Source organism: Mesorhizobium sp. B2-4-17 (assembly GCF_006441275.1).
In the GTDB taxonomy this organism is placed as follows: domain Bacteria; phylum Pseudomonadota; class Alphaproteobacteria; order Rhizobiales; family Rhizobiaceae; genus Mesorhizobium.
The window spans coordinates 1-55,536 of sequence record NZ_VFUX01000010.1 but is presented as its reverse complement, the minus strand read 5'-3'; the positions used below and the strand labels follow the sequence as shown (position 1 = coordinate 55,536).

The following is a 55,536-nucleotide window of genomic DNA, read 5'->3' as shown; positions in this document are numbered from 1 at the left end:
TGGCGCCACCGTTCGGGCTCGTCCATCGCATTTCCTCCTCGCACTTGCCTTGCGCAGTCCGGGCTGGCGGTGGGCATTGCCGGAACTGCCCTTCACATGAAGTGTCGCCTTGCGGTCCGGGCCGGTCAACCCCGGCTTTGCCCCAGACAACGGGTTTTGTGCGCCGTCGGCGCGGCGTCGGGGTATGGCAAGGATGAAAGGTGGCGACCGGCGCATACTTGTGGAGAGAACTTGAAAACGCCGGCCGCCATTTGGGGCGTTGGGGTGCATCACATTGGGGTCGCGATGCAGGGTCAGGCTACGCGGATGCCTGACGGCTTCAATCGGAACGCCGGCCCATGGTGAACAGGTGGTTACTATCCACAGGCTCGATGGTGATCGGTCGGCTGCCCGCCAGTTCCGCCTGGCCTGCTGGCCTCCCCAGGGCAATTCACCGCTCCTCACGGCTGTGCGCAACGCGAAGCCTCTGCCCGGTGCGGCTCGACGCGCCGCGATGGGGTTGATAAGCCCGTCTGCGAAGGGAGAGCCTGAGTCGAGACATGACCGTTGCGATCGAGATGGGCCACACCACGGCGGGCGCACCGGCGAACCTTGATCTCGAGGAGCTGCTGGCGACCCGTCTTCTGGTGCAGGGCAATTCGGGCTCCGGCAAGTCGCATCTCTTGCGCCGGCTGCTGGAGCAGAGCGCGCCCTGGGTCCAGCAGACCATCGTCGATCCCGAAGGCGACTTCGTGTCGCTGGGCGAACGTTATGGCCATCTGGTGATCGATGCCGAGGAGCATACCGAGCGCGGCCTGCAGGCGGCCGGCGAGCGGGCGCGCATCCATCGTGTCTCCACGGTGCTCAATCTCGAAGGGCTCGATGCCGAGAACCAGATGCGGCGGGCCGCCGCTTTCCTCGGCGGACTGTTCGAGGTGGCGCGCGACCACTGGTATCCGATGCTGGTGGTGGTGGACGAGGCGCAGCTGTTCGCGCCGGCGGTGGCCGGTGAGGTGTCCGACGAGGCGCGCAAGCTTTCGCTCGGCGCCATGACCAATCTGATGTGCCGTGGCCGCAAGCGCGGGCTGGCCGGCATCATCGCCACACAGCGGCTGGCCAAGCTCGCCAAGAACGTCGCGGCCGAGGCGTCCAATTTCCTCATGGGCCGCACCTTCCTCGACATCGACATGGCGCGCGCGGCCGATCTCCTGGGCATGGAGCGGCGCCAGGCGGAAGCGTTTCGCGACCTGGAGCGCGGGCAGTTCATGGCGCTGGGGCCGGCGCTGTCGCGGCGGCCGCTCGGCCTGCGCATCGGCCCGACCGATACGAGCCCGCGCAACGGCACGCCGCGGCTGATGCCGCTGCCGGGGGCAGCGCTCGAGGACGCGCGCGCGATCATCCTGGCGGCACCGCCGCCCGAGACGGTGCGCGCGCCGCGCCGGACGGCGTCGCCTGATCTGCTCGACCAACTGATGGCGGCGAAATCGGCGGCGCTGGAAATCCGGCCCGAGCCGGTGGAACCGCCGATCAGCGCCGAGGATCTGGCCGAACGGCGCGAGCGGGTCGACCGCGTGCTGCGCGCCGTGCTGGCGGAGCCCGATGCCGGGTTCCGCGTCATCGGCGTGCTCTACCAGGAATTCGTCGTGCGCTGCCGCATCGAGGGGCTGGCTTCGGTGGTGCCCGATCTGCCCGCGTTCCGCCGCATGCTGACGCGCGCCCGTGCCGGGCTGGGGTCCGAGACCACCGAGGACGATGCGTGGCGCGACGTTTCGGTCTGCGCCTCCCTGCTCCCCGACGACATGCAGGGCGTGTTCATGATGATCGCGCGTGCGGCGAAAGAGGGCTGGCCGTGCCCGAGCGACGCCGCGATCGCCCGCGCCTATGGCTCGCATTCGCTGCGCCGGGCCCGGCGTCTCCTGACCTATATCGAGGAGCAGGGCCTGATCGTCTGCCAGGTCGACGGCACGGGCAAGCGCACCGTGACGCTGGTGGAACTCGCCTGGGCCACGGCGCCCGGCGATCCCAATGCCGAGGAGGCGGAGCAGGGCAGCCTGGCGCTGTGAGGGGACTATGACGCGTTCAGCATCCGGCGGATCGCGCAGGCTGCCCGACGGCAATGTTGCCCGTCTGCGAGCCGGCTTCCGCAAGAGCTGGCGGAACGGCGCTGGCACGGCGGCGGTCCTGAGGTCGCTCATCGGCTTCTGGTGAGGGTGGCGCGGCCGCCAGTTGTCTCCAACGAGGCCGGACCAGGCCTGTTGCATTAGCGAACGCTGATGAAATGGTGTATGGATGCGAAAGCGGTCCCCGGCGATCGCGGTGTCGGGCTCCGCTTCAAAAGATGGGAGGATGCCATGGCCGAAGCTGCAATGAACGTCACGAAACTGGAAGCCAAATCGCATGACAAACCGGACGAGGTGCGCTCGCCCGCCAAGACGCGCGTCGAGGTGGTGCGGCTGCCAGGCTACACGCTCGCGCGGATGAACATGGAGCCAGGCTGGCGATGGTCCGAATGCGTGAAGCCGGTGGTCAAGACCGACAGCTGCCAGGTCTCACATGTCGGCTATGTCGTGTCCGGGACAATCACCATCAAAATGAAGGACGGGACGCAAAAGACCTTCAGTGAAGGCATGTCCTACACTATCCCGCCCGGCCACGACGCCTGGGTGGAAGGCAAGGCACCGTTCCAGTGCATCGAAGTGCTGAGCGCCGAACAGTACGCCAAACCGGTCTAGGCTCGATCCGCGGATCAGCCTGCCTTTGATAAGTCAGCGCTGGAAGCGCTGTAGTGGCCAAAAGAACGACGCGCCGGTCAGACCAATTCAGCCAGCACGGAACTTGGTCGACCGGCGCCTGGGCTTGGTAAGTGGCCCAAGCCATAAACCAGCACGAGCGCAGTCTCAGTGCCGATGGCTCGCACCTTGGTAAGCCACGCTTTTTATTAGCACTTATGAAACCAATGTGGTCGGCCGTCGTTGAGGGGCGCGAGGGCAATCATGACCGATCTCAGCGCCAAAGTCGCCAAGGACCAAAGCAACGTCTTGGCAAAAGGACCATTTCAGCGCCTCCTGCGGACCATCGGCCCGGGTTTCATCACCGGCGCCTCCGACGACGATCCCTCAGGCATCGGCACCTACAGCCAGGCTGGAGCGCAACTCGGGTTCTCTATCAGCTGGACGCTTCTCTTCACTTTCCCTCTCATGGCGGCGATCCAGGAGATAGCGGCGCGGTTAGGCCGAACCACGGGGCGGGGCATATCCGGCAATCTCTGCCGGCACTACCCGGTTTCGCTATCGTGGTTTGTCGTTACGCTGGTGTTTGTCGCCAACGTCGTCAACATCGGGGCTGATCTCAGCGCCATGGGCGACGCTCTAAAGCTCCTGGTTGGTGGCCCGAGCTCGCTTTATGTCGTCCTTTTCGGTGCGATTTGCATCTCGGCGATCGTGTTCCTGAACTATTCGAAATACGTCACCGTCCTCAAATGGACGACACTCAGCCTGTTCGCTTATGTCGGTGCCCTTTTCCTCGCGCATGTACCATGGGGTGAGGCGGCAAGCGGCATTCTGATTCCCCGCATAAGCTGGAACGAGACCTTTTTCACGACGCTGCTTGCAATCCTGGGCACGACCATTTCGCCTTATCTGTTCTTCTGGCAAGCCTCGGAAGAAGTCGAGGAACAGCAACTCGATCCCAAGGCCAAGCCACTCCGTTGGGCGCCTTGGCAGGCCTCGCCGGCATTTTCACGCATCCGTGCCGACACGCTGATGGGAATGGCCTTCTCGAATCTGATCGCGATCGCCATTGTCATCACCAGCGCCGCGACCCTGCATAAGGCCGGGGTGACGGATATCGGTTCTTCGACAGACGCCGCAAAGGCCTTGGAGCCGGTGGCCGGCCGTTTCGCGTTCATAATCTTTGCCGCTGGAATCATCGGCACCGGGCTGCTCGCGGTGCCTGTCCTCGCCGGCTCAGCCGCCTATGCGGTGGGTGAAGCTTTTCGCTGGCCAGTCGGTCTTGAGCGCCGGCCCAAGGAAGCTGTCGCCTTCTACGCCACCCTGGCGAGCGCCGGGGCCTTGGGGATGGGGATCATGTTTACACCGATCGACCCCATCAAGGCGCTTTACTGGAGTGCCGTGATCAATGGCGTCTGTGCGGTGCCGGTGATGGCGGTCATGATGCAGATGACGCATCGCCGGGAGATCATGGGAGAATTCCCCGTGCAAGGCTGGCTACGCACGCTTGGATGGTTATCCACGCTGGTCATGTCGCTCTGTGTCCTGGGCCTGGTCTTGCAATGGGTGCTCTGAGCTTCTCGCCATGGTGAGGCGACTCGATCAGTTCCCGCCAATCGGATCGAGCAAGCCGAAGATCGAGACGAGCAAGATCGCGGCAAGGCCGAGGCCTATCTCGGCCAGCGTGCCTGTCCGGATTGCGGCGAGGGCGGAGGCGCGATGTCGGCCGAGGCGCGGCACGAACCAATAGCGGTTGAGGATCGCTGCCGCCGTCATGAGGAAGACGACGACGATCTTTGCCGTCAGCAGCGCCCGGTAGGTAGGGGAGATGCCGAGTGGCCAGCCGACGATGAACAGGCTATTGCCGATACCGGACAGGATCGCAAGCGCGACAGCCCAGTGGCCGGCGGTCGAGAAGCGGCGCAGCGCCACCGTCGCGTCGGCCTTGAAGGGCGGCTGGCCGAATTGCGCGAGCACAATGAGCAGCGGCGGCAGCGCGCCTATCCATGCGCCGGCGGCAAGCACGTGCAGGACGTCGTTGAGCGGATGAACAACGCCTTGCCAGCCGTCCTGCATGACCGCATGTCCGCTGAAGGCGAGCGCCGCCAGACAGAGCGCTGCCGCGCCGGCGGTCGCCGCCGTCTTGAAGCGGGCAGGAGACAATTGCGAAAAGACAAGGATGACGACAGCCGCGAGCTGCGCCAGCCATGCCGTTCCGACGCTGGTCGTCATCAGCACATCGGTCAGTACCCGCCCGTTCACCGCATCGGTCCAGCCGTCGCCGATCATGGCGGTCTGGATCGGCAGGGCGAGAAGCGTGGTGGCCAGCGCAAGCCCGACCGCAACGAGGCGGGAACCAGCCAGCCGGTCGGCGATCGGCCCGGCCAGGCGCCGAGGCACAAGCGCCGCAAGGTAGCCGAAGCCGCCCCAGAGCATCATCAGCGCCGCATCGTGAACGAAGCGGCAGGCCATGAGGAAAGTGTCCGGCATCATCGGGCGGCCGGGGGAGGCAACATTGGGCGGTCCGTCATCACGAAAGCGAAAAGAGGGGGCATGATCGTGGGCCCCTTTGATCGATCACGGCTTCACGGTGAACTTGTAGTCGCCATGCGTCTTGTGGCCGTCCCGCGACAGCGCATGCCACTCGACCTTGTAGGTGCCGGCGGCGAGCCCGGCGGGAAGATCGACCATGAACGTCTTGTCGCCGTCCATCAGCATGTCGCCGTCGGTCTCGACTTGCTTCTTGTCCGGTCCGGTGACGTTTACGCCGGTGAACTTCAGGTTGAGCTCCTCGCTGAATTTGAGATCAAGTTCGGTAGGAGCATCTTTCACCGTGCCGTTTATCGGCGGCTGGGCAGCTTCCAGATGGGCATGGGCACAGGCGGTGCTCGAAAGCGTGGCGGAGGCGGCGATGAAAGCAGCTGCGAGCAAGATGTTGCGCATGGATCTGTTCCTTGGTGTCCTAAGAACGGGATAACGCGACATTTCCAAGCCCAAGAGCAAGGCATTTAAGGCCAAGGCGTCAAACAAACGCGTGATCCGGGCCTGCACCGCCCCTCGCGAATTGCAGCCATCGGGCGGCAGGTGTCGGCTTCCGGCTCGAATCAGCCGTTTGTTCTCTATCGCTCCTCCACAATCCGCAGATACGCCGCCGTCACGAACAGCACGATCAGCCCGAACAGGATCCGTCTCGCACCTTCCGGCATCTGCAAGATCGTCAGCAGCGTCGTCAAAACGGTCAGGATGAGTGCGCCGATGATGGTGCCGGTGTAGCCGCCGCGGCCGCCGAAGATGGAGGTGCCGCCGATCACCGCGGCGGCGACCGAGGGCAGAACCAGCGGTTCGGCGAGCGACAGGGACGGGGCCTTGATCAGGCCGATATAGAGCAGGCCGGTTATGCCGGCGAGCACGCTCGAGGTGATGTAGAGCGCGGTGATCACCTGCCAGTATTGCACGCCGGAGAGGCGCGTGGCGCGCTCATTGTCGCCGACGGCGTAGAGCAGACGGCCGAAGCCGGTGCGCGCCAGCGTGAAGACGATGAGGGCGGCCAGCGGCACGTATAGCAGCAGGGCGTTTGGGAAACCCCAGGTGACGCCGGTGCCCAGCCAGTTGAGGAAATCCGGTATCCTGGCGCCCGACGCGATCACCGTGCGCTGGTAGACCTGCAGGCAGCCGGTGCCGATCAGGCTGGTGCCCAGCGTCATGATCAGCGGGTGGACGCGGAAGACGCCGACGCCGATGCCGTTGACCAGGCCGATCAGCACCGCCGGCATCATCGCCAGCAGGAACGCCACGGCAGGGTCCTGGTTGACGATTTGCGTCGCCATGATGAAGGCGCTCATCGTCGCCACGGTGCCCACCGACAGGTCGATGCCGCCGGTCAGCATGGTCATGGTCTGGCAGCCGGCGAGGATCGCCAGCGGAATGGCGAATTTGATGGTGTTGGCGATCCAGCGCTCGTTGACGATGCCGGGGCGCAGGATCTGCAGGATCACCACCAGGATGACGAGCAGGATGACCAGCGGCCGGTCGGCCATGAAGCGCTTTATCCGGCGGCCAAAGGGAACGGGCTGGGGCGTGATCGCGGTGGTGCTCATGCGGCGGGGCCTCGCGATGGGGTTGGGCCGATGGTATTCTTGGAGGAAGGCGCTCTACGGCGCCCCCCTCTGTCCTGCCGGACATCTCCCCCACTTGGGGGGAGATCAGCTGTCATCGCGGCTTTCGTCAATTGTCCACATTGCAAGATTGAGCGGAGCGCCGAAGCTGCCAATCTCCCCCCTGGCGGGGGAGATGTCCGGCAGGACAGAGGGGGGCGCGAAGGATCGCCGACATCCCGCTCCGCCAGCATCACACCCTTCATCATTGCCGCCCCCGCATCGTGATGAACGCCCCGAACATCACCACGGCGACCATGATCAGGCCTTCGATGATGGCGGTGACGTTGGGGTCGATGGCGAGCAGCGTCAGGTCTGTGCGCACCAGGCGAAGCACGAAGACGGCGACGATGGGGCCGAGCAGGCCGCCCTTGCCGCCGCCGAGTGCCACGCCGCCCAGTACGACGGCGGCGACGCTGGCCAGGAGATAAGGGCCGGGGATGGGGGCGCCGATGCCGGTGCTCATGGTCAGCGCCAGTCCGCCGAAGGCGGCGAACAGGCCCGACAGCGCATAGGCGACGATGCGAGTGCGCTTGACCGGTACGCCGCTGCGGAACGCCGCCAGTTCGCTGGAGCCGATGGCGTAGATGGACAGGCCAAGGCGCGAGCGCCGAAGCGGTATCCAGATGATCGCGAGGCAGACGATCAGCACCAGCAGCGCCTTCGGGACCCAGGCGTCGATGGCGTCGGACAGGCCCGGTATCGGCACGGTGCCCGAGATCAGCGCCTTCAGCCACTCGGCGGCCGCGCCGCCGGGCGCTTCGAGCACCAGGAGGGCGGCACCCTGCAGCACGAAGAGCATGGCGAGGGTGACGACGATGTCGGGCACGCGGGTGACGACGATGAGCAGGCCATTGAGCGCGCCGAGCACGAAGCCCATGGCGAGCACGAAGGGCACGACGAACAGCGCGTATTCTTCCGATGCGCCCGCCATCATCGAGGCGGCGGTGACGCTGGTCAGTGCCATCATGGCGGCGACCGACAGATCGATACCGCCGGCGATGACGACCACGGTCTGCGCGGCGACGGCGAAAGCGTAGGGCAAAACGGCGCGCGCCAGCGAGCCGAAATCGCCGCTGCCATAGCCCGGCTGGATCAGCTTGGTGACAATGAACAGAACGATCAGCAGGGCCAACAGGCCAATCACCCAGCCCTGACGGCGCAGGAAATGGCTCATGGCGCGGCCTCCGGCGTATCGGAGACATTGGCCGACGTCGAATCCGATGGATTCGCCGAGGGATCAGCCAGAATGCCGATATCGGCCTTGGCGCCGCGCGGCAGGCCGTAGGCGGCGCGCATCAGCGCCGGCTCGTCGGCCTCCTCGACCGGGAAGATGTCGACGAGGCGACCGCCGAAGATGACGATGACGCGGTCGCAGACGCGCTGCACCTCTTCCAGTTCGGACGTATAGAACAGCACCGACTTGCCGTGGCCGGCGAGCTCGCGCAGCAATTTATAGATCTCCTGCTTGGTGCCGACGTCGATGCCGCGCGTCGGGTCGAAGCACAGGATGGTGCGGGCATCGGCGGCGATCCAGCGGGCGATCGTCACCTTCTGCTGGTTGCCGCCGGACAGGCGCTGCACCTCGCCTTGCGCACGGGTGTCGATCTGCAGCCGCTGGATGGCGCTGAGTACCGTGGCGCGCTCCCTGCGCATACGAATAGGCCCCCAGTTGCGAAGAGCCGCACTGAAGGGAAGGGCGATGTTCTCGCGCACCGAACGCTGCATGGCGAGCGCCTCGGAACGATCGCCCGGCACATAGGCGATGCCGGCACGGATGGCGTCGATGGGGTGAGAAAACTTCGCCGGCTGGCCGTCGACCTCGATCGTGCCGCCAGATGGCTTGATCGAGCCGGCAAGGGCTGCGAACAATTCGTCCTGGCCCTGGCCTTCCAGTGCCACGACGCCGGCCACCTCGCCATCGGCGAGATCGAAGGAGACGTCGCTGAGCTTGGTGCCGACGCGCAGATTGCGTACGGCAAGCCGGGGGCGGGCAGGGGCGGGCGCTGCCTTCTGGGCGGCGGTGCGGGCGGCGACGTGGGTCTTGACGATGCGGGTGCCGAGCATCAGCTCGACGATCTTTTCTTCCACGCCCGGCTCGATGTCGACGACGCCGACGGTTGCCCCGTCGCGCAGCACGGTGGCGCGGTCGCACAGCGCCGAGATTTCGACGAAGCGGTGCGAAATGAAGATCACGGCGCGGCCGCTATCGCCCTGGCGGCGCACCACTTCCAGCACTTTTTCGGCGAGGTTGGCGGGCAGTGCCGCCGTCATCTCGTCGAGCAGCAGCACATCGGGCTCGACGGCGAGCGCACGGGCGAGGTCGAGCACGCGCAGAATGGCCAGCGGAATGTCGCGCGCGGTGTCGCGGAGGTCGAGATCGGCAATGCCGAGTTCGCGCACCCAGGCGCGGAACGGCTCGATAGGCGTGCCGGTGAGCCGCAGATTGGACAGCACGTCGAGATCGGGGATCAGCGACGGCTCCTGGTAGACAGGCAGCAGGCCGGCGCGGCGCGCGGCGGCGGGCGAGCGTATGTCGCGGGCCTCGCCACGGATCAGGATGTGCCCGGCATTGGCTGAAATCGCTCCGGTCAGGATCTTCACCAGCGTCGACTTGCCGGCGCCGTTGGCGCCCATCAGCGCATGCACCTCGCCCGGTAGCACGGACAGCGACGCATTGCGCAGCGCGGCGACCGCGCCGTAATTCTTGGCGACGCCGGAGGCGTCGAGGAGGGGATTGGTAATCAAATCGTTCGGGTCTCGTTCCAGAAGCTAACGCCGGTGCTCCACGGCGCCCCCCTCTGTCCTGCCGGACATCTCCCCCACTTGGGGGGAGATTGACAGTTCCGGCGCCGGCTCTCGCCTTGCACCGTTGAAAAGTGGCGAAAGCGAAGTCGCAGCTAATCTCCCCACCTGTGGGGGAGATGTCCGGTAGGACAGAGGGGGGCGGCGTGGAGCGCTAACCTATCAAACCCTGCATAGCGAGAATGGCAACCGCCATTCTCGCTATGCAATTCAAAGCAGCCCAACTACTCGCCCGGGCCCTTGCAGGCGACGATCTGGTCCTTGGTGTAGGTCGTCCAGTCCGGGATCATGATCGAGACCGGCCATTCGGGGCTGAGCGAGGGGTCGGCGGCGGCCTTCAGCTTGGCCTTGCCTTCTTCCGTGGCGTTTTCCCACAGCTGCGGCTGCACCAGCACGGTGTGCTCCGCCGGCTTCTTGCCGTCGAGGATCTGCAGCGCCAGTGTGACGCCGGCACCGCCAATCGAGCCGGGATTGGTCACCGCCGCACCGACGAGGCCCTTGACCGAGCTCAACTGGCCGACGAAGCCGGCATTGTCGGCACCGACGATCGGCACCAGCGGCGCCTGCGATTCCACCAGGGCGTCGACGATGACGTTGTCGATGCCCGAGGTCCACACGCCGTTGAACGGCGTGCCGGTGGCCAAGAACGACAGCATCTGCTGCTTGGCCTGGTCCTGCTGCCAGCCAGTGAAGACTTCCTGAGCGACCTTCACATTGGGGAATTCGGCCAGCGCCTTCTTGAAGCCTTTGTCGCGATCGCTGTCGGCGGAAGCGCCGGCCGCGCCGCGCATGTAGAACACTTCGCCCTTGCCGCCCATCTGCTGGAACAGCCACTTGGCGCCGAGATAGGCATATTGTTCCTGGTTGTTGGAGATGATGTAGGCCGATGGTTCGGTGACCGCCTGGTCGACGGCGACGACGACGATGCCGGCCTTGGTGGCTTCCTCAAGCCCCGCCTTGATGCCGGCCGGATCGGCGGGGTTGACGACGATGGCGTCGACCTTGGCGCTGATCAGGTTGCGGATGTCTTCCAACTGGCCGGCGGCATCGGTGTTGCGGTGGGCGATGTTGAGTTTTGCCACTTCGCCGGAGGCCAGCGCCTGCGCTTTCATGGCGCAGACCATCTCCTCGCGCCAGCCATTGCCCTGCACGGTGTTGGAGATGCCGATCGTGTATTTGCCGGCGGCGGACGAGACGCCCACCGAAGCCAGCAGGGCAGCACCCGCAAGCAGCGGGACCATGGTCAGGGTTTTCTTCATTTCAGTACTCCTCCACATTGTTTTTCAGTTCCAGTTCAACTCGTTAAAGCACGCCGCTGACAAACTGAGTCACGCAGCGCGCTTTAATTCATTTGACGAAGGGGCGCAGCACGTCGCGGGCAAGCAGGAAGCCACGCTTCACTTGATCGTCGCTGCCTTCAAATCGCCTGTCCTCGTGTTCGATGATGATGGATCCGTCATAACCGGCACGATAGAGTCCGGAGAAGAAGCCGCTCCAGTCGACATCGCCCAGCCCCGGCATGCGCGGCACCTGCCAGCCTATGCCAGCCGATAGGATTCCGCGCTCGTACAAACCATCATGATCAATCATCAGGTCCTTGGCGTGGACATGCAGCATGTAGGGGCCGAACTCCCTGATGAAGCGGGCCTGGTCGATCATCTGCCAGACCAGATGCGAGGGGTCGAAATTCATGCCGATATCGCCGCCCCAGGTCTCCAGGATCCGGCGCCAGACCTGCGGCGAATAGGCGATGTTGTGACCGCCCGGCCATTCGTCGTAACTGAAGATCATCGGGCAGTTCTCGAAAGCGAGCTTGACGCCATGTCCGCGCGCGAAGGCAACGATCTCGGGCCAGATTTTCAGCGCGTCCTGCCAGTTGACATCGACGGGCTTGGAGGCATCGCCGCCGCAGAAAGTGTTGACCACCGGCACGCCCATATTGGCGGCCAGCACGATCACCTTCTTCAGATGGGCAATAACCGCCTCGCGGTGCGCGGCATCGGGATGCAGCGGGTTGGGATAATAGCCGAGGCCGGAAACGGAAATGTTCTTGTCCGCCAGCGAGGCGACGATCTCCCTGGCCTGTGCGGGCGAGGTCGAGGCGGCGTCGATATGGCTGGTGCCGGCATAGCGGCGGCTGGCGCCGGAGGATTTCGGCCAGCAGGCGATTTCCAGCGCCTCGAAGCCGACCGAGCTGGCCCAGCCGGCGACATCGCCAAGCGGCATCTCCGCGAAGGGTGCGGTGAGCAGTCCAAGTTTCATCATGCCTCCCCTGGCCGTGGCTCACGACCGATGCCTATAATGCCGATTGTTTGGATCGCTTCAACCTCGCGACCTCATCTTGTTCAAGACTGTGCCGGACGGCTGCCATTGGATCGCCGGAAAGCAGCTCGCCCAGCGCCGAAATCACGGCCTCGCGAAATGCAGCGTTCGCGGAAAGGCCGGGGTCGAAAATCGTGTCGATGGCCAGGATGGCCGAAGCCAGCGCCGGCGCATCGCGGCCGGTGGCGTCGGCGATCGCGGCGACCTTGCCGGCATAGGGATCCGACACCGGCCAGAGCTTGCCGAAGCATTCCGAGGCCTGGATCAGATAGGCCATCCAGCCGGCGACCGGCACCGAGAGCAGTCTGACGCTGGCGCCCCGGCTTAGCCGGTCTCGGATCGGATTGAGCAGGCGCTGGACGATCTTTTGCGAACCATCGGTGGCGATCTGGTGGTTGCGGTGGCGGATCGCGGTGTTCTTCAGCCGGCCCAGGCTCTGCTCGACATAGGCCAACGGCTCCATGGCGGGCACCGGCATCAGCGTCGGCAGTGTCTCCTCGACCAGCATGCGGCGCACGAAGACCGACAGCAGCGGGTCGGCGATGGCATCTGACGTGTGTTCGAGCCCGGCCAGCACGCCGAGCGTGGCGAGCGTCGTCTGCGCACCGTTCAGCACCCGCATCTTGAGATGCTCGAACGGCGTGACATCGTCGACGAAGGTCGCGCCGACCAGATCCCAGCGCGGCATGCGACCAGCGAACTTTTTCTCGATCACCCACTGCCGGAACGGCTCGCCGACGGCGACGGCGCCGTCATGATAGCCGAACCATTGCTCGACGCTGTCGAGATCGTCCTGCGTCACCGCCGGCGCGATCCGATCGACCATGGCGGAGGGGAAGGCGGCGTTGGCCGCGATCCACTCGGCGAGACCATTGCCGCGCCGTTCGGCAAAGATCCGCACCACGGTCTCCAGGATGACGCCGTTGGTCGGTATGTTGTCGCAGGAGAGCAGCGTCAGCTTCCGCCCATGCGCGGCGCGGCGCAGTTCGAGCGCCCGCGTGAGGATGCCAGGCACGCTGCGCGGTGTCTCCGGGTTGGCAAGGTCGTGGGCGATGTCGGGATGGCCGAGGTCGAGTTCACCAGTCGACGGGACATGGCAATAGCCTTTCTCGGTCACCGTCATCGTCACCAGGTCGATGTCGGGCGAGGAGAGCACGTCGAGCGCGGGTGCCGCGTCGTCCTGGCTGTCCACCACCTCCACGATGCTGCCGATGACACGCGCCTCGACATGGTCGTTCTCGCGGATCAGCCTGGTGTAGAGCCCGCTCTGGCGGCCCAGCGTCCCGGCGAGATGAGGCGGTCGGATGTTGATGCCGACTATCCCCCAGCGGTCGAACTGAAGCGCAAGCAGGTCGTCGGTGTATTCGGCCTGGTGGCAGCGGTGGAAGGCACCGACGCCCAGATGCGCCATGCCGGGTTGGAGCGCGGCGCGGTCGTAGGCCGGCCTCTGGACGGTGGCGGGAAGCCTCTCCAGCAACTCAGGCCCGAGCGTTTCAGGCGAAGTGTTCACCGGTTTGCCCCGATCACCGACTGTTCCTGATCGATCACGGCGCCGGTCATCGGGCCGGCGGCGTCGGAAAGCAGGAAGACGGCAAGATTTGCGATATCGTGTGGCGTCAGCAGCCTGCCGAATGGCTGCGCGGCATTGGCGGCGTCGAGCCAGCCCGGACCGTGGCCGAGCGTCTCGGCCTGCATGACGCGTTCGGCGGGCGTGTCGGTCCAGCCGACATTGATGCCGTTGACGCGGATGCGGTCGAAACGGTGGGCGTTGGCGGCATTCTTGGTCAGCGTCGCCAGCGCGCCCTTGGTGGCGGAATAGACGGCGAGTTCGGGCGCGCCGCAATGCGCGTTGATCGACAGGATGTTGAGAATAGCGCCGCCCTGTCCGCGCTTCTTCATGTCGGCGATGACCGCCTGCATCAGGAAGAAGGGCGCGCGGGCATTGACGGCGAACAACGAGGCCCAGTCGTCGAGGCTGGCATCGAGGAAGGAGGCACGGTCGGTGAGGCCGGCGGCGTTGACGAGACCGTCGATGCGGCCGAACCGCTCTATGCAGGATTGCGCCAGGAGGGCAGGGGCTTGCGGATCCGCAAGGTCGGCGGCGACGAAGACGGTCGGCGTGCCCAATTGCGAAAGCTCCGCCGCCACGGCGTCGCCACGCATCTTGTCGCGGCCGGTGACCAGAAGGCCCGCCGCGCCGGAGCGCGCCAGCGTCTCGGCGATGGCGCGGCCGATGCCCTGCGTCGACCCGGTGACCAAAATCACCTTGCCGTCGAGCCGGATCTCCATTCCTCCTCCCGGAACAAAGTTTCTATTTTTTGAAATATGGAAGGATGGTTCCCGGTAGTCAATCGCTGTTAGCTGGCGCTGCCCCTCACCTGCCTGCCGGCATCCTCTCCCCGCAGAGCGGGGAGAGGGGCGCTCTCACCGCCGGTTCGCCAATCCCCAGCGTCGCAAGAAGGTGGCCTGCGCTGCGGCCTGCCCCTTCTCCCCGTCACTATACGGGGAGAAGTGCCCGGCAGGGCGATGAGGGGCGGCGCTGACTTTGGCAATTAGCGACCTCCGCCACAAGGGCTACAATCCAGAAGCAGCTTACTTGCCGCGCCGCGCCACCACGCCATGGACCAGCGCCATGCCGACCGCCAGCGAGGCGGCCAGCGAGCGGAAGCCGGCGAAGTCGGATTCCACCACCTCCAGCCAGCTGTCCGACAGCCGGGTCAGCGGGCTGAACGTGCTGTCGGTGATGGTGACGATGCGGGCCTTGCGCTCATGCGCCACGGCGACGAGGTCGGGCGTGATCGAATTGTAGGGGCTGAAGGAGACCGCCAGCACGGCGTCCCGGCTGCCGATGCAGCCGACCTGGTCAAGCGCGGTCGAGCCGATATTGTCGACCAGCACGTTGCGCACGCCCTGTTGCGAGAGCGTCAGCGACAGATAGGCGGTGACGGGAAAGGCGCGCTTGGAGCCGATGACATAGATCAGGTCGGCGGCGGCCAGCAGCATCACCATCTTCTCGAAACTCCCGACGTCCAAGCCGGCCTCGATGCGGCCAAGCGAAGCTTGCGAGGCGCCGACCATGCCGTGCAGGAAATGCAGCCGAGCATTGGGCTCGGCCTCGCTGCGCTGTTCGCCACGCCCTTCCGGCCACGAGCCCTTCACATGCTCCTTGAACAGGCCCTGGAAATCGGAAAATCCGGAATAGCCGAAGATCTGCGCGAAGCGCACCAGCGTCGAGGGCTGCACGCCGGCCTGTGCCGCCACCTGCGCGATGGTGCCGAGCGCGACGTCGCTCGGATGCTGCCACAGGAAAATCGCCGCCTGGCGCAGCCGCTTTGGGAAATGCACGGTGCCTGACGACAGCACCGCGCGCAGTTCCTCATAGGTCTGCGGCTGGATATAGCCCAATGCCGCCAGCGAGCGCCCGCGCTTGCGCATCGCGGCCTCGTCGGCACTGGATCGACCGGATGATTTGCGCGCCCCGCTCATGATTTCAGGCTAGCGCGGCACGATCGTTTTACAATATGGAAATTGGAAATCCTGTTCGATGGCGAATTGTGGTCTTGGATGCGAACGGTTCAAAGGTGGTGCTCTACGGCGCCCCCCTCTGTCCTGCCGGACATCTCCCCCACAAGGAGGGAGATCGGACGTCGCCTCTACTTTCGCCAACTACCACCATCGCATGAAGGCGCCGCAGTTGACGTTGCCAATCTCCCCCCAAGTGGGGGAGATGTCCGGCAGGACAGAGAGGGGCACCACAGAACTCGACGGTGGGTACTGACCCAAAACCTTTTATGCCGAGGAATTGGCTAGATAGCCGGAGGAGAACAACATGGTCTACGCAACATCGGACGGATCGGCGGGGAAGCGCCTGAGGGTCGGCATGGTCGGCGGCGGGCGCAATGCCTTCATCGGCGCCGTGCATCGCCTCGCCATGCGGCTCGACGACCAGATCATGCTGGTTGCCGGCGCGCTGTCGTCCGATCCGGAGAATGCCGCCGCCTCGGCCGCCGAGATCGGCATCGCGCCGGAGCGCAGCTATGCCGACTACCACGCCATGGCCAGGGCGGAAGCCGCGCGGCCGGACGGCATCGAGGCGGTCGTCATCGTCACGCCCAATCATCTGCACGCGCCGATCGCGACAGCCTTCCTCGCGGCCGGCATCGACGTCATCTGCGACAAGCCGCTGTCGACCACGCTTGGCGACGCCGAGGCGCTGGTGGCGCTGACCAAGGCGAAAAAGCGGCGCTTCGTCGTCACGCTCAACAACACCGGCTACGCCATGGTGCGGCAGGCGCGCGAAATGGTGATGGCGGGCGAGCTCGGCCGCATCGTGTCCGTGCATGGCGCCTATATCCAGGACTGGCTGACCAAGCCGATCGACGCCGAGGGCCAGAAGCAGGCGGAATGGCGCACCGATCCGGCAAGGGCAGGGCAGTCGGCGGTGCTGGCCGATATCGGCGTCCATGCCTTCAACCTGGCGAGCTACATCAGCGGCCGCGAGGCCGAGGCTGTGTCGGCCGACCTGTTCACCGCCGTGCCGGGGCGTCGGCTCGACGACAACGCGCATGTACTGGTGCGCTGGACGGGTGGGGGGCGCGGCACGATCCTGGCCAGCCAGACGTCGCCAGGCCACTATAACGACCTCTCCGTGCGCATCTATGGCGACAGAGCCGGCCTCGAATGGTCTGGTGGCCGGCCGGAGGAATTGCGCTTCTCCCGATATGGCGAGGAAACCCGCACGCTGGTGCGCGGCGGCCATGGCTCGACCGAGGAAAGCCGGCGCGTCTCACGCATGCCGGCGGCGCACCCCGAGGGCTATATCGAGGCCTTCGCCAATTTCTACCGCGACGCCGCCGACATCATCCGCGCGCATCGGTCGGGCGGCGTGGTCGATCCGGCGCACGCGGCGCGGGTTCCCGATGTCGTCGACGGCGCGCGCGGCGTGAAGTTCGTCGCCGCGGCGGTGGAGTCGAACGCGGCGGGCGGGGCGTGGACGGCTGCGCGGTTTGGCTGAGGCGCACGACGCTTTCTGATACGCAATTCCGGACGGAAAACCGCTACGCACTTTTCCTGGAATTGCTCTAGCTTGCCACGGGCAACCGTCGAGATCGAGCAAAGCTTCTCAGCCGGTCGGAATCCATTGCGTGCCCGAATGCGTAGCCTTGCAATATGTCGCAGCCAAGCCCTTTGAGCACACGTGCGTGCTTCATCGTCTCGACGCCTTCGGCTATGATCTCGATACCTAGGGATTTGCCGATTTCGATGATCGACGAGACGACCTGCCGTCGCTGGGGTGAGTTCACGATAGGGTCCACCAACTGACGATCTATCTTCAGGCGGCGAGGCTGCAATTTGAGCAGGCTGACAATAGAGGCATAACCGGTGCCGAAATCGTCGATTTCGATGTCGATGCCGAGTTCCTTGATCTGCTCGACGTTCCATGTGACCAGATCATCGTTGTTGTCGAGGAAGATCGACTCGACGAGTTCAAAGGAAAAAGTCCCTTTTCTGATGTTGAGGTCACGCAAGCTCTTCAGGAGTTCCTCGTCTTGAAGGCGTCGTGCCGATACGTTGACTGACACGCGCGGAATACCGATCTTGTCGGCGGACCACGCTTCGAAATCCACAAGCGATTGCTGGAGGACTTTCCGGTCTATCTCCGACACGACGTTCAGTTCTTCAGCGGTCTTCAGGAAAGCGTCAGGCGTCAGAATCCCCTTCTCTGGATGCCTCCACCGCGCCAGCGCTTCAACGCCGACGATCTCCAGGGTCTTTGCATCGAATTGAGGCTGGTAGAATACGATGAATTCGTCTCGCTCGAGACCGGCTAGAATCTCGTCGGCAACTCTCTTCGTGTTGACGATTTCGCTTTGCAGTTCTCCACTGAAGAATTCATAGCGGTTGCGGCCCCGCGTCTTTGCCCGGTAGAGGGCAATATCGGCATTCACCAGCAACTGCCTGGCATCGGCGTCTCTATCATTGTCGATCGCAATTCCGACGCTGACGCCAAACCGACATTGATGGCCGTGGTAATAAACAGGTCTGCGCATCTGCTCGATGATGTTGTCGGCGAGCGCCGCGGCCTGGCCGACATCGCCGTGCACGGTGCAGAGCACGATGAATTCGTCTCCTCCAATCCGAGCGACAAAACCGCGGTCGCCGACGTTGGACTTGAGAACGGACGACGCGTGTACCAGCATTGCGTCGCCCGCCGCATGACCAAGCGTATCGTTGATGTGCTTGAAGCGGTCCAGATCCATGTGAAGCAGCGCCGCGCAGCCGCCGTCGAGTCTGGCCTTTGCCGCATGATCTTCCAGCACCTGGTCCAGATAACGCCGATTGGGCAAATCCGTCAGCGAATCGTGCAGGGCGATGTGTTCTATGCGCGCCTTGGCAGCCTCGAGTTCGGTATTTTTCGACTCGGTCAGCTGTTTTGCGCGAACCAGATCGGTATTCAGCAAGACGTCTGCCGTCACGTCCCACTCCGCGCCGACCATTCGAGGCGAATTGTTTGCGATCTCGTAGAAGATCGCCGTGGACCGGACGTGACGAATTTCGCCGTTCGGCCGAACAATCCGGTATTCCGACGAATATGTGCTTCGCCCGGCCACTGCCTTGTCGAAATCCGCAAGCGCGCCAGGCAGATCGGCAGGATGAATGGCTCCGGCCCAGTCCGAATATCCGCGCGATCCGCCATCGGGCTCTCTGCCATAGATCTCGTTGACCCGATCGTCCCACGTGAGATGGTTGGTTTCGAGGTCGTGCTCCCATACTCCGATAGCCGACGCCTCCAGAGCAAGTTCCAGCCGTCGCGACAGCCGATGCAGTTCCCAGTAGTTTCGCTGCCTCTCGTCGATAAGGCGGCCTGCCGCCAGGAAGGGGATCAAGATCAGTGCGGCCGCTGCCGCCATGATCGCCCTCAGCAGCCATGCGTTGGCGGGAGTGGCGGGCCAACCGTTCTTGGGAATGGCGGCGATCCGCCAGGAGCCCGACGGGAGCAGAACGTCGGCCGTCACCGGATTGTTTTTGATGACCCTCTCGTCACCGAAGAACTGGACTCCCTTCGCGCCAGGGGAATCACTGCCGATGAGCGCCACGTCAATCCCGAGATTCTTGTCGAGGAGACCCGTCGCCTGGTAAAGGCGCTGCACGTCGACGACCGCGGAAACAATGCCCCAGAACCGGTCGGTGTTGCCCGCGCTTTTTACGAATACCGGGAATCGACCGATGAAAGCCTGTCCTCCCTGCGCCAGATCGACCGGGCCAGCGAGAACGAGCTTGCGCTCGTCGCGCGCACGCAGGGCAGCCGCGCGCTGCTGGTCGTTCTTGCGGTAATCGAGACCGATGGCCTTCTCGTTGCCGGCCATCGGGTACATCAAGGAAATGACCAGGTCGGGCGCGCCGGCAATATTGCGAAGTTGGGACTCTTCGCTGAACAGGCGGCTGGCAAGTTCCGTGAAGCGTTGCTCTCCCATGTATGGTTCGGTCGTGACCGCGGCGACCAGACCTCGAACCAGCTGAAGGTTGCCGTTGATGTTTCCTTCGAGCTTGGCGCGAATGACATTGACCTTGGCCAGCACATCCACGCGGGCGGCCTGATCCGCAACGATCCTGTTCTGATGGTCCGCGAACGCCGCGCAAACGGCAATAACCACAATCGCAATCCCCACCGGGATCCTTGCCGGCGAGAACACGGCCCCCCTTACGCGGCCTAGCATTTTGGCGAAAAGAGCCAATAGGGCGAGATTCCCTGTGCTTGTCAGGCTCTCCGGGTGAGCCTCATCAAGGGAATATTAGTTCGCAATAACTTAATTTTGGCCTTCACAGTCTTTAAAATTTTTGCGCCTTCGGGCGCTGGCGCGGGCAATCGCACCAGCACTCACCACATAGCGGCTTAGTGGCTATCGACTTTTTTCTGGACGATCCGATACGTCCCGACGCCGCGCTTGGTTGCTCCAATTGAATAGGCCATTGGAATCTTTGCAGTTTTTTCGGGCAGGCCGTACATATCCTTGCCGGCCCTCACCGCGAAAGAAAAATGCTTCCAGGAAACCGTGTCATGCTCGTTGAGAAAATCGAGCGTCAGCCCCGCTGCGATCAGCGCGTTCACCACATCGCTGATCGGATGGATCCACTCATAGTATCGAGGATGCTTCAAGGTTCGTTCATCGCCGGTATAGGTCTGCTTCTCGTTCCAGGCGAGCGGTCGCGCCACCGGCGTTCGCCAGTCGTCCTTCAATTCGAGGGCGGCAGCCTTGCGATTGCACTGGAACATCAAGGGATGGCCCTCGGCCATGTACAGCCGGCCGCCGGGCCGCAGGAGATCGGCGACCACCCGCGCCCAACGAAAGACATCGTCAAGCCAGTTCACCGACCCCCAGGTGACGTAGACCACGTCATAGGTCTGGTCGAGCGCTTCGACCGCCTCGTATAGCGGCGCCTCCACGAAGCGAACGTCACTGCCTGCCTTGGAGGCGAAATCCCGCGCCGCAGCGATCGCCCTCGGTGAAAAGTCCAGGCCGGTCACGCTGCCCGCGCCGAGATTCCTCAGGCTGATCGTGTCAAGCCCGATATGACATTGCAGATGGACGATGTCCTTGCCGAAAATGTCTCCGACCTCGCGCGTTTCCAGCTCATAGAGATTGGATCCGCCAGCCAGCACGTTCTCGATGCGGTAGCTGCCTGTTCTGTCGGTCGCGTGTATTTCGGCCCGATCGTCCCAATTCAGCAGGTTCGCGTCCAAAAACGGTTCCAAAGTGCCCCCGATCTCCGCCGTCGCAAGGTTAACAGCTGGTTAATAGACATTGCAGCGAGCAGACATGCGCGTCAATCCCGGAAGTCGCGCCCGTTGCGGCGCCCATTCCCGAGATCGAGACGATCGCCGTCATCGGCTCGGTGGCGAAACAGCTGTTGGCAGGAGGTTCCCCGGTTCGGCGAGGTGCGCTGGACGGACGCAGCACGCGGCACGATCCTGGCCAGCCAGACTTCGTCGACCGCTACAATGATCTGTCCGTGCGCATCCATCGCGACAGAGCCGGGCTCGAATGGTCCGGCAGGCGGCCAAAGGAATTGCGGTTCTCCGTCCATGGCGAGAATGCGCGCACGCTGGTGCCGGGGCGAGCCACGGGTCTCCTCGGCCCCACAAAAGGCAGGGAGACAATCACGCGCCATCCAACTGCGCTAACAAATCCGTCAGCATCGGCCGCTGGCCGGCAAGGATCTTGACCTCGGCCTCGGGCAGGCTGAACCAACCCGCTCTGTCGACCTCCGGAAATTCTTTCATCGACCCGGACCGCGGCGGCCATTCCATCGTGAAGATGTTGCTCTTGATCGTGGCCACATCGATCCCGGTTCTGGTCTCGGCGGACCAGGCCACAACGATCTTGCCGCCCGGCTGCCTGTAGTCGCCGAGACGCTCGAATGGACCTTCCACTCTCAGGCCGAGCTCTTCCTCGGTTTCGCGTTGCGCTGCCGCGAGCTCATCCTCGTCTTCGCCGACGAGGCCCTTCGGGATCGACCAGGCGCCATCGTCCTTCTTCGCCCAGAACGGTCCGCCGGGATGAACCAGAAGCACCCTGATATCGCCATCGCTTCGATGATAGATCAGCAATCCCGCACTGCGTTTTGCCATTTTTGCATGTCCGTTTGTGGCGCCGGTGCGACTTCGGCCGCCATCTGATTCGTCCGGGATGATGGGTGCCGATCCTTGCACCAGGGAATTGCGACGCTATTTCAGATGCATCTGCATTGCACCTCACCAGCGAGTTCGGCAATCTGATAGCATCGTTTTGGCGTCGAAAGTCAGTGGGGCGTCCGAATGCAATTGGGTCTGATCGGCTACTACAGCGACTTCGTGGTCTATCCCCTGGTCATCGCCATATTGGGGGTGGCCGGGCTGATCGAGGCCGGAGAAGAGAGCGCGCCGGACTGGATCGGCACGATGCTGGTCTGCCTTGGCCTGTGGACGTTGATCGAATACGTCCTGCACCGCTTCGTCCTTCACCACATTCCCTGGATCAGGGATCTGCACGACCGCCACCATGTCGAGGAGCGCAGCTCGGTGGGCACGCCGACCTGGCTCAGCCTGGGCGTCCATGCGCTGGTCGCGTTCCTGCCTGTCTGGTTGCTTTCCGGCTTCGTGGCCGCGAGCGCGGTGAGCTGCGGGCTGATGCTGGGCTATCTCTGGTACATCAGCGTCCACCACATGATCCATCACTGGCACCCCAGCCATCCGAGCTACCTTTACACGCTCAAGCGCCGCCACGCGGTGCACCACCATGTCGATGACACCGCCAATTTCGGCGTGACGTCGATTTTCTGGGACCGGGTTTTCGGCACGGCACGGCTCTGAACACTGCTTGGAATTCGGCTCTGGCCAGCCATGGCGGCGCGAACTTCGAACAGCTGCTGAAGCAGGGCCTCGGGTGATGGCGCACATGCCTACGATCGCGGAACTTGCATGGCGGCGCGGGCTTGGTGATCTGGGCCTACAGATCGACCGCGGCAACGCGCCAGGACGAGGGTAGGCGGTGGCCCCCTCTCGGTGCCGGTGCGAACCATTGCGCGGCAATCAGCAAGGCTGTCCGAATATCGCTTCCCCGCATCCCCTCCCGGTCAAAAAAGTATCATCCGTTGCCCTGAATCGTGGTGGCGCCTGCTCAAACGAGCCGGTACCGTGGTTTCGAAATGCAGAGCCGAAACCAATTCGGCCGGTTTAGGGAATTGGGGCCGAATGCGGCAATGATCCGTGCCGGCCCGGGAGGAAACGGACATGGAACCGGACCTGGAAGTTGTCCAGATCAGACGCGGTGAGTCTTTCAAAGCCTGGTCGCACGGCTATCCCTTCCACACAGTGCGCTGGCATTTCCATCCCGAATACGAGCTTCATCAGGTGATCTTCACCAGCGGCCGGTATTTCGTGGGAGACTTCATCGGCGAGTTCGAGCCTGGCAATCTGGTGCTGACCGGACCCAACCTGCCGCACAATTGGGTCAGCGACATTCCGCGCGACAGTTCCATTCCGCTGCGCGGTCGCATCATCCAGTTCTCGGAGAGTTTTATCGGCGATGCCATGCATGTTCTGCCGGAGCTCGCGGGGCTGGGTCCGCTGCTCGAGGCATCGCGGCGCGGCGTGCTGTTTTCCGCCCGCACCAACAAGGAGCTGGCGCCGCTGATGGAAGAGATGATGCAGGCGCAGGGCGTGCGCCGCATCGAGCTGTTCATGATGATCGCGGGCCTGCTCAGCCGCGCCCAGGAAATCCGGCTGCTGGCCAGCGCCAGTTACCGGCCCGACCCCTCCGGCTACATGACAGCCGGCATGAACAAAGCACTCGCCTATATCAGGGAAAATCTGACGCAGCTGTTCGATGAGGCCGACCTTGCGGCCATCGCCGGGCAATCGACCGGCGCGTTTTCGCGTTCGTTTCGCCGCCACACCGGCATGTCGCTGGTGCAGTATGTCAAGCGGCTGCGCATCAATCTTGCCTGCCAGATACTCATGAGCGACGAGCAGGCCTCGATCACCGACATCTGCTACGAGGTGGGCTTCAACAACCTGTCCAATTTCAACCGGCAATTCCTGGCAGAGAAGGGCATGCCGCCCTCGCGTTTCAGACGCCTGCTGGCCGACAATATCAACGCGGGAAAAGCCGCTTAACGGGAGGAGCCAAGGGAGGAGATACAGTTTTCGACATGAGGACGTGGACCGCAAGGAAGCGGTCCGCGATGGAGAGCGCTTGTCCGGGAAATCCTCCGCGCCAGGAGGATGTCGGCGCAGCCTGGAAAGGCCGCCTCCCGGCCCTGGTCCCAATACCAATTGGGACCAGGAAAGGTCGCGTCTATACACAAAAGCAGTCAACGACCTTCTTACAACCATATCCAGAAACGGAGAAGACCGAATGACCAGAATTTCAATAAAGTCGACCGGCATGGCGGCGCTCGCGCTGTCGCTGCTGGCCGGCACCGCTGCCAGCGTCCGTGCTGCCGAGGTCACCGATGCCACGGTTGCCTTCCTGATGCCCGACCAGGCCTCGACCCGCTACGAGCAGCACGATTATCCCGGCTTCACCGCCGAGATGAAGAAGCTGTGCCCGGGCTGCAAGGTGATCTACCAGAACGCCGATGCCGACGTCTCGCGCCAGCAGCAGCAGTTCAACTCGGTGATCTCGCAAGGCGCCAAGGCGATCGTGCTCGACCCTGTCGACTCGACCGCCGCTGCCTCGCTGGTCAAGCTGGCGCAAAGCCAGGGCATCAAGGTCATCGCCTATGACCGGCCGATCCCGACCGCTCCGGCCGACTTCTATGTCTCGTTCAACAATGAAGGCATCGGCAAGGCCATCGCGGATTCGCTGGTCGCCCATCTGAAGGCGCTCAAGGTCGACCCGGCCACCGGCGGTGTGCTGCAGATCAACGGTTCACCCACCGACGCGGCTGCCGGCCTGATCAAGAAGGGTATCCATGAGGGACTGGACAACAGCGGCTACCAGATCCTGGCCGAATTCGACACGCCGGAATGGGCGCCGCCGAAGGCGCAGCAATGGACAGGCGGCCAGATCACCCGCTTCGGTCCGAAGATCCTCGGCGTGGTTGCCGCCAATGACGGCACCGGCGGCGGCGCCATCGCTGCCTTCAAGGCCGCCGGTGTCGACCCGGTTCCGCCGGTGACCGGCAATGACGCGACGATCGCCGCGCTTCAGCTGATCATCGCAGGCGATCAGTACAACACCATCTCCAAGCCGAGCGAGATCGTGGCGGCCGCGGCGGCGAACGTCGCTGTGAAGCTGCTTTCGGGCGAGACGCCAAAGGCCGAGACGACGCTGTATGATACCCCCTCGCAGCTGTTCACGCCTGCTGTCGTGACGCAGGAAAACCTGAAGGCCGAGATCATCGACAAGAAGATCAACACCGCGGCTGAACTGTGCGTCGACCGTTACGCGGAAGGCTGCAAGAAGCTGGGTATCAACTGACCGCGACTTTTGCCTGCTGCGCTGTCCGGCCGTGGCCGGACAGCGCATATTCCGAACTGGTTTGAAGAGGTGTTCCAGGCATGATCGATACTCCGGCGGTTCCGGCTGGCGAGCTGGTGCTCAGCTTGCGTGGTGTTTCGAAGAATTTCGGCGCCGTCTCGGCGCTCACCGACATCGACCTCGACGTGCATGCCGGCGAAGTGGTGGCGCTGGTGGGCGACAATGGGGCCGGCAAGTCGACGCTGGTCAAGATCCTTGCCGGTGTGCATCAGCCAAGTTCGGGCGCCATCAGTTTTCAAGGCAAGCAGGTGGTGCTTGCCGACCCGAGTGCCGCGCTCACGCTCGGCATCGCCACCGTGTTCCAGGACCTGGCGTTGTGCGAGAACCTCGACATCGTCGCCAACATCTTTCTCGGCCGCGAGCTCAACCCCTTGCGGCTCGACGAAGTGGCGATGGAAGTGCGCGCCTGGACGCTGCTCAACGAACTGTCGGCGCGCATCCCAAGCGTGCGCGAGGTGGTGGCGTCGCTGTCGGGCGGCCAGCGCCAGACCGTGGCGATCGCGCGGTCGCTGCTGCTCGAGCCGAAACTCATCCTGCTCGACGAGCCGACGGCCGCACTCGGCGTGGCGCAGACGGCCGAGGTGCTCAACCTGATCGAACGCGTGCGCGATCGCGGCCTCGGCGTCGTCATCATCAGCCATAACATGGAAGACGTGCGCGCGGTGGCCGACCGTATCGTCGTGCTCCGGCTTGGTCGCAACAACGGTATCTTCACGCCCGACGCCTCGAACCAGGAACTGGTCAGCGCCATCACCGGCGCGTCGAACAATTCGGTTTCGCGGCGTGCGGAGCGCCGGCAGGCGAGGCCGGATCACACGCAGGAGCAACACTCATGAGCCTTGAAGCCCAAAAGCCCGCTCCAGCGCCGCTCGACCGTGCCGATGTGCGCGTCAGGCACGAGGCCGGGATGGGTGGCACCATCCGCGCCTTTTCCGATCGCGTGCGTTCCGGTGATCTCGGTTCGCTGCCGGTCATCGTCGGGCTGGTCATCATCTGGACTGTGTTCGCCAGCATCAACCCGATCTTCCTGTCGAGCAGCAACCTGGTCAACCTGCTGTTTGACTGCTCTACCGTCGGCGTCATCGCGCTCGGCATCGTCTGTGTGCTCATGGTCGGCGAGATCGACCTGTCGGTCGGCTCGATCAGCGGCTTTGCCTCCGCACTGGTCGGCTCGCTTTGGGTCAACCAGGGCTGGCCGGTGGCGCTCGCCATTCTTGCCGCAGTCGCCTTCGGCGGCTTCATCGGCGCGCTCTATGCGCTTTTGTTCAACCGGCTGGGCATGCCGAGCTTCGTCTCGACGCTGGCGGGCCTGCTCGCGGTACTCGGCCTGCAGCTTTACATCCTGGGATCGACCGGCTCGATAAACCTGCCTTACGGCTCGAACCTGGTGAATTTCGGCCAGCTGCTGGTGATGCCGAAATGGGTTTCCTTCGGGCTGGCGGCCGTGCCGGGCATCGTCATGCTGGTCACCGGCCTGCGCACCGTGGCGCGCCGCCGTGACGCCAATTTGTCGGCGCCGTCGAGCGGTGGCCTGATCACGCGCGCCGTGGCGATGACGCTCGTGCTGGAATTCATCGTCTTCTATCTCAACCAGGCACGCGGCATTCCCTGGATGTTCGGCCTTTTCGTCGGCCTGGTCATCGCCATGCACTACGCGCTGACGCGGACCAAATGGGGCCGCTCGATGTCGGCGGTCGGCGGCAACCGCGAGGCGGCGCGGCGTGCCGGCATCAACGTGGGGCAGATCTATTCCAGCGCCTTCGTGCTGTGCTCGATGCTGGCCGCTTTCGGCGGCGTGCTATCGGCGGCCCGCCTTGCGTCGGCCAGCCAGCAGGCCGGCACCGGCGACGTCAACCTCAACGCCATCGCGGCCGCCGTCATCGGCGGCACCAGCCTCTTCGGCGGTCGCGGCAGTGCCTATTCGGCGCTGCTCGGCATCATCGTCATCCAGTCGATCGCCAGCGGGCTGACGCTGCTCGATCTGTCCTCGTCGCTTCGGTACATGATCACCGGCGCCGTGCTTGCCATCGCAGTCATCGTCGACTCGCTGGCACGCCGCTCGCGTGTCTCTCATGGCCGAGCCTGAACCCATCAACAGGAAATGAAGACATGAGTGAAGAACTGTCCGGAAAAGTTGCCGCCGTCACCGGTGCGGCTTCAGGCATCGGTCTGGAATGCGCCAGGCATATGCTGGCGGCAGGCGCCACCGTGGTGCTGGTCGACCGCGCCGAGGCGACGCTGAACACACTCTGTGCCGAACTCGGTCCGAAGGCGATCCCGCTGTCGATCGAGCTGATGCAGCCGGCAAGCGTTGCAACGATGATGCCGCGGATCCTGGAAAAGGCCGGCCAGCTCGACATCTTCCACGCCAATGCCGGCGCCTATGTCGGCGGCGAGGTGGCGAACGGCGATCCCGACCTCTGGGACCGCGTGCTGAACCTCAATATCAACGCCTGCTTCCGCTCGATCCAGGCCGTCCTGCCGCACATGGTCGAGCGCAAGACCGGCGACATCATCGTCACCAGTTCGATCGCCGGACTGGTTCCGGTGGTCTGGGAGCCGATCTACACCGCCTCCAAGCATGCCGTGCAGGCCTTTGTCCACACGGTGCGCCGGCAGGTCGCCAGGCACGGCTTGCGCGTTGGTGCGGTGGCGCCCGGCCCGGTGGTGACGGCGTTGGTCGACGACTGGCCGAAGGCAAAGCTCGAGGAAGAGCTCGCCGCCGGTGGCCTGATGCAGCCGCGCGAAGTGGCCGAAGCGGTGATGTTCATGCTGACCCGGCCAAGGAACGTCACCATCAGGGATCTCGTGATCCTGCCGCAGAGCAATGATCTCTGAGGAGTAGTCGGTAGCCGGGCTCCACCTCACCACCGTCCATTCACTGCTTACGACCTGCTGCTCCCTGAAATCAGAGGTTTTCCTTGCCCCATTACATAGGCATCGACGTCGGCACCGGTAGCGCGCGCGCCGGGGTGTTCGATCTGTCCGGCACCCTGCTGGCCTCGGCCAAGCGGGACATCAAGGTGTGGCGCGAGCCCGGCGACATCGTCGAGCAGTCGAGCCGCGACATCTGGCGTGCGGTGTGCGCCGCGGTGCGCGAGGCCGTCGCCCAATCCGGCGCCGCGCCGGAGACGATCGCCGGGATCGGCTTCGACGCCACCTGCTCGCTCGTGGTGCTGGGCGAAGGCGGTGCGCCGCTGCCGGTTGGCCCATCTGGCGATCCGGAGCGCAACATCATCGTGTGGATGGATCACCGTGCGGCGGAACAGGCGCGCCGCATCAACCGCAGTGGCGAGGCGGTGCTGAACTATGTCGGCGGCGTCATCTCGCCGGAAATGGAGACGCCGAAACTTCTGTGGCTGACCGAAAACCTGCCTGCTACCTTCGACGCGGCCTGGCAGTTTCTGGATCTCGCCGACTTCCTGACCTGGCGTGCCAGCGGCAGCCTTGCCCGCTCGGTCTGCACGGTGACCTGCAAATGGACCTACCTCGCGCATGAAAACCGATGGGACGAGGGATATTTCCGCGAGATAGGCCTTGGGGCACTCGCCGACGAGGCCTTCACGCGCATCGGCACCGAGATCGTGCCAGCCGGTGCGGCACTCGGCAGCGGGCTGACGGCGCAAGCGGCCGCAGAGCTGGGCCTGGCCGAGGGAACAGCCGTAGCGGCGGGCCTGATCGACGCGCATGCCGGTGGTATCGGCACGGTCGGCGCGCGCGGCGCAGCCGGCAGTGTTCTGTCGCGCATGGCCTATGTCTTCGGCACCTCAGCCTGCACCATGTCGACGACTGCCGAGCCGGCTTTTGTCGACGGCGTCTGGGGTCCGTATTTCTCGGCCATGGTGCCGGGCCTATGGCTGAACGAGGGCGGGCAATCGGCGGCAGGCGCGGCCATCGACCACCTGGTGCGTTTGCATCCGGCAGCCGGCGAAGCGACGGAGAAAGCACGAGGCGCAGGGCTCACTCTCAGCGTCTGGCTGTCGCTGCTGGCCGAAAGCCGGGGCGGGGCGGCGGCTGTGCCGGCGCTGGCCGGCGGCATCCATGTCGTGCCGGAATTTCTTGGCAATCGCGCGCCTTTCGCCGATCCGGACGCACATGCGCTGATCGCCGGGCTCGATCTCGACACCAGTCTCGACAGCCTGGTCGCGCTCTATGTCGCCGGCATCTGCGGTCTTGGCTATGGCGCGCGCCAGATCGTGCGCGCCGAGCGCGAAAAGGGCATTGCCGTCGATACGATCGTCGTCAGCGGCGGCGCGGGCCAAAGCCCATTGGTCCGCCAACTGCTGGCCGACACAACCGGCCTGGTTGTGGTGGCGTCGACCTCGCAGGAGCCGGTGCTGCTGGGCTCGGCGATGCTCGGAGCAGTCGCTGCTGGAGCCTATGAGGATCTGGTGACGGCCATGGCCGCCATGTCGGGACTCGGCGAAGCCTATCATCCCAACGCGCCGCTGACCGGCTGGCACGCCAAGCGCTTCGCGGCGTTTGAGCTGCTGCAGCAGACGGGTAGGGCGATCAGAGGCTGAGACGGGTGCGCCGTCCGCTCACAGCTCCTTTTCCGCCAGTTCCCTGAATTCGTCGGGCACCGAACGTCCCGCTTCGAGCGCCACGGCGCCGTAGCCGACCGCCTGCTTGCCGAAGCGCTCGCGGATCTTGTCGATGGCGCGGTCGGCGCCAAAGCGTGCCAGGCCTTTCTGGGTGCCGGGCCGGCGCTTCTCGTCGGCAAGCCCGAGCGGCAGGTCGAGCTGCAGCTCGGCGCTTTCCTCCAGATGCGAGACCGAGATCGCCAGCAGCGAGATCACCTTCTCCCGGGGGTGGTCGGCAAGCACGCCGCGCACGAGATCGCCGGCGATTTCGGCCAGCATGGTGGTCGCCGAGATCGGCTGGTCGAGCGTAATCGAGCGCGTCACGGCGCGGAGATCGGCAAAGCGCACGCGCACCGTCACCGTGCGGCCGGGCCGCGCCTTGGCGCGCAGCCGGCTGGCGACGCGGTCGGCCAGATGCAGCAAAGTCGGCACGATCACCCGCGCCACGGCCGGCTTGTGACCAAGCGCCGATTGCGCGCCGGCCGAATGCGCGCGGCGCTTCGTCTCCAGCTTTCTCGGGTCGCGGTTCCATGACAGAGCGGCGAGCTTTTCGCCGGCGGCGGGGCCAAGCAGTCGCGTCAGCGCGCCGCTATGCGTCCTGGCCAGCTGGCCGATGGTCTCGACGCCGATTTCGGCCAGCCGCGCCCTGGTCGCCGGGCCGACGCCCCACATCAGCGAGACCGGCAGGTCGTGCAGGAAGGCAAGCTCGGTTCCCGGATCGACCACCACCAGCCCGTCGGGCTTGGCCACCTGCGAGGCGATCTTGGCCAGATGCTTGGTGCGGGCCACGCCAATCGAGATCGGCAGGCCGAGTTCGGCCCGCACGCGGCGGCGGATGGTTTTGGCGATTTCGTCCGGCGGGCCGAACAGATGCGTGCAGCCGGCGACATCGGCGAAGGCTTCGTCGATGGAGATCCGCTCCACCACCGGCGTGAAATCGTCGAGCACCTTGATCGCCGCGTCGCCCAGCCGCTGGTAGTGGCTGAAATTGCCGCCGACGAAGATCAGCTGCGGGCAAAGCTCGCGCGCCTTGCGTCCCGGCATGCCGCCGCGCACGCCAAAGGCGCGCGCCTCATAGGAGGCGGCCAGCACCACGCCGCCGCCGACCGCGATCGGCTTGCCGCGCAGCGACGGATCGAGCAGCTGCTCGACCGAGGCATAGAAGGCATCGAGATCGGCATGCAGGATGGTGGCTGTCGTCTCCATTCCCGACCGCTCATCCGCAGTTGCTGATAGATGCGAACGAATGAAGAACAAAAAGGGATCATTGTCAAGCAAGGAACGGATTTGTTGAAGGCGTCCCGCAGATTGGCGAAATCGGCGATGAGCGATCCTCTCCCCGTAACTCTACGGGGAGAGGATGCCGGCAGGCAGGTGAGGGGCGGCGCTGGCTTAGAGAAGAAAGCTGCTTCGCTTGAACCTGGAAAAGCATCGCCGCCTAACCAATATGTCCAGCCCGCAACGCCGTCTTCATCGCTTCCAGAGACGGCTTGCCGCCGGCGGCCGGCTCTCTCGGCTCATTTGACAAGCGTGATCAGGCGGCCCGCATACATTTCGCGATTTCCGAGCGCCGCCGCGCAATCCGACTGCACGGCCGAATTTCCTGTCATCTGCACGGTATCGCCGACGAGCCGGATGCAGTCGCCCTGGGAATTCATATCCGAGTTGCCGGCGTAGAATATCGGCGCGTCCGGTGCGTAGATGAAGCCGCTGATCACCGAGCCGGCCCCGCCATTCAGTGTCAGCGGCGATGTATTGCCGCGATCCTGGAATATGGTGATGCCGGCATAGGTGCCGCTGGTGGGCGGCGAGAGGGTCACCTGTTCATTTGCGTTGATGTAGATTTGCGCGCCTTCCATCAGGAATATCGTCACGCCCTGGCCGGTGAGGCTGCCATTTCCGCCGGGCTTTATGGTGACCCCACGCAGTATGTAGACGCCGGGATTGAGCGTGATGTTTCCCGACCATGTCTTGTCGCAATAGGTGCCGGGCGAAAGGGTGATGGATTTGCCGTTGGGTGCGTTCTGGCAAAGCGTGTAAGGGGGAGGGGTGACGTTGGCCAGCGGATCAAACGACGCATACTGATGTTCGAGCGGATTGCCGCAACTCAAGCTGGCGTTGGGCGGCAAGAGGCCGGACGTGCCGCCAACGGTCGAAACGCAGCTGGCGCTGACCAGCGCAGATCCGCCTCTGTTGACGGAATCGGCCGCGTCCGAGTTGGCGGCGATCACGCAATGGTTCATCGCGACGTTGGTCGAGCCTTGCAGGTTGACCGCAGCGGATGCATGAGGATCGAGCGCAAGTACGCAGGCCTGCGCACCGGGCACGATCTTGACCATGGTGGAGCGCGAGGCTTGCCAGGGGGGCAGGGCGCTGATGAAGCTGGGACGGCTGATGCTGGACGAAAGCGAAATATAGTAGGCGCTGGGGCCGCCGCTGGCGGCGCTCGAGAGGGCTGCGACGCTTCCCGAATATTCCTGCTGGTCGGCGGCGCGCATATTGGCCGTGAAGAAGTTCTGGCCGAGTTGCTGCACGTCGCCAGCCGCCATGCCGGAATAATATTTTGTCCCGATGGCGAGTCCCGCCGCGTCCAGCGAGTTCTGCAAGTGGTCGGCGTCGTCGCTCGTGCCCACCAGATCGATCGCGCCGGCCACGCCAAGCATCAGCGGCAGCATCGCGATCACCGTGGTCAGCGCGAAATTGCCGCGCTCCGAAGCCCAGAAGTCTTTCAACACGACAGCGCCCCTCGTCAGATCAGTACCAGGTACTACAGCAGGGGTTTCTACGTATTGTTTTACGAAACGCTAAAATTAAACCGATCACCTGGACGGAAGGCCTGCCACGCGCCCCTATCCAGCATGCTCCGCGCGCAGCGCTGCCTTGATCCGTTCCAGCGCCGCATCGCCGCCGGCGGCCAGTTCGTCGGCGATGCGGGCGAGATCATCGTCGGCCTTGCGGTGCTTGCTGCCCCAGGCGCCGAGCGTGGCCAGCACCGGCAACAGGTCGATACCGGCCTCGGTCAGCCGGTAGATCGCCTTCAGCCCGTGGGTCGGGTCGTCGCTGCGGGTGAGAATGCCTTCGTCCTGCAGCGTCTGCAGCCGCTCGGCCAACGTACGCGAGGAAATGCCTTCATCCGATTGCAGGAACTCGCGAAAATGCTTTTTCCCGGCGAAGACCAGGTCGCGGATGATAAGCAGCGTCCAGCGGTCGCCGAGCAGTTCGAGCGACAGGTTGATCGGGCAGCCGGATCTTTCGCGCGTCGACATGTCTATGGTTCCCTTTCTAAATCACTTTACTATTGACATCATTTTGGTTTCGCGTCAATGGTTCCAGAAGTAAACCACTTTGGCGATTGAGACGAGGAGCACATCCAGACATGAAAAAGCTGATCCTTCAGATGCAGATATCGGTCGACGGTTTCGTCGGCGCCAATGAGGACCATGACTGGCAGCTCTGGGAATGGGGCGACGACAATGGCTGGGACGCCGAACTGAAGCGGGACTTCAATGCCGTGTTCGCCGGCATCGACACCATCCTGCTCAGCCGAAAGATGGCCGAGGAGGGCTATCTCACCCATTGGGGCAATGCGGCGCGGAAATATCCGGCCGATCCGTTCTACGCCTTCGCCCGGCGCATCGTCGAGGCGCACAAGGTGGTGCCGAGCGACAGGCTCAAGGCCTCGCGATGGGAACGCACGACGGTGGTGAGCGGCGACCTGCCGCGTGAGGTCGCGGCGCTGAAGGCCGGCGAGGGCGGCGACATCGCCGTCTTCGGCGGCGCCGGTTTTGCTTCCTCGCTGATCGCGGCCGGGCTGGTCGACGAGTTTCAGCTGTTCGTCAACCCGGCCGTGCTGGGCGCGGGCCGCCGCATCTTCGACCAGGGCGGTTTCGGGAAGCTGCGGCTGCTCGCCTCGAAGGCCTATGCCTGCGGCATGGTGGTCAGCCGCTACGCGCCGGCGGGGTGACCGGGGGCTGTGGCCAATCAACCCGGTTCGGTTTGCCTTACAAGACCGGTCTCGGCAAAGCCCGGAATGGCCGCTCCGCGAGGTTGTTACCTGGCGAGGAAATCCGTGATCAGCTTGACGGTGGCGTCAGGGTTTTCCTCCATGATCCAATGGCCGGAGGCGGGCACGATGGCTCCGGTCACATCGCTGGCGACGAAGCGCAGAATGTCGGCCTGGCTCGTGCCGGCCGATTTCTCGGCGCCGGCTGCCAGCACCGGCATGGTCAACTTGCCGCCGCTGGCCAGCATCGCCTGGTTGTCGATCGCGTCCTGGTCGAATGCCTTGAATTGCTCGAAGGCGTCATGCATGGCGTGCGGCCGGGCATAGAGCTTCGCGTAATGGACGCGCGTCGCCTCGTCGATCTTCTTCGGGTCGGCCGACAGTTCGTTGTAGAAGCGGTCGAGATAGATGCGCTCGCGGCCCTTGACCAGCCGTTCCATGTCGGGGCCGCGGAAATTGAAATGCCACAAAAGCGGGCTTTGCTTGATCTTGTCCCAGTCGCCAATGCCCGGCAGCGGTGCGTCGATGACGACCCATTTGGTGATGCGCTTCGGATATTGCGCGGCCAGCGCATAGCCGACCATGTTGCCGATGTCGTGCGTCACCAGATCGGCCTTGTCGATCTTCAGCGCATCCATCACGCCGGCGATGTCGACCGCCTGGTTTTTCTTGGTATAGCCGCCGTCGGGATGCGCCGAAAGGCCCATGCCGCGCAGGTCGGGCACGATCACCGTGTGGTCTTTCATCAACTTTATCGCTGCCGCTCCCCACATGTCTCCCGTATCGGCAAAGCCGTGCAGCAGCACGACCGCCGGGCCTTTTCCGCCAACCCGTACATGCAGGCTGGTGCCGTTGGTCTCGATCGTCCGCGTCTTGAAACCGGCCGGAAAGGGGACCACGCGGGCCGAAGCTGGAACGCTCATTGCCAACAGACCAAGGACGATGACCAAAGGACGAAACATACCATACTCCCGCCGAGATTTTGTTTGGGGCCGCCATATCGCGGCCTTGCCAACTATGACACCATGTCCTTGATTTCGTTAGGCGACGGTCGCCTGATTGTGAATTCGGGAAAGCCGAACAATGCTGAAGCTCGAATCCGCCGCCGCCTTTGTCGCCGTCGCGGAATCCGGTTCGATCACCGAAGCGGCCAGGCGCATGGCGTTGTCGAAATCGGTCATCAGCGAGCGGTTGTCGGAACTCGAGCGCAGCCTCGGCACGAAGCTGCTCGATCGCACGACGCGCAAATTGTCCATCACCGAGGCGGGGCGCAGTTTCTACGAACGCGCCAAGCGCATCATGCAGGAGGTGGCTGATGCCGGCGCCGAAATCGCGGAGCGCCGGGGCGAACTTGCCGGGCCGCTCAGGGTCGCGGCTCCAACCAGTTTCGGCATCCTGCATCTCGGCCCGGCGCTGTACGGCTTCCTGGCCAAGCATCCGGGGATTGAACTGACGCTCGATCTCGATGACCGCTTCGTCAGCATAGTGGCCGAGGGCTATGACGCCATTTTGCGTCACGGGCCGGTCGTCGAGGACGGACCCGTCATCGTCAAGAAACTGGCTTCCAGCCGCCGCTCTCTGGTGGCTTCGCCGGACTATCTCGAGCGGTTTGGACGGCCCGCGACGATCGAGGACCTGAAACGCCACAAGGGCATCATCTTTTCCATCCGGGGTGCCGCCGACTGGCGGTTCAAGATTTCGCGGCGGCTGGTGACGATCCGCCCGGAAACCGCGCTGCGCGTCAACAATGGGATTTTGATGCGCGATGCCGCGCTTGCCGGCCTCGGCCTGGCGCTGCTGCCCGCATACTTCATCCAGAAGGAGCTTGCCGACAACCGACTGGCGGTCGTCGATGTCGGTGCCGAGCCGGAAGGAGCCACCATCTACATCGCCTGTCCCGAGGACCGGCGCGGGTCCGCCAAACTGCGCGCACTCATCGCATGGCTGCGCGATGTCTTCGGCGATCCGCCTTATTGGGAGGCGTGAGCCGGCACTCAGGTGGCATCATGAAAAATGATGCCAACGGTGTGGCGCATGCCTGAGCGCAGGCGGCTGACGCCGTGGCGCAGATTGACGCGGTAGTTGCCCTTCGTACCCTGCACCGGCCGATTGTGAACGGCGAAGGCGACGGCGTCGCCCTGGCGCAGCGGCACCACCTCGACCCGGCTCTGCATGCGCGGCCGCTGCTCGGTCAGCGCGAACTCGCCGCCGGTGAAATCCTTGCCCGGCTCCGAAAGCAGGATCGCGACCTGCAGCGGGAAGGCGAGATCGCCATAGAGATCCTGGTGCAGGCAGTTGAAGTCGCCGGGCACATATTGCAGCAGAAGCGGCGTCGGCCTGACCTGTCCGGCGGCATGGCACTGGTCGAGAAATTCGGCATGCGTCGCGGGATAGCGCATCGCGATCCCCATGCGCTCGTTCCACCGGTTGGCGATTTCGGCCAGCCGTGGATAGAGTGCGGTGCGCAGGCCGCCGATCAGGTCCGGCAGGGGATAGCGGAAGTAGCGGTATTCGCCTTTGCCGAAACCGTGCCTGGCCATGTGGATGTGGCTGCGGAAATGCTCTTCCTGCGGATAGAGGCCGGCGATTTGCCGGCACTCCTGCGGCGACAGCAGCTTTTCCATCACCGCGCAGCCGAAGCCGTCGAGTTCGGCGGCCAAGGCCTGCCAGTCGTAGCCTGCGATGCGTGTCTCCGCCGCTTCGACCGCCGCTGTGGCCACCTTGGCGTGGGCATTCATATCGCGGCCTCCCTGTCGAGCAAAGCGCGCTTGCGCTCGACGCCCCAACGGTAGCCAGACAGCGTGCCGTCGGCGCGCAGGACGCGGTGGCAGGGAATGCCGAGCGCGATCGCGTTGGCGGCACAAGCCGTCGCCACGGCGCGGGCACCATCGGGCAGGCCGAGGCGCCGGGCAAGGGCCGTATAGGTGATGGTGGCACCGCACGGGATGGTGCGCAGCACCTCCCACACCCTTTGCTGGAAAGGCGTGCCGTGGCGCATATCGAGCGGCAGGTCGAGGCCGGCGGCCGGCGTCTCGATGAAGCGCGCGATTGCCACGAGGTCGTCGCGCAGGGCGGCTCCGTCCTCGGCCAGCATCCTGCCGGGGAAGCGGTCGGCGAGATCCTGCTCCAGTGTTTCTGCGTCGGAGCCGATCAGGATGGCGCAGACGCCGATGCGGCTGCGCGCCGCCAGGATGGTGCCGATCGCGGATTCGCCGATGGCGTAGGCGATGGTGGCGAGGGTGGCGGCGTCAAAGGGTGCCGCCGGCACGTCGGTTTGCATGAGGTTCATTGCCTTCACTCCTTCTGTGTGGCTGACCCTAGACGTCTGCTTTGCGTCTCTCACTCCGATGCTTGCTTTCAAATTCGAATCTCGGGGTCTGGGGACGAGCGGTGAAAAGGTAAGTGCCGCAGGTGCTGAGTATATTCACGCGACACGCGTGACGGCGACTTCGCCGAGCACGAAAACCTCGCCTGACGGCAGCCGCAATTCGGTCTCGCCTTTCGGCCCGTGGCGCAACTCGGCCTTGCCGGCATCGACAAGCTCGCCGATGGCGGCCAACACCTGTGATTTCGCATCCTCACGGCTAACGGCAGCGCCGGCGGAAATCTGGCTGTTCGCACCGGCGGCGGAAGAGCTTGCCATCGCGCGCATCGCCGGTCGTCAGCCCCGCGAAGACCGGCGGGCGTTGTCGGCTGCTTTCATCGACCCGCCGGCCTCCCGCTCGAGCAGCGCGCGTTTGCGCTCGGCGCCCCAGGCATAGCCTGACAGGGTCCCGTCCTTGCGGATCACGCGATGGCAAGGAATGGCTATGGCATGCGCGTTGGCGGCGCAGGCGGCCGCGATGGCACGGGTCGCCTTCGGCGCACCGATGCGCTGTGCGATCTCGGCGTAGGATATGGTGCCGCCGACCGGGATGTCCTGCAAGGCCTGCCAGACGCGCTGCTGGAAGGCGGTGCCGCGCACGTCGAGCGGCAGGTCGAGACCGAGTGCCGGCGCCTCGACGAAACCGACGACGCGGGCGACCAGCGCCTCGTAGTCGCGGTCGCCGCCGATCAGCCGCGCCTTGGGGAAACGGTCCTGCAGGTCGCGCACCAGCGCGTCCGGGTCGTCGCCAAGCAGGATCGCGGCGACGCCTTTTTTGCTCGATGCGACCAGGATGGCGCCGAGCGAGGATTCGCCGACGGCGAAGCGGATGTCTTCGTTGGCGCCGCCGGCGCGGTAGCGCGTCGGCGTCATGCCGAGCATGCCGGTCGATTTCTCGTAGAAGCGCCCGCTCGAATTGAAACCGGCATCGTAGATCGCGGCTGTCACGCTGACGCCGTCTTCCAGGCTTTGGCGGACCCGGGCGGCACGGCGCGCGGCGGCATAGTCCTTCGGTGTCAGTCCGGTGATCGCCCTGAAGACGCGATGGAAGTAGCCGGGGCTGCGGCCCGCCGCGACCGCCAGCTGGTCAAGCGAGGGTTCTTCCTCGCTGTCCTCGATCATGCGGCAGGCCTTGGCGACCATCGCGGCGTTGCCGGCATCGATCGACGGGCCATCCGGGTTGCAGCGGCGGCAGGCGCGGAAACCGGTCGCCTTCGCCTGGGCCAGCGTGTCGTGCAGCTGCACATTCCTGGGGTTGGCACGCCGCGATGGACAGGAGGGCCGGCAATAGACGCCGGTGGTCGCCACCGAATACCAGAATTTGCCGTCAGCCGACTTGTCGCGCCTGACGATCAGCCTCCAGCGCGGATCTTCGGCCACCGGCAGCGGCGCGGATTTCAGCTCTCTTTGAAGCGTGATGAACATGGCGCCATTGAAGCCGCCAAGGGCCGGCTCCGCCACCCGTTTCCTGCCAAGAGCCGCAGGATCGCTGAGGCTCGCCTCGCTCCTATGCCGCCCGCTTGGGCTCCATCGCGAACGGGCTTAGCCCAAGCCAGGCCTGCATCTTCCTGCCGATCGCCTGATCGCCGGTCAGGGCCACCTTCGCGCCGGCCTTCTCGACGGTGAGCAGCCCCATCCAGATCGCCGTCATGGTGTAGAGGTCCGTGGAGACATAGAGGTCGACGTCGAAACCCGGATCGTACCAGCACAGATCGACCTCGCCGTGCTTCTCGACGATCAGCCACCACGAGCGTTTGGACGCCGGAAGCTCCTGATACAGGAATTGTATCACCGTGCGCCCCTCGGGCAGCGGCGAGGGGTTCAGGTTGCGCCGCATGTCCCACATCAACAGCGATGGATCGAGGTTCTTGAGCGACAGCCGGGACTCCACCCATTTCTGTCCCCAGAAGCCCATTGCCTCGACGACCGGGCGCAAATCCCGGCCGGCTTCCGTCAGCCGATAATCGAAAATTCCCTTCTCGCCCTGGACCTCCTTGCGCTCGACGATGCCGGCGAGTTCAAGCTCCTTCAGCCGTTGCGACAGAAGGGTTGGCGACATTTTGGGGACGCCGCGGCGCAGGTCGTTGAAACGGGTGGAACCCGCCACCAGTTCGCGCATCAGCACCATCGTCCAGCGGGTGCACAGCACCTCGGCGGCCATCGACAGCGGGCAGAACTGTTTGTATCCGTGCTGGACCATGGTCGACGTCCCTCCCTCGAACCTGGGCGCAACATTAGGCTCTCGTGAAGGAAGCGGCCAGTACGGAAACTGTACTGGCCCGGTACAGATCGCGGACTGGTTGGCGCGGGCCCGGTCATGCGAGCCCTTTGGCCGGTTGCACGGGATCCCCCTGTGCGCCGCAACCAGGAGACTACCCATGACCGCATACGTCATTGCAGACATCAAGGTGAAGGACCCGAAGTGGGTGCCGGCTTACGCCGCCTCGGTGCACGACCTCGTCCACAAGCATGGCGGCAGATATCTGTCGCGCAGCGGCAATGTGAAGACGCTTGAAGGCAAGCCGCTCGACACCACGCTGATCGCGCTGATGGCCTTCCCGTCGGAAGCAGCGGCACGCGCCTTCGCCAACGATCCTGCCTATGCGCCTTTCGTTTCGGCGCGTCAGGATGGCAGCGACAGCCGCTTCCAGCTGATCGACAACACCGATCTGGCCGGAACGATCCCGTATCTGCCGAAGGGATGATCCTTCCCGGTATTTCTTGCACCCTATCCGGGATCACCAAGCAACAACAGCCACAGCGCTTGCCTGTCGGGCCTCCGTATTTCCGGCGGCCGGCCCGCTGTGCATTTTCAGGAAGAATGGAATGAGCATGACAATGAACTTTCGCAACAGGCTCTTCATGGCCGCGGCCGCGGCCATGCTGTGCGCCTGCACCGGCGTCGCGCAGGCGCATCAGGAGGCGGCTGAAGCCACGTCCGGTCCCAATCCGCTGGCCGACAAGGTGCGGGCAGCGAACAGCCGGTTTCTCGACGTCAGGGCGGCTACGGCCGAAGGCTATGCGCCCATTCCCTGCGCCAGCGGCATCACCGGCGGCGCCATGGGCATCCACTACGTCAACGGCCAATACCTGAAGGACGACAAGATCGACATCGCCCGTCCTGAAGCCGTGATGTACGAGCCGATGGCCGACGGCACGCTGAAGCTGGTGGCGGTCGAATACATCACCTCCAAGGGTCCGGCATCGCTGGAAGGACAGCTATTCAACTTCAACAGCGCCCCCAACCGCTATGGCCTGGGCGAGTTTTACGAACTGCATGTCTGGGCCTGGAAAGGCAACCCGACCGGCACCTTCGCCGACATGAACCCGAAAGTGTCGTGCGAACACGCGATGGCGCCAAGCCAGTAAGCCGGCAGGGTCGGGCGGCGCCAATGCCGCCCGACCGTTGTCCGAAGTTCCGTCGACTTTTGTCGATCACCGCCGGCATCAGTCATGCGGCGAAGCGGATGATTTCTCGCCGCCGCTGACGATGTCAGACTGGCCTGGTCATCGCGATACGGGTTCGGGCATTGGCAGCCCGATCCCGATGATCTCCCTTTTCCTTTGCGGCAGAGCGAAACGCCCGGTCAGGTACCAGAGCATGGACACGACCACGATCGAGAGATAGCCATCCACCGCATAATGCCAGCCGGTGTAGACCGAGCCGAACAGGATGAGTGCCGCAAAGCACCAGCCGGCGACGGCCCAGCGGCGGCCGAAACCGCTGAGGAAGAAGGCGTTGAGCGTGGCGATGGCGACATGCATGCTTGGCATCGCGGTGATGCCGGTGCCTAACTGGGATCTGCCGCTCTCATGTGCGTCGAGCAGATAGTTGGCGGCGAATCTTACCGGCAAGGCATGCGGGTCAGCCATCAGCGCGGCCAGCACCCCGGCAAATCGGTCGTCGCCGTAGAACCGCTCGTAGAATATCGGCCCGGTGGACGACAGTGTGATTGCAAGAACGGTGCCGCATACCAGCATGGTGAGCGCGAATGCCCAGAGGTAGCGGAGGCGCCGGGCGGGATCGTTCCAGAAGGCGACGAAGAGCACGACGCCGAACCATTGCATGAACCACCAGGACATGTAGGCCTCGAAAACCAGCATGGAGGCGGGCTCTGAAACGATGCTGTGCGTCCATACCCAAGGATCGATGCCGTGCAGCGAAAGATCGATTTCGGCCAGCTTGGGATCGGCATAGTAGGGCACGATCTCCGGTATGGTGATCCTGAACGCCGTGAAAGCGGTGATGCCGAGAAAGAACAAGAGGACGACCCGCGCTGCCCCCGGCCCACGTTCCTTGAGCATGTGCACCATGAACTCTATTGGCCTTGCCCCACCTAATATCAGGGCCGCCAGTCCGAGACCAACCACCAGGAGAACCGGCAGCACGCTGAGGAATGTCCCGAAATACTGTATGGACAGCCGCAGGTAACGCTCCGGCCGAAGGCAAACCGCCGTCAAAACATAGGCCAGACACAAGGCCGTCAGCAGCCAGCCGCTCCTGGTTGCTACGCTATCCAGGCCAAGAAGGACACCGGAGCGACCATCCTCGCCGCTCCGCCCGGTCTGCATGCTCATCGAAGGACGCCCCGTCAGCCGCTTAAAACCCGATTACTATTTCACATGCTATGTATTACCGGTTGGTTACACTTTGTTCAAAGTAAATCCTCGAGATATTAGATGTTTATAATACATTATTTGTTTTCAAGAATTTGTTGACCAAGATGCAGCACGTCCGCTTCACCTGTGAAGGCGGACCACCGCCGCGACGGCGATGGCCCTTCGATCAGGCGGGCTTGATGAGGCCGAGCTGGGTGAGGGCGGCGACGCCGTCATCGAGGCCGATTTCCTCGACGATCCTGCCGTCGATCACCTTCAGCACGGTGGTGCCGGTGAAGCGCATGGCGCGGCCAGTGGCGGCGGGGAGCGAGCCGGCGAGGAAATCGCCGAAGGCTGGGCCGGTATGCGTGCCGCCGCCCTCCCACTGGCCGACGACATAATCGCCCTCGGCAATGAGATCGGCGGTCGCCCAGAAGTTGAGGTCCGGGAAGGCGGCGCGGAAATCGGTCATGAAGGCCTTGATGTCGTCGCGGCCCCGGCGCGGCTCATGCAAGGAATATTTGAGCAGCATGTCGGGTGCCGCGATGTCGTCGACGACGGACAGATCGCAGGTTTCACCCCAGAAGTCGGTGAACCAGCGGACGACGACCGCCTTGTTGTCTTCCTGTTTGGTCATTGCGAGGTCCTTTATGGTGTTTGGCAGGGATCGGCGGTTTTCGCCGACCCGGGATAAGCGATAAGGCCATCCCGGACCCGCAAAACTCCGGTTCTTGCCCGCCAATCGAAAGCCAATGACGGCGGGCCGGCGGACGGCGAGGCGCCTATTTTCATCTCCCGCGAGGCCGAGTAACGGTTTCTTCTCTGGTTCTGCGGCAGATTGTCCGATGGTGGGGGCGGGCGAAGCAGGACATGGCGCGTCAGCACAAGAAAAATCGTAGCGGAGCATTCTGGGCCAAAGCGCTGGAGCGCGCCCATCTCGGGGTCTGGGACTGGGATCTGCGCACCAGCGACTGCTTCTATTCGGCCACCTGGGCGCGGATGCTCGGCTATGACGAGGATGAACTTGCCAATACCAGCGACCTGTGGCTGCAACTCACCCATCCCGACGACCGCGAGCGGGCGCTGGCCAGCGGCGACCGCCATATTGCCGGACTGACCGATACCATCGAGACCGAACTCCGGCTGAAGCACAAGCAGGGCCACTGGGTGTGGGTGCTCGACCGCGGCGGCATCGTCGAGCGCGGCGCGGACGGGCAGCCGCTGCGGCTGATGGGCGTGCAGACCGACATCTCGAAGCAGAAAGCGGCCGAAGCCGCGCTCGAACAGGTCAATGTGCGCTTCCGCCTGGCGCTCGCCGCCAGCGGCACCGGCATCTGGCATTTCGACATCGCCACCAATAAGAGCTATTGGGACGCCCGCACCAGGGACATATTCGGCCTTGTCGCCGATATCGACGAGGTGCCGGGCGACCTCTGGCACAGCTATCTGCACCCCGACGACAAGGAAGCCACCGAGCGCGCCCACCGGGCTCCGCTCGAAACGGACGGCGTCATCGCCAATCAATATCGCATCATCAGGCGCGACGGTGAGATCCGCCATATCGAATCGCTGGTGCGGTTCATTGCCGCCGCGGGTGCCGCCGGCCAGATCCTCGGCACGGTGCGCGACATCACCGAGGACAAGCTACGCGAACAGGAGCTTGCCTTCGCCGCCCGTCACGACGCGCTGACCGGCCTGTGGAACCGCGCCGCCTTCGACAGGCTGCTCGCCGACCACATCGCCACGGGCGTGCCGCTGGCGGTGTTCTATGTCGATCTCGACTACTTCAAGGCGCTCAACGACTTCGCCGGCCACGCGGCTGGTGATCTGGCGCTGAAGAGCGTCTCGGCGGGCATTGGCCGCTGCCTGCCGCCCTCGGCGCATGCGGCGCGGCTCGGCGGCGACGAGTTTGCCCTGCTGGTGCCCAATTGCGACGCGGCGCGAGCCGAGCCATTGGCCGTCGCCATCCTGGCGGCCGTGCGCGGCGCCGATCTCGGTCTTGCAGCGACCTCGCGGCGGCTCGCGGCAAGCATCGGCATCGCGATCGTCGACGATCACGCCACCACGGTGGCCGACGCGCTGGCCTGCGCCGACGACGCCTGCTACGCGGCCAAGGCCGCGGGGCGCGACCGCTTCGCGGTGTTTTCGGCCGAGGCGGCCTCGGGCGGCCTCAACGCGGCGCGGCTCGCCGCCGACACGGTCGACGCCATGGATGACGGCCGGCTGAAACTGTTCGGCCAGGAGATCCACCGGCTGGGCCGGCCCTGGCAGGAAAGCCGCCATGTCGAGGTGCTGGCGCGGCTGGCCGGGCGCGGCGGCAAGCTCATCCCGCCCAGTGAATTCATCCCGGCGGCCGAGCGCTTCGGCATTGCCGCCAGGCTCGATCGCTGGATCATCCGCACGGCGCTCTCGCTGCATGGCGCGGCGATGAAGTCCGGCGCGATCACGCTTGGCTTCAACCTGTCGGCGCAAACGCTGAGCGATCCCGGTCTGTGGGACTTCGTCGACAGCATCATCGAGGAAACCGGGGCGCCGCATTCCGGCATCGGCTTCGAGATCACCGAAACCGCGGCCGTCACTAATTTCGACGCCGCCGAGGCGTTCGTGCGCAAGGCGCGCGAGCGGCGATGCCGTGTCAGCCTCGACGATTTCGGCGCCGGCATGAGCTCGTTCGAGTATCTCAGGCGCTTTCCGGTCGATGCCATCAAGATCGACGGCTCCTTCATCGAGCATATCGCCGAGAGCCGCTTCGACCGCGAGATCGTCTCAGCCATAGCAGGCATTGCCCGCAGCGTCGGCTGCGGCGTCGTGGCCGAGAAGATCGAGCAACCGGAGACGCTCGACGTCCTGCAGGCCATGGGGGTCGATTTCGGCCAGGGGTTCCTGCTGCACCGGCCTGAACCGCTGGAGCAGATCGTTATCCGCGCGACCAGGCCGGCAAGCAGGGCGCTCACCCGCAAGGCGTCATGATCGTAAGGGTTGCCGCACCGTCGTTTGCGGGAACTCCGGCGCGCCTGCCTCGGGGCACCTGTGCTGGGCTTCAGCCACCATCTCGATCAGCAGGTCGAGGGCCTCGCAGGCCGAGCGGCTCGTCCCGTCATTGCCGCGCAAATAGTGGTAGGCGCGTTCGAGATGGATACGGGCGGCCGAAAAATCGCTGGTCAATGGTTCCTCCATTACCTCGCCCTAATATACCTTGGCCCAACTGGTGGAACGCGGGGTAAATATCCACAGGCGGTTTTTATTCAAATGCGGGAAGGAGCTTTGGCGAAGGGCATGGCAGCTTCGGCAGCAACGCTGTCAGGAGCGAGGTTGCCTGGTCTTTGCGAGCGTGTCCTGCACGACTAGACTGCGGCTCTTCCTGCCCCGAGGTGGTGCCCATGATCGTCCAGGCCTGCATCAACGGCGCGCGTCCGCGTGATTTCCATCCAGCGCTGCCGCTGACGGCGCGAGCGATGGCCAGCGACGCCATGGCCTGCGTCGCCGCCGGTGCGGCCGAACTGCATATGCATCCGCGCGGCGCCGACGGGCGCGAAAGCCTGGCCGTCGACGCGACGGTTCTTGCGGTGCGCGGCGCCTGTCCCGGCACGCTGATAGGTGTGTCGACCGGCGCCTGGATCGAGAACGACGTCGCGCGCACCCGCGAGGCAATCGCCGGCTGGCGCGAACTGCCCGACTATGCCTCGGTCAATCTCTCCGAGGCCGACGCGCCGGCCGTGATGGAGCTGTTGCGCCAACGCGGCGTCGGCATCGAGGCCGGGCTTGCCACGACGGCCGACGCGGAACGGTTTGTGGCGCTTGCCGGCCACGACAGGGTGCTGCGCATCCTGATCGAGATCGACATGCAGGACCTGGCCGCCGCGCTCGACGAGGCGCAGGGCATCGCGGCCGTACTCGAGCGCGCCGAAGTGCGGCGGCCGATCCTGCTGCATGGCGTCGATATCACGGTCTGGCCGTTCGTCGAGCTTGCGCGCCGGAAGCGTTGGTCGACGCGAGTCGGGCTTGAAGACGGCAAGACGCTGGCGGATGGCAGCACGGCGAAGGACAATGCGGAAATCGTGGCGGCCGCGGTAGCCGTATTTCGCGGCGAGGCTTGATGAAGCCAGCAGGCGGCAGGCGCCGTCAGACACTTGCCAGGCCTTGGCCATGGGCCGATCGGGACACCGATCGAGGTTCTTCCGCTAGCTGGGTTCCCCCTCGGGCGCGGAAAGCCGCAGCAGCAGCGCGATGAGCGCAATCACCGGCGGCACGGCGAAGCACCAGATGTTGGCGAAGGCATAACCGAGAGCGGCGGCCGCGCAGCCGGCGGCGAATACGGCGACCGCCGCAGCCATGCGCTTAAGGCGCGCCACAATAGCCGGCCGGGCGTCCGGGACCACGCCGCCGATGAGGTCCCCGAGATCGATCATGATCTGGGTGGTGGTGCCGGTCATCAGCGTCGAGGGCGGCGCGGCGGCCAGATGGACCCGATGCACGGCGTTCTGGATCGCCATCGCGGCGACCAGCACCATGCCGGTGAGGATCGCGGCGGCGCTGTCGCCGCTGGCAAAGGGACCAAACCGGATCGCGAGCGCGGCCCCGATGACAAGCAGCGCCAGCTTGGCTGCCAAGAGCACGCCGAGCGCCGGTCGTCCGCGCCTGCGCAAGCGCTCGCCGGCAAGCCGGGTCAGGATGACCACGACGCAGAACACCGGCAGCGCCAGGAGCTTCGCCAGCACGCCTGAAATGCCGAGTACCAACGAGGCACCCAGGGTGACGAAATTTCCCGTCACATGCGCAGTGAACAGGCCCTGCAGCGCCAGGAAGCCGGCCGTGTCGACATAACCGCCATTGAGACTCAACAACAGCGGCAAAGTGGGTTTCATGGCGGCGGCCTCGCGTCCGGGGATCAGACAGCGTCTCATATCCCGGCGCAGCGTTCCACCTCCATGCGGCGCCTCGGTCTTCGCGGACGCCGGGCGCATCCCGTCACGCGTCACGGGATAGAAGCCACTTGAGGAACAATTGAAATGAGGGCACGTTCAGGGAGGGGTGCGGGAGGAATGTGTCCAACTGTTTCGGAGCTCTCGCATGTCGCTGTCCGGCACGACAACCCGCTACGGAGGCCTCGCCCAGGCATTGCACTGGCTGACGGCATTACTGGTGCTCATTGCCTTCCTGGTCTCGGCTGGTGGCCCACCGGAGCGCGTCTATTCGGCGGCCAGGGCGTCGACGCTGCGGCTTCACGAGTCGCTCGGCTTCGCCGTTTTCTGTCTGCTGGTCATTCGCCTGGTCTGGCGCCCGTTCGACCGTATTCCCGAAGCCCCGGCCATGCCCACCTGGATGGAGGTCGCCTCGAAGGCAACGCACTGGGCGCTCTACGCGCTGTTGTTCGCGGTCCCGGCGACCGCCATGCTCGGTGCATGGTTCGGCGGCCACCCGGTGACGGTCTACGGCTTGGGAGCGATCGGTCCGTTTTCCGGCACCTGGGGCGCTCCGCTGGCGGAGATCCACGGCACGCTTGGCGATATCATCATGTGGCTCGCCGGCCTGCACGCGGCCGCGGCCATCTTCCATCACGTCTTCCTGCGCGATCGCGTGCTGAGCCAGATGGTGCCGGGCCTGCCTGACCCGTCGTCCGGGCAGAGCGGCTGAACGCCCTCAATCGAGAATGATTCGGATCGCCTGATCGACCACGAGGTGCATGCCGCTCGCCTGGAAGCCGGCCGTGTCGACATGGCGGTGATTGAAGCTCAACAGCAGCGGCAAAGTTAGTCTCGCGTCCGGGAGATCTCATATCCCGGCGCGGCTTCCACCATCCCGGAGCGCCGCGTAGGCAAGTTTCTGAAACAGGGCCGATTGTTATTTCAGCAACATGTCGTGGAAATGAAGCAGCTTTTGGAAGTTGATCGAATCTGACATATGGATTCTGCTATTGCAGAAATTGAGGATGTTTCTGAAATATGGATTTTGCCAGCCTATAGATTGGGACGTGAGGCTGTCTGAAGGCAGCAGTTCGATTTCCTACCCAGATCACAGCCGCAAGATTGTCGCGATCGCCTGGTCGACCACGGGGTGCATGCCGCTCGCCTGGAAGGAGAGGCGGTTGCCGGAGCCGATATTGCTGGTCATGGCGATGGTGAGGTCCGATCCGGGATCGTGCAGCATGACGGCGACATAGCCCGGAATGCTGCCCTGGTGACCGTAGAAGGCGCGGCCGGCATAGGCGCTCTGGAACATGCCCGCACCCGTCTCGCGCATGCGGGTGCCAGGGAAGCTTGCGGGAACGCGGTGTTCGAACATCTCCGCGAAGAAAGGCGGCGACAACAGCCTGCCGGAGAACAGGCCGCGCATGAAACCCACCATGTCGGATGGCGTCGACACCATGTCGCCGCAGCCATAGGCGGCGGAGAACGGGAAGGAGTCGGAAGAATCCTGCAGTTCGTTGGAATAGGGCAGGACGCCGTCCATGCGCCACATCTCGCCGCCCGAGGCGATGTCGGTGGGCGCGTCCGGCGCCGGCGGCGGGCGGTGGTAGTAGCCGCGCACCATCGACTTTTCCGGAAACGCTTCGGTCGCCGGCGACCAAGTGTTGTCCAGGCCGAGCGGCTGCAGGATCGCGCTCCTGACATAGGCGCCGAGCGACTGTCCGGAAACGGCCTCGATCACCATGCCGGCCAGCACATAACCGGTATTGTTGTAGACGGCCGGGCCGCCCGGCGCCTTCTGCTTGTCGGAGGCGAAGGCGATGTCGGCCAATTGCCGGGGTGTCCATTGCCGGCTCGGATCCATCGGAATGTAATATTCGAATTCCGGCAGGCCGCTGCGATGGTTGATCAACTGGCGCACCGAAATATCTTTCGCCCCCGGCAGGTCCGGGAACCAGGCGGCGATCGGCGCGCCGAGATCGAGCTTGCCGGTCTCGGCGAGCTTGACGAGTGCCGCGGCGACGAAGGTCTTGGTGCAACTGCCGATCTTGAACAGCTGGTTCGGCGCGACGGCGACATTGTGCTGCCGGTCGGCGAGGCCGGCGGTGAGGGCGGTCGGCGCCGCCCCGTCGAGGGCATAGGCCAGCGAGGCACCCACCGCGCCATCGGCGAGGTAACGGTTGAGGAGGGCGGTCAGGTTTTCACGCATGGTGGTCTCGCTTGTCATTTCGTTCTTCCCTTCTCCCACAAGGCGAGAAGGAAGAAGATGCATCCTACTCCGCCATGTCGACGGCGGCGAAATTCTGTCGGCCGAAGGGGTCGAGCACGTAGTTGAGCACGCTCTTGCGGATCGGGATCGCCACCACCGAATGGGCGATCGGCGCCACCGGCACCTCGTCCTTCAGGATCGCCTGCGCCTTCCCGTAGATCGCGGCGCGTTGCTTCGGGTCGGCGGCGACGCGGCCTTCATCCAGCAGTTTTTCGAAGTCCTTGTCGCACCAGCGCGAGCGGTTGGAGCCGCCCTTCACGCCGTCGCAGGACAGGAGATAGCTCAGCATGTTGTCGGGATCGCCATTGTCGCTGCTGCCGCCGAGCAGGAATGCGTCCTGTTCGCCCGCCGCGGTGCGTTTGAGATATTCGCCCCATTCGAAGCTGACGATCTCGGACTGGACGCCCACCTTCGCCCAGTCGGCCTGGATCATCTCGGCCATGCGCTTGGCGTTGGGGTTGTAGGGGCGCGACACCGGCATCGCCCACAGGCTGATCTTGAGGCCGCTTTCGTGGCCGGCTTCCTTCAGCAGTTTTTTGGCACCGTCGGGATCATAGTCGATGCCGGCATCGGTGACGGCGCCGAGCTGCGCCGGCGGCACGACGCTGCCGGCAACGGTGCCGGCGCCGGCATAGACGGCCTCGACGATCGCCTTGCGATCGATGGCCTTGGCCAGTGCGGTGCGCACGCGCTTGTCGCCCAACGGCTGGTGTTCGACATTAAAGCCGAGGATGCCGATGTTCTGGCCCTTGAGGTCGAGCACGGTGATGTCGGGATCATTGCGCAGGTCGGCGACCGCGCTTGGCGGCGGCGGGGCGGCGACCTGGCATTCGTTGGCCTTGATGCGCTCGACGCGGCTGGTCGGCTCGGGCGTTATGGCGAAGACCAGCGTGTCGATCTTCGGCGCGCCGCGCCAGTAATTTTTGTTGGCGGCATAGCGGACCTGGCTGTCGGGCACATAGGCCTGAAGCACGAACGGCCCGGTGCCGACCGGCATGCTGTCGATCAGCTCCGGCGTGCCGGCCGCGACCATCTTCTCAGTCTGCTCCAACGACAGGATGGAGAGATAGTCGAGCGCGATGCCGGCCAGGAAGGTGACGTTGGGCGCGGTCAGCGTGAAGCGCACGGTGTAGTCGTCGACCTTGTCGATCTTGTCGATCAGCGTGCCCATGCCGAGCGCGTTGAAATACTCGTAAGAGCCGCCGCCGAGCTTGTGGTAGGGATTATTGGCATCGCGCTGGCGGTTGAAGGTGTAGAGCACGTCGTCGGCGTTGAAGTCACGTGTCGGGGTGAAATGCTCGTTCGACTGGAACTTCACGCCGTGCCTGAGGTGGAAGGTATAGGTCTTGCCGTCGGGCGAGACATCCCAGCTTTCGGCCAGCGCCGGCCCGACCTCGGTCGTGCCCGGCTTGAACTCGACCAGCCGGTTGAAGATCGTCTTGGCGGCGGCGTCCATGGTGGAATCGGCGATGCCGATCGCCGGGTTGAAGGTTTCGGGATTGGCTTCGGAGCAATAGACGAGCGTTTTGGCATAGGCCTGCCCGCCAAGAAGGACGGACGAAGCCAGAAGGGTCGAGGTAAGCACTGCGCGCAGAAGGGTGGATTTCATCGCAAACGCTCCTGATGACACTTTACGGGTTGAGGGAAGGGCATGAACTTCATGGCGTCGCCGCCGGGACAAGGAAGCGGTCGGGCGCCAGCGCGGCGGCAGTGACGCCAAGGGCCGTGACATCCGCGGGCAAAGGCTCGCCGCGCATCAACGCCGCGCTCAGCCTCGCCAGCGTCAGTGACACCTGGAAGCCGTAGCCGCCCTGGCCGCCGAGCCAGAAGAAGCCGGGCAGGCGCGGGTCGAAGCCGGCGACCGGCGTGCGGTCGGGCGCGAAGGTGCGCAGGCCCGCCCACGGCGTCGACGGGCGGCCGATGCGCATCGATGTCGCCTGCTCGATGCGGTCGACGGCGATGGCGACGTCGATGTCTTCAGGGTAGGCGTCGCAAGGCTCGCTATCGGTTTCGTCGGCGAGCGAGCCGATCAGCCTGCCGGCGTCAGGCTTGAAGTAGAATTGTTCGTGCAGGTCGACCACCAGCGGCCAGCCGGATATGTCCATGCCGGCGGGCGGGTCGAACAGGAAGGCGGTGCGCCGTTTCGGCTGGAAACCGAGGCCGGAGAGCCCCGCCATGCCGGCGACGACATCGACCCAGGCCCCGGCGGCGTTGACGACGATGTCGGCCGTATAGACACCGTCACTTGTTTCCACCCGCAGACAGCCGCCTTCGGGCGAGATGGCGCGGACCTCCTCGCCGGTGCGGATAATGCCGCCGCCGGCTTTCAGCGCCGAGGCGCTTGCCCCCAGCATCTTGCCGGTATCGACATCCACCGCGTCCGGCTCGTAGACGCCGCCGCAGGTGGCCTCGGCGGCGATGACCGGAACCAGCGCGTGGAGTTCGGCCGCCGACAGGCGGCGCACGCTGGGCACCAGCGCCTGTAATTCGCCGGCCAGCCGGTCGATGGCGTCGCCGTCGCCGCTCCAGCCGACATGCAGTGCGCCGCGCCGGTGGGCGACGAAGCCGCCCTCGACTATTCGCTGCCGGCTGGCCAATGTCAGCCCGCGCACCACCCGGTTGCCATAGGTCTCGGTGAACAAGGCGGCCGAGCGGCCGCTGGCATGGTAGCCGAGATGCGGCTCGCGCTCGAGAACGATAACATCGGCCCAGTCCGCCACCGCGGCTGCCAGTGACAGGCCGGCGATGCCGCCGCCGATGATGACGATCTTCCTGCGAGAATTCGACTGCATCCATCAGTCGTAAAAATAATTTCGTATCCAGTCAATATTTAGCGTATAAGAAAATTGTTGGCGTTGTTGATGGTGGCGGGGAGTTGGACTACCTAGGGTGAACAGGCGGCCTCGTGGCCGCGCCATGGAGCTGACAATGTCGGAGCAACCGAACCTCGGTGATTGTCTGCGCGCCTTGAGAAAAACGCATGGCTGGACCTTGCAGGAAGTCAGCGCGCTGACCGGCGTCGCGGTATCGACGCTGTCCAAGGTCGAGAACGACCAGATGTCGCTCAGCTATGACAAGCTCTTGCAGATCTGCGAGGGGCTCGGTATCCATGTGACGGAACTGCTCAGCGGCGACCGCAAGCAGCCGGCGGCGCGCACGCGCCGCTCGGTGACGTCACAGTCCAACACGCTGCGCCAACTCACCCGCAACTACGACTACCGCTATCTCGCCACCGACCTGGTGCGCAAACGCATGGTGCCGATCCATGCCTATGCGCGCGCCCGCACGCCCGAAGAATTCGGGCCGCTGACCAGGCATGCCGGCGAGGAATTCCTGATCGTGCTCAAGGGCGAGATCGAACTGCACACCGACCAGTACGCGCCGGTGCGGCTGAGAGAGGGCGAGAGCGTCTATATCGATTCCACCATGGGCCACGCCTACCTGTCGGTCAGTGAGGAGGACGCCGAAGTGTTGTGCGTCTGCTCCGGCGAGGAGCCGGACATGGAAGGCACGCTGCTCAGCGTGCTGGAGACGGTGGATGGGTAGGGGCTTCCTATTCCGGGGGCGGCGTTTTGGAATTCATACAGATGATGCGGCGGACAACGAATCGGCGCTATTATTCGTCGGCGAACCGAATGGGGGTGGCTGTGCGAGAATTGCCAAGGAATGTCGATGCGGACGCAGTCATCGAGATCGGCCGCTACCTGGATGATCAGGCCAAGCTCGCACCGATCTCGCTCTCTCACGCAATCGAGGCCGTTCGAAAACTGGTCGAAACCGAGTTGAACGACTTCGACCTCGAACAACTGATCATCGAGAGTGCGGCGGCGCGCCATCTGGCCTTGCTGCTGGACACCGACAGCAGCCGGCGCTGACATCTCAGCGGCGCTGACATGTCATCGGAGGTGATCCGGCTATCGATGCCGGATATGTGCTTGTCGATCCTGACTATTCCTTTTTCGTCGCAAGAAGGTTCGCATCGCGCGCGACGCGCCATTGGCTGTCCTTCTCCTTGCGCAGCAGCGTCAGCGTATATCCCGAACGATGGACGCTCCCATCCGGCGAGGTGACGCTCATTTCAATGCGGTTGCGGATAAAGGCCCAGTCCCCAAGCAATTGCAGTTCCACGATTTCGCTCGTTCCGTCTATCTTCGCGTCGGCCATGCCTTGCGAGGCCTTGGCGAAAGCCGCCTTGCCGAACGGCTCCCGGCCGGGAACCATGAAGACCACGTCATCGGTCATGAGCGAGAGAACGGTCGTTATGTCACCGCTTTTGCTGGCACTCATCCAGGTGTCGACCACCTGCCTGATGGCTTTCTCGTCTTCATTCATCGGATAGTCCTCCGCAAGCTGGGGCAACGATTGGCGCCTGGCCGGATGAGTTCGGGAATCAGCGAGGGCAAAGATAGGGCGGCCCCGGACATCAGCAATAAAGGCTGTTGTTGCCCCAGCTGGCCAGGGCAGGCCGGATGTGTTGAGTTTTTCTGCAGGCTGAATTCAGTCTTTCCGGTTCGAACTGGCCGGTAAAACCGGCTATATCGACGCCGAAGCGGCAGTTCCGTTGCCGGCCAACCCGAGAGGAAAACCCAATGAGTTCAGAAAAAACAGCTGTCATCGTGGCCGGCGGCAGCGGCATGGGGGCGGCGGCGGCCAAGCGGCTGGCGGCGGATGGTTTCAAGGTCGCCATCCTGTCGTCCTCGGGCAAGGGCGAGGCGCTGGCCAAGGAGTTGGGCGGGCTCGGCGTCACCGGCTCCAACCAGTCGAACGACGACCTGCAGCGCCTCGCGGACCTGACATTGGAGCGCTATGGCCGCATCGACGTGCTGGTCAACAGCGGCGGCCACGGGCCACGCGCGCCGATCCTGGACATCACCGACGAGCAATGGCACACCGGCATGGATGTCTATCTGCTGAACGTCATCAGGCCGGTGCGCATCGTGGCGCCGCAGATGGTCAAGCAGAAGGGCGGCGCCATCATCAACATCTCGACGGCCTGGGTCGCCGAGCCGAACGCGATGTTCCCGACGTCGGCCGTGTTCCGCGCCGGCCTTGCCGCCTACACCAAGATCTTCGCCAACACCTATGCGGCAGACAATGTGCGCATGAACAATGTGCTGCCCGGCTGGATCGACAGCCTGCCGACCACAGAGGAGCGCCGCGACAGCGTGCCGATGCAGCGCTACGGCACGTCGGAGGAGATTGCAGCGACCATCGCCTTCCTGGCCTCGGACGGCGCCGGCTACATCACCGGCCAGAATATTCGCGTGGATGGGGGTGTTATTAGGGCGCTGTGAGGTAGGGCAGTAGGGCAGTAGGGCAGTAGGGCAGTAGGGATCCCCCTCTCCCTCAAGGAGAGAAGGCAAGGGCGTCACCGCTGGTCCGCGTCGGTCAGCGTGCCGAGAAAGGCGACGATATCGTCGATCTCGGCATCGGTCAGCGCCGGCTTGCCGCCAGGCTTTTTGCCGTTGAAGGGCGGATCCTGGTTGAGGTTTGGCCAATAAACCTTTGGCAGGTCGTCATATTTGTTGACGGTCCCGTCGGCGTTCCTCGGATACCAGTGGCCCGGATCGGTGTCGCGGCTGGCGTAGAAGGCGACGGCATCGCGCAGCGTGTGAAAATATCCGTTGTGGAAGAAGCTCTTGCGCAGCGCGACATTGCGCAGCGTCGGTGTCTTGAACAGGCCGCAATATTCGGTGCGGCCTTTGAAATCCATGCGCAGCGGGCCGCACAGGCCAAGATCGGCGTAGGCGGGATCGGCATTGGCCGGAATGGCCGGATTGCGCGGCACGGCGATGGCGATCAGGCCGAAATCGGTGAATTGCGGCGGCTCGCCGTCATTGGCGGGCTCGCTGAGATGACAGCTGGCGCAATTGCCCTTGGCTTCGTCCTCGAACAGCGCGCGGCCGCGCAATTCCCGGGCGGAGAGTGTTGCCTTGCCGGCGAGGAAGGCGTCGTAGCGGCTGGAATAGGGATAGAAGTCGGCGGCACTCTGCTCGAAAGTGCCGAGCGCCTCGACGGCGGCGCCGAAAGCATCGTCCGGGCGGTCGAACACGTCGTCGCCGAAGGCGGCCTTGAATTCGGCGGCATAGGCGGCCTTGCGCAAGATCGCGGCGACGGCGGCTTCATCCTTGTTGGCCATCTCGAAAGGCGAGAGCAGGGGGATCTTCGCCTGCTCCTCGCCGTGGTCGGTGCGGCCGTCCCAGGTCAGGCCGCCGGTCGGCCCGTTGTCGACGCTCTCGTCGCCCTCATCCTCGGAATCGTGGAAATGCTCGGTGAAGGCGGGCGCCGCCTGCAGGTAGCGCAGCGAGGGGATCGCGCGGACGCCCGGCTGGTCCAGGTTCGGCCCGCCTCTCTCGACCGGCGCGGCCGAGGCCGGGCCGAAGGCGTGGCGCGGGTCATGGCAGGACGAGCAGGCCTGCTTGCCCGAGGCCGACAGAGAGGGGTCGAAGAACATCTTCCGGCCAAGCGCGGTCAGGGCCTCGGCCCGCGCGAAGGCTTGCGCACGTGATAGCGGACCGGGATGAACGCTGCCGGCGCCGGCGCGGACGATGGTTGCAGAGAAGATCGCGGCGATGGCCAATATTGAAGCGGCGACGGCGCGGTTCTTCCATTGTGCGACTGGCATCTCGGCTGGTCCGTTTCTGGTCCGTCAATCTGGGATCGGCATTGCTACGGCTTGATGACCGTGCGTCCCTATCGGTAGCGTTCCTTCCCCTCTGTCCTGCCGGACATCTCCCCCCCCCGCAAGCAGGGCAATCGCATATGGCGTCGCCCTACGAATACCCCCACCCCTAACC

Annotated in this window: 54 protein-coding genes (1 of these 54 only partly in view); 22 read left to right on the top strand and 32 right to left on the bottom strand. The window is 64.4% G+C overall.

All coding sequences use genetic code 11. The features are described from left to right. Positions 1-26 carry the beginning of a hypothetical protein gene (locus tag FJ548_RS10030; RefSeq protein WP_140611998.1) on the bottom strand. 280 nt of this gene lie to the left of the window's left edge, so only the first 26 of its 306 coding nucleotides appear in the window; the start codon lies at positions 24-26; its stop codon lies off the left edge, out of view. A gap of 513 nt (positions 27-539) precedes the next feature. Between FJ548_RS10030 and FJ548_RS10025 the strand changes: the two genes are divergently transcribed. The 4 genes from FJ548_RS10025 to FJ548_RS10015 all read left to right on the top strand — a co-directional run bounded on the left by FJ548_RS10025 (position 540) and on the right by FJ548_RS10015 (position 4,283). Continuing rightward, positions 540-2,042, top strand: coding sequence for an ATP-binding protein (locus FJ548_RS10025; RefSeq protein ID WP_140777768.1), 1,503 nt, complete (start codon positions 540-542; stop codon positions 2,040-2,042). A 7-nt stretch (positions 2,043-2,049) separates the two neighbouring features. Next, the gene (locus FJ548_RS29800) at positions 2,050-2,187 is read left to right on the top strand and encodes a hypothetical protein (protein WP_181168749.1); all 138 of its coding nucleotides are present in this window, start codon (positions 2,050-2,052) and stop codon (positions 2,185-2,187) included. Between the two features lie 143 nt (positions 2,188-2,330). Next, a complete protein-coding gene (locus FJ548_RS10020) occupies positions 2,331-2,711 on the top strand; it encodes a cupin domain-containing protein (protein ID WP_140611992.1) in 381 nt (126 codons plus the stop codon). Between the two features lie 261 nt (positions 2,712-2,972). Continuing rightward, a complete protein-coding gene (locus FJ548_RS10015; protein WP_140777767.1) occupies positions 2,973-4,283 on the top strand; it encodes a divalent metal cation transporter in 1,311 nt (436 codons plus the stop codon). A 27-nt stretch (positions 4,284-4,310) separates the two neighbouring features. Here FJ548_RS10015 and copD read toward each other — a convergent pair whose 3' ends face one another. From copD to FJ548_RS09955, 10 genes are all read right to left on the bottom strand, one after another. After that, positions 4,311-5,201 carry a copper homeostasis membrane protein CopD gene (gene copD, locus FJ548_RS10010; protein ID WP_140694532.1) on the bottom strand — a complete coding sequence of 297 codons (891 nt, stop codon included), beginning with the start codon at positions 5,199-5,201 and terminating at the stop codon, positions 4,311-4,313. Between the two features lie 84 nt (positions 5,202-5,285). Next, positions 5,286-5,651 (bottom strand): copper homeostasis periplasmic binding protein CopC, encoded by a 366-nt coding sequence (gene copC, locus FJ548_RS10005; protein WP_140611984.1) that lies wholly within the window; start codon positions 5,649-5,651, stop codon positions 5,286-5,288. A 176-nt stretch (positions 5,652-5,827) separates the two neighbouring features. Beyond that, entirely contained in the window at positions 5,828-6,805 is a 978-nt protein-coding gene (locus FJ548_RS10000; protein WP_140777766.1) for an ABC transporter permease, read from the bottom strand. Between the two features lie 262 nt (positions 6,806-7,067). After that, positions 7,068-8,039 (bottom strand): ABC transporter permease, encoded by a 972-nt coding sequence (locus FJ548_RS09990; protein WP_140777765.1) that lies wholly within the window; start codon positions 8,037-8,039, stop codon positions 7,068-7,070. Then, positions 8,036-9,610 carry a sugar ABC transporter ATP-binding protein gene (locus FJ548_RS09985; RefSeq protein WP_140777764.1) on the bottom strand — a complete coding sequence of 525 codons (1,575 nt, stop codon included), beginning with the start codon at positions 9,608-9,610 and terminating at the stop codon, positions 8,036-8,038. The genes FJ548_RS09990 and FJ548_RS09985 overlap by 4 nt, the downstream gene beginning before the upstream one ends. A 281-nt stretch (positions 9,611-9,891) precedes the next feature. Continuing rightward, on the bottom strand, positions 9,892-10,926 hold the full coding sequence (locus FJ548_RS09980; protein WP_140777763.1) for an ABC transporter substrate-binding protein: 1,035 nt from the start codon (positions 10,924-10,926) through the stop codon (positions 9,892-9,894). An 88-nt stretch (positions 10,927-11,014) separates the two neighbouring features. After that, positions 11,015-11,932 (bottom strand): sugar phosphate isomerase/epimerase, encoded by a 918-nt coding sequence (locus tag FJ548_RS09975; RefSeq protein ID WP_246678606.1) that lies wholly within the window; start codon positions 11,930-11,932, stop codon positions 11,015-11,017. Between the two features lie 31 nt (positions 11,933-11,963). Further along, complete coding sequence (locus FJ548_RS09970; protein WP_140777761.1) at positions 11,964-13,499, bottom strand: mannitol dehydrogenase family protein; 1,536 nt, start codon at positions 13,497-13,499, stop codon at positions 11,964-11,966. Beyond that, positions 13,496-14,278: an SDR family oxidoreductase gene (locus FJ548_RS09965; protein ID WP_140613563.1), complete on the bottom strand. Its 783-nt coding sequence runs from the start codon at positions 14,276-14,278 to the stop codon at positions 13,496-13,498. Before FJ548_RS09965 ends, FJ548_RS09970 begins: the two co-directional genes overlap by 4 nt. 303 nt (positions 14,279-14,581) lie before the next feature. After that, positions 14,582-15,475: a MurR/RpiR family transcriptional regulator gene (locus FJ548_RS09955; RefSeq protein WP_140777760.1), complete on the bottom strand. Its 894-nt coding sequence runs from the start codon at positions 15,473-15,475 to the stop codon at positions 14,582-14,584. A 343-nt stretch (positions 15,476-15,818) separates the two neighbouring features. On the opposite strand from FJ548_RS09955, the gene FJ548_RS09945 reads away from it, so the two are divergent. Beyond that, the gene (locus FJ548_RS09945) at positions 15,819-17,003 is read left to right on the top strand and encodes a Gfo/Idh/MocA family oxidoreductase (protein ID WP_140777758.1); all 1,185 of its coding nucleotides are present in this window, start codon (positions 15,819-15,821) and stop codon (positions 17,001-17,003) included. A gap of 67 nt (positions 17,004-17,070) precedes the next feature. Here the strand turns inward: FJ548_RS09945 and FJ548_RS09940 are convergent, their stop codons facing one another. From FJ548_RS09940 to FJ548_RS09925, 3 genes are all read right to left on the bottom strand, one after another. Continuing rightward, the gene (locus tag FJ548_RS09940; RefSeq protein WP_181168755.1) at positions 17,071-19,707 is read right to left on the bottom strand and encodes an EAL domain-containing protein; all 2,637 of its coding nucleotides are present in this window, start codon (positions 19,705-19,707) and stop codon (positions 17,071-17,073) included. 176 nt (positions 19,708-19,883) lie between these two features. Next, positions 19,884-20,732: a class I SAM-dependent methyltransferase gene (locus FJ548_RS09935; RefSeq protein WP_246678605.1), complete on the bottom strand. Its 849-nt coding sequence runs from the start codon at positions 20,730-20,732 to the stop codon at positions 19,884-19,886. A gap of 417 nt (positions 20,733-21,149) precedes the next feature. Then, complete coding sequence (locus FJ548_RS09925; protein WP_140777757.1) at positions 21,150-21,620, bottom strand: NUDIX domain-containing protein; 471 nt, start codon at positions 21,618-21,620, stop codon at positions 21,150-21,152. A 186-nt stretch (positions 21,621-21,806) separates the two neighbouring features. Between FJ548_RS09925 and FJ548_RS09920 the strand changes: the two genes are divergently transcribed. The 7 genes from FJ548_RS09920 to FJ548_RS09890 all read left to right on the top strand — a co-directional run bounded on the left by FJ548_RS09920 (position 21,807) and on the right by FJ548_RS09890 (position 29,537). After that, positions 21,807-22,340 carry a sterol desaturase family protein gene (locus FJ548_RS09920; protein WP_140777756.1) on the top strand — a complete coding sequence of 178 codons (534 nt, stop codon included), beginning with the start codon at positions 21,807-21,809 and terminating at the stop codon, positions 22,338-22,340. A 420-nt stretch (positions 22,341-22,760) separates the two neighbouring features. Continuing rightward, complete coding sequence (locus FJ548_RS09915; RefSeq protein ID WP_140741523.1) at positions 22,761-23,645, top strand: AraC family transcriptional regulator; 885 nt, start codon at positions 22,761-22,763, stop codon at positions 23,643-23,645. 241 nt (positions 23,646-23,886) lie between these two features. After that, entirely contained in the window at positions 23,887-24,954 is a 1,068-nt protein-coding gene (locus FJ548_RS09910; RefSeq protein ID WP_140612944.1) for a sugar ABC transporter substrate-binding protein, read from the top strand. A gap of 80 nt (positions 24,955-25,034) precedes the next feature. Then, positions 25,035-25,850: an ATP-binding cassette domain-containing protein gene (locus FJ548_RS09905; RefSeq protein ID WP_140612943.1), complete on the top strand. Its 816-nt coding sequence runs from the start codon at positions 25,035-25,037 to the stop codon at positions 25,848-25,850. Continuing rightward, on the top strand, positions 25,847-27,100 hold the full coding sequence (locus tag FJ548_RS09900; protein WP_140777755.1) for a sugar ABC transporter permease: 1,254 nt from the start codon (positions 25,847-25,849) through the stop codon (positions 27,098-27,100). Before FJ548_RS09905 ends, FJ548_RS09900 begins: the two co-directional genes overlap by 4 nt. 23 nt (positions 27,101-27,123) lie before the next feature. Further along, positions 27,124-27,852 (top strand): SDR family oxidoreductase, encoded by a 729-nt coding sequence (locus FJ548_RS09895; protein WP_140612941.1) that lies wholly within the window; start codon positions 27,124-27,126, stop codon positions 27,850-27,852. A gap of 83 nt (positions 27,853-27,935) precedes the next feature. Beyond that, positions 27,936-29,537 (top strand): FGGY-family carbohydrate kinase, encoded by a 1,602-nt coding sequence (locus tag FJ548_RS09890; RefSeq protein ID WP_140777754.1) that lies wholly within the window; start codon positions 27,936-27,938, stop codon positions 29,535-29,537. An 18-nt stretch (positions 29,538-29,555) separates the two neighbouring features. Here the strand turns inward: FJ548_RS09890 and dinB are convergent, their stop codons facing one another. The 3 genes from dinB to FJ548_RS09875 all read right to left on the bottom strand — a co-directional run bounded on the left by dinB (position 29,556) and on the right by FJ548_RS09875 (position 32,863). Beyond that, positions 29,556-30,803 carry a DNA polymerase IV gene (gene dinB, locus FJ548_RS09885; RefSeq protein WP_140777753.1) on the bottom strand — a complete coding sequence of 416 codons (1,248 nt, stop codon included), beginning with the start codon at positions 30,801-30,803 and terminating at the stop codon, positions 29,556-29,558. Between the two features lie 311 nt (positions 30,804-31,114). Continuing rightward, complete coding sequence (locus FJ548_RS09880; RefSeq protein WP_281407060.1) at positions 31,115-32,332, bottom strand: pilus assembly protein TadG-related protein; 1,218 nt, start codon at positions 32,330-32,332, stop codon at positions 31,115-31,117. A 114-nt stretch (positions 32,333-32,446) separates the two neighbouring features. Continuing rightward, positions 32,447-32,863 carry a helix-turn-helix domain-containing protein gene (locus tag FJ548_RS09875; RefSeq protein ID WP_140766998.1) on the bottom strand — a complete coding sequence of 139 codons (417 nt, stop codon included), beginning with the start codon at positions 32,861-32,863 and terminating at the stop codon, positions 32,447-32,449. A 110-nt stretch (positions 32,864-32,973) separates the two neighbouring features. Here FJ548_RS09875 and FJ548_RS09870 point away from each other — a divergent pair, with 110 nt between their 5' ends. After that, complete coding sequence (locus FJ548_RS09870; RefSeq protein WP_140777752.1) at positions 32,974-33,561, top strand: dihydrofolate reductase family protein; 588 nt, start codon at positions 32,974-32,976, stop codon at positions 33,559-33,561. An 86-nt stretch (positions 33,562-33,647) separates the two neighbouring features. Here FJ548_RS09870 and FJ548_RS09865 read toward each other — a convergent pair whose 3' ends face one another. Beyond that, entirely contained in the window at positions 33,648-34,562 is a 915-nt protein-coding gene (locus tag FJ548_RS09865) for an alpha/beta hydrolase (RefSeq protein WP_140777751.1), read from the bottom strand. A 121-nt stretch (positions 34,563-34,683) separates the two neighbouring features. On the opposite strand from FJ548_RS09865, the gene FJ548_RS09860 reads away from it, so the two are divergent. Beyond that, positions 34,684-35,586, top strand: coding sequence for a LysR family transcriptional regulator (locus FJ548_RS09860; RefSeq protein WP_140777750.1), 903 nt, complete (start codon positions 34,684-34,686; stop codon positions 35,584-35,586). Positions 35,587-35,594: 8 nt separating this feature from the next. On the opposite strand, the gene FJ548_RS09855 is transcribed toward FJ548_RS09860, so the two are convergent. The 5 genes from FJ548_RS09855 to FJ548_RS09835 form a co-directional block, all read right to left on the bottom strand. Further along, complete coding sequence (locus FJ548_RS09855; RefSeq protein WP_140694478.1) at positions 35,595-36,338, bottom strand: 2OG-Fe(II) oxygenase; 744 nt, start codon at positions 36,336-36,338, stop codon at positions 35,595-35,597. Beyond that, positions 36,335-36,889 (bottom strand): methylated-DNA--[protein]-cysteine S-methyltransferase, encoded by a 555-nt coding sequence (locus FJ548_RS09850; protein WP_140694476.1) that lies wholly within the window; start codon positions 36,887-36,889, stop codon positions 36,335-36,337. The genes FJ548_RS09855 and FJ548_RS09850 overlap by 4 nt, the downstream gene beginning before the upstream one ends. A 135-nt stretch (positions 36,890-37,024) precedes the next feature. Then, positions 37,025-37,243 (bottom strand): hypothetical protein, encoded by a 219-nt coding sequence (locus FJ548_RS09845; RefSeq protein WP_246673310.1) that lies wholly within the window; start codon positions 37,241-37,243, stop codon positions 37,025-37,027. Between the two features lie 18 nt (positions 37,244-37,261). Continuing rightward, complete coding sequence (gene ada, locus FJ548_RS09840) at positions 37,262-38,389, bottom strand: bifunctional DNA-binding transcriptional regulator/O6-methylguanine-DNA methyltransferase Ada (protein WP_181168754.1); 1,128 nt, start codon at positions 38,387-38,389, stop codon at positions 37,262-37,264. An 82-nt stretch (positions 38,390-38,471) separates the two neighbouring features. Continuing rightward, positions 38,472-39,164 carry a helix-turn-helix domain-containing protein gene (locus FJ548_RS09835; protein ID WP_140694467.1) on the bottom strand — a complete coding sequence of 231 codons (693 nt, stop codon included), beginning with the start codon at positions 39,162-39,164 and terminating at the stop codon, positions 38,472-38,474. A gap of 178 nt (positions 39,165-39,342) precedes the next feature. On the opposite strand from FJ548_RS09835, the gene FJ548_RS09830 reads away from it, so the two are divergent. Both FJ548_RS09830 and FJ548_RS09825 read left to right on the top strand, forming a co-directional pair. After that, on the top strand, positions 39,343-39,669 hold the full coding sequence (locus tag FJ548_RS09830) for a DUF1330 domain-containing protein (protein ID WP_140612929.1): 327 nt from the start codon (positions 39,343-39,345) through the stop codon (positions 39,667-39,669). Positions 39,670-39,790: 121 nt separating this feature from the next. Continuing rightward, positions 39,791-40,333: a hypothetical protein gene (locus FJ548_RS09825; RefSeq protein WP_181165750.1), complete on the top strand. Its 543-nt coding sequence runs from the start codon at positions 39,791-39,793 to the stop codon at positions 40,331-40,333. Positions 40,334-40,471: 138 nt separating this feature from the next. On the opposite strand, the gene FJ548_RS09820 is transcribed toward FJ548_RS09825, so the two are convergent. After that, positions 40,472-41,542, bottom strand: coding sequence for a phosphatase PAP2 family protein (locus tag FJ548_RS09820; RefSeq protein WP_140612928.1), 1,071 nt, complete (start codon positions 41,540-41,542; stop codon positions 40,472-40,474). Positions 41,543-41,750: 208 nt separating this feature from the next. Next, positions 41,751-42,200, bottom strand: a complete 450-nt coding sequence (locus tag FJ548_RS09815; RefSeq protein ID WP_140612927.1) for an ester cyclase — start codon at positions 42,198-42,200, stop codon at positions 41,751-41,753. 233 nt (positions 42,201-42,433) lie between these two features. On the opposite strand from FJ548_RS09815, the gene FJ548_RS09810 reads away from it, so the two are divergent. Continuing rightward, positions 42,434-44,533, top strand: a complete 2,100-nt coding sequence (locus tag FJ548_RS09810) for an EAL domain-containing protein (RefSeq protein WP_140777748.1) — start codon at positions 42,434-42,436, stop codon at positions 44,531-44,533. Here FJ548_RS09810 and FJ548_RS09805 read toward each other — a convergent pair. Then, a complete protein-coding gene (locus FJ548_RS09805; RefSeq protein ID WP_181168748.1) occupies positions 44,528-44,728 on the bottom strand; it encodes a hypothetical protein in 201 nt (66 codons plus the stop codon). The two genes, FJ548_RS09810 and FJ548_RS09805, sit on opposite strands and share 6 nt — an antisense overlap. 215 nt (positions 44,729-44,943) lie before the next feature. Here FJ548_RS09805 and FJ548_RS09800 point away from each other — a divergent pair, with 215 nt between their 5' ends. Beyond that, entirely contained in the window at positions 44,944-45,660 is a 717-nt protein-coding gene (locus FJ548_RS09800) for a 3-keto-5-aminohexanoate cleavage protein (protein ID WP_140777746.1), read from the top strand. A gap of 84 nt (positions 45,661-45,744) precedes the next feature. Here the strand turns inward: FJ548_RS09800 and FJ548_RS09795 are convergent, their stop codons facing one another. Continuing rightward, entirely contained in the window at positions 45,745-46,428 is a 684-nt protein-coding gene (locus FJ548_RS09795; protein ID WP_140612923.1) for a YoaK family protein, read from the bottom strand. 205 nt (positions 46,429-46,633) lie between these two features. Between FJ548_RS09795 and FJ548_RS09790 the strand changes: the two genes are divergently transcribed. Then, on the top strand, positions 46,634-47,197 hold the full coding sequence (locus tag FJ548_RS09790; protein ID WP_140694450.1) for a cytochrome b: 564 nt from the start codon (positions 46,634-46,636) through the stop codon (positions 47,195-47,197). Between the two features lie 378 nt (positions 47,198-47,575). On the opposite strand, the gene FJ548_RS09785 is transcribed toward FJ548_RS09790, so the two are convergent. Genes FJ548_RS09785 through FJ548_RS09775 form a run of 3 tightly spaced genes read right to left on the bottom strand, consistent with a single transcriptional unit; the run spans position 47,576 to position 51,531 of the window. After that, complete coding sequence (locus tag FJ548_RS09785; protein WP_246678604.1) at positions 47,576-48,697, bottom strand: serine hydrolase domain-containing protein; 1,122 nt, start codon at positions 48,695-48,697, stop codon at positions 47,576-47,578. A 46-nt stretch (positions 48,698-48,743) separates the two neighbouring features. Next, a complete protein-coding gene (locus FJ548_RS09780) occupies positions 48,744-50,348 on the bottom strand; it encodes an ABC transporter substrate-binding protein (protein WP_140777745.1) in 1,605 nt (534 codons plus the stop codon). A 49-nt stretch (positions 50,349-50,397) separates the two neighbouring features. Continuing rightward, on the bottom strand, positions 50,398-51,531 hold the full coding sequence (locus tag FJ548_RS09775; RefSeq protein ID WP_140777744.1) for an FAD-binding oxidoreductase: 1,134 nt from the start codon (positions 51,529-51,531) through the stop codon (positions 50,398-50,400). Between the two features lie 136 nt (positions 51,532-51,667). Between FJ548_RS09775 and FJ548_RS09770 the strand changes: the two genes are divergently transcribed. Next, positions 51,668-52,285: an XRE family transcriptional regulator gene (locus FJ548_RS09770; protein WP_140777743.1), complete on the top strand. Its 618-nt coding sequence runs from the start codon at positions 51,668-51,670 to the stop codon at positions 52,283-52,285. A 41-nt stretch (positions 52,286-52,326) separates the two neighbouring features. Next, entirely contained in the window at positions 52,327-52,614 is a 288-nt protein-coding gene (locus FJ548_RS09765) for a hypothetical protein (RefSeq protein ID WP_140767015.1), read from the top strand. A gap of 73 nt (positions 52,615-52,687) precedes the next feature. Here FJ548_RS09765 and FJ548_RS09760 read toward each other — a convergent pair whose 3' ends face one another. Continuing rightward, positions 52,688-53,071: an SgcJ/EcaC family oxidoreductase gene (locus FJ548_RS09760; protein WP_140777741.1), complete on the bottom strand. Its 384-nt coding sequence runs from the start codon at positions 53,069-53,071 to the stop codon at positions 52,688-52,690. A 257-nt stretch (positions 53,072-53,328) separates the two neighbouring features. Here FJ548_RS09760 and FJ548_RS09755 point away from each other — a divergent pair, with 257 nt between their 5' ends. Continuing rightward, positions 53,329-54,033: an SDR family oxidoreductase gene (locus FJ548_RS09755; protein WP_140777740.1), complete on the top strand. Its 705-nt coding sequence runs from the start codon at positions 53,329-53,331 to the stop codon at positions 54,031-54,033. Positions 54,034-54,107: 74 nt separating this feature from the next. On the opposite strand, the gene FJ548_RS09750 is transcribed toward FJ548_RS09755, so the two are convergent. Continuing rightward, positions 54,108-55,364, bottom strand: coding sequence for a cytochrome-c peroxidase (locus FJ548_RS09750; protein ID WP_140777739.1), 1,257 nt, complete (start codon positions 55,362-55,364; stop codon positions 54,108-54,110). Between the last annotated feature and the right edge of the window lie 172 nt (positions 55,365-55,536).

What these genes read in the sequence shown, in the direction of transcription:
- FJ548_RS10025 (WP_140777768.1), top strand. Translation starts at nt 540, where the DNA reads ATGACCGTTGCGATCGAGATGGGCCACACCACGGCGGGCGCACCGGCG.
- FJ548_RS29800 (WP_181168749.1), top strand. Translation starts at nt 2,050, where the DNA reads ATGACGCGTTCAGCATCCGGCGGATCGCGCAGGCTGCCCGACGGCAAT.
- FJ548_RS10020 (WP_140611992.1), top strand. Translation starts at nt 2,331, where the DNA reads ATGGCCGAAGCTGCAATGAACGTCACGAAACTGGAAGCCAAATCGCAT.
- FJ548_RS10015 (WP_140777767.1), top strand. Translation starts at nt 2,973, where the DNA reads ATGACCGATCTCAGCGCCAAAGTCGCCAAGGACCAAAGCAACGTCTTG.
- copD (WP_140694532.1), bottom strand. Translation starts at nt 5,201, where the DNA reads ATGATGCCGGACACTTTCCTCATGGCCTGCCGCTTCGTTCACGATGCG.
- copC (WP_140611984.1), bottom strand. Translation starts at nt 5,651, where the DNA reads ATGCGCAACATCTTGCTCGCAGCTGCTTTCATCGCCGCCTCCGCCACG.
- FJ548_RS10000 (WP_140777766.1), bottom strand. Translation starts at nt 6,805, where the DNA reads ATGAGCACCACCGCGATCACGCCCCAGCCCGTTCCCTTTGGCCGCCGG.
- FJ548_RS09990 (WP_140777765.1), bottom strand. Translation starts at nt 8,039, where the DNA reads ATGAGCCATTTCCTGCGCCGTCAGGGCTGGGTGATTGGCCTGTTGGCC.
- FJ548_RS09980 (WP_140777763.1), bottom strand. Translation starts at nt 10,926, where the DNA reads ATGAAGAAAACCCTGACCATGGTCCCGCTGCTTGCGGGTGCTGCCCTG.
- FJ548_RS09975 (WP_246678606.1), bottom strand. Translation starts at nt 11,932, where the DNA reads ATGATGAAACTTGGACTGCTCACCGCACCCTTCGCGGAGATGCCGCTT.
- FJ548_RS09965 (WP_140613563.1), bottom strand. Translation starts at nt 14,278, where the DNA reads ATGGAGATCCGGCTCGACGGCAAGGTGATTTTGGTCACCGGGTCGACG.
- FJ548_RS09955 (WP_140777760.1), bottom strand. Translation starts at nt 15,475, where the DNA reads ATGAGCGGGGCGCGCAAATCATCCGGTCGATCCAGTGCCGACGAGGCC.
- FJ548_RS09945 (WP_140777758.1), top strand. Translation starts at nt 15,819, where the DNA reads ATGGTCTACGCAACATCGGACGGATCGGCGGGGAAGCGCCTGAGGGTC.
- FJ548_RS09940 (WP_181168755.1), bottom strand. Translation starts at nt 19,707, where the DNA reads ATGCTAGGCCGCGTAAGGGGGGCCGTGTTCTCGCCGGCAAGGATCCCG.
- FJ548_RS09925 (WP_140777757.1), bottom strand. Translation starts at nt 21,620, where the DNA reads ATGGCAAAACGCAGTGCGGGATTGCTGATCTATCATCGAAGCGATGGC.
- FJ548_RS09920 (WP_140777756.1), top strand. Translation starts at nt 21,807, where the DNA reads ATGCAATTGGGTCTGATCGGCTACTACAGCGACTTCGTGGTCTATCCC.
- FJ548_RS09915 (WP_140741523.1), top strand. Translation starts at nt 22,761, where the DNA reads ATGGAACCGGACCTGGAAGTTGTCCAGATCAGACGCGGTGAGTCTTTC.
- FJ548_RS09910 (WP_140612944.1), top strand. Translation starts at nt 23,887, where the DNA reads ATGACCAGAATTTCAATAAAGTCGACCGGCATGGCGGCGCTCGCGCTG.
- FJ548_RS09905 (WP_140612943.1), top strand. Translation starts at nt 25,035, where the DNA reads ATGATCGATACTCCGGCGGTTCCGGCTGGCGAGCTGGTGCTCAGCTTG.
- FJ548_RS09900 (WP_140777755.1), top strand. Translation starts at nt 25,847, where the DNA reads ATGAGCCTTGAAGCCCAAAAGCCCGCTCCAGCGCCGCTCGACCGTGCC.
- FJ548_RS09895 (WP_140612941.1), top strand. Translation starts at nt 27,124, where the DNA reads ATGAGTGAAGAACTGTCCGGAAAAGTTGCCGCCGTCACCGGTGCGGCT.
- dinB (WP_140777753.1), bottom strand. Translation starts at nt 30,803, where the DNA reads ATGGAGACGACAGCCACCATCCTGCATGCCGATCTCGATGCCTTCTAT.
- FJ548_RS09875 (WP_140766998.1), bottom strand. Translation starts at nt 32,863, where the DNA reads ATGTCGACGCGCGAAAGATCCGGCTGCCCGATCAACCTGTCGCTCGAA.
- FJ548_RS09870 (WP_140777752.1), top strand. Translation starts at nt 32,974, where the DNA reads ATGAAAAAGCTGATCCTTCAGATGCAGATATCGGTCGACGGTTTCGTC.
- FJ548_RS09865 (WP_140777751.1), bottom strand. Translation starts at nt 34,562, where the DNA reads ATGTTTCGTCCTTTGGTCATCGTCCTTGGTCTGTTGGCAATGAGCGTT.
- FJ548_RS09860 (WP_140777750.1), top strand. Translation starts at nt 34,684, where the DNA reads ATGCTGAAGCTCGAATCCGCCGCCGCCTTTGTCGCCGTCGCGGAATCC.
- FJ548_RS09855 (WP_140694478.1), bottom strand. Translation starts at nt 36,338, where the DNA reads ATGAATGCCCACGCCAAGGTGGCCACAGCGGCGGTCGAAGCGGCGGAG.
- FJ548_RS09850 (WP_140694476.1), bottom strand. Translation starts at nt 36,889, where the DNA reads ATGAACCTCATGCAAACCGACGTGCCGGCGGCACCCTTTGACGCCGCC.
- FJ548_RS09845 (WP_246673310.1), bottom strand. Translation starts at nt 37,243, where the DNA reads ATGGCAAGCTCTTCCGCCGCCGGTGCGAACAGCCAGATTTCCGCCGGC.
- ada (WP_181168754.1), bottom strand. Translation starts at nt 38,389, where the DNA reads ATGTTCATCACGCTTCAAAGAGAGCTGAAATCCGCGCCGCTGCCGGTG.
- FJ548_RS09835 (WP_140694467.1), bottom strand. Translation starts at nt 39,164, where the DNA reads ATGGTCCAGCACGGATACAAACAGTTCTGCCCGCTGTCGATGGCCGCC.
- FJ548_RS09830 (WP_140612929.1), top strand. Translation starts at nt 39,343, where the DNA reads ATGACCGCATACGTCATTGCAGACATCAAGGTGAAGGACCCGAAGTGG.
- FJ548_RS09825 (WP_181165750.1), top strand. Translation starts at nt 39,791, where the DNA reads ATGAGCATGACAATGAACTTTCGCAACAGGCTCTTCATGGCCGCGGCC.
- FJ548_RS09820 (WP_140612928.1), bottom strand. Translation starts at nt 41,542, where the DNA reads ATGAGCATGCAGACCGGGCGGAGCGGCGAGGATGGTCGCTCCGGTGTC.
- FJ548_RS09815 (WP_140612927.1), bottom strand. Translation starts at nt 42,200, where the DNA reads ATGACCAAACAGGAAGACAACAAGGCGGTCGTCGTCCGCTGGTTCACC.
- FJ548_RS09810 (WP_140777748.1), top strand. Translation starts at nt 42,434, where the DNA reads ATGGCGCGTCAGCACAAGAAAAATCGTAGCGGAGCATTCTGGGCCAAA.
- FJ548_RS09800 (WP_140777746.1), top strand. Translation starts at nt 44,944, where the DNA reads ATGATCGTCCAGGCCTGCATCAACGGCGCGCGTCCGCGTGATTTCCAT.
- FJ548_RS09795 (WP_140612923.1), bottom strand. Translation starts at nt 46,428, where the DNA reads ATGAAACCCACTTTGCCGCTGTTGTTGAGTCTCAATGGCGGTTATGTC.
- FJ548_RS09790 (WP_140694450.1), top strand. Translation starts at nt 46,634, where the DNA reads ATGTCGCTGTCCGGCACGACAACCCGCTACGGAGGCCTCGCCCAGGCA.
- FJ548_RS09785 (WP_246678604.1), bottom strand. Translation starts at nt 48,697, where the DNA reads ATGACAAGCGAGACCACCATGCGTGAAAACCTGACCGCCCTCCTCAAC.
- FJ548_RS09780 (WP_140777745.1), bottom strand. Translation starts at nt 50,348, where the DNA reads ATGAAATCCACCCTTCTGCGCGCAGTGCTTACCTCGACCCTTCTGGCT.
- FJ548_RS09775 (WP_140777744.1), bottom strand. Translation starts at nt 51,531, where the DNA reads ATGCAGTCGAATTCTCGCAGGAAGATCGTCATCATCGGCGGCGGCATC.
- FJ548_RS09770 (WP_140777743.1), top strand. Translation starts at nt 51,668, where the DNA reads ATGTCGGAGCAACCGAACCTCGGTGATTGTCTGCGCGCCTTGAGAAAA.
- FJ548_RS09765 (WP_140767015.1), top strand. Translation starts at nt 52,327, where the DNA reads ATGATGCGGCGGACAACGAATCGGCGCTATTATTCGTCGGCGAACCGA.
- FJ548_RS09760 (WP_140777741.1), bottom strand. Translation starts at nt 53,071, where the DNA reads ATGAATGAAGACGAGAAAGCCATCAGGCAGGTGGTCGACACCTGGATG.
- FJ548_RS09755 (WP_140777740.1), top strand. Translation starts at nt 53,329, where the DNA reads ATGAGTTCAGAAAAAACAGCTGTCATCGTGGCCGGCGGCAGCGGCATG.
- FJ548_RS09750 (WP_140777739.1), bottom strand. Translation starts at nt 55,364, where the DNA reads ATGCCAGTCGCACAATGGAAGAACCGCGCCGTCGCCGCTTCAATATTG.